Source organism: Lentzea sp. NBRC 105346 (assembly GCF_030269605.1).
Classification (GTDB): domain Bacteria; phylum Actinomycetota; class Actinomycetes; order Mycobacteriales; family Pseudonocardiaceae; genus Lentzea.
Window position 1 is genome coordinate 1 of sequence record NZ_BSTQ01000008.1, and the last position, 57671, is coordinate 57671.

Consider the following 57671-nt stretch of genomic DNA (forward strand, 5'->3'; position numbering starts at 1 on the left):
GACCCGGCCGCCCACCAGGCCACACCACCACACCCGCCCCCCGACACCCCGTCATCCGCAAACAACGCAGGCCCAGCAAACCCAAGACAGCAAACAACAAACGGGCCGCCGCTCACGCGACGGCCCGTTAGGGAACTCACCCCTGGTTAAAACACCAGCGCTTGGAAAGCTCCCTTCATAGCGAAGCGGGAACTACTTGACGAGCTCGAGCAGCGCGTCCACGTCCTTCGGCTCGAGGCCGCGGAACAGGGTGAGCGCCAGCTCGTAGTACGTGCGGATCGGGCTCACGTACCACTTGCCGTCGACCTCGGTGGCGACGACGCCGACACCGTCCTTCATGATCTGCCCACCGACGCGGGCGATCACGTCGACCGCGGCGGGCGGGATGTTCTTGCCGCCCTGCTGCTGGACGAGCTGGGCGAGCTCGTCGGCGCACAGCTTCTGCTGCTGGCCCTGCGCCTCGACGGTGTAGCAGTCACCCGTGCGGGAGATGTCGACCTTCTCGCCGTCCGCGGTGACGGTGAGCTTGCGGATGGTCACCTGCTTGCCGCCGGTGACGTCCTTGACGTCGGTCTCCAGCGCGTCGAGCTTGGCGCCGGTCGGCTTCTGCGAGCCGGCCTGCTCGAGGAGGACCGGGCCGACGGCCTGCAGCACGCCCATCTCGTCCGGCGGGAGCAGCGCGATGACCTTCTTCAGGTCGGCGTCCATGCCGGCCGTGACGATCGCCTTCGCGGCGTCCTGCGCGGAGGCGGCACCCTCGGGCGCGATGCCCTGGGCCGGCCACTTGAGCTTCTCCTCTTCCAGCGCGATGTTCGCGATGGTGTAGAAGGCGCTCGGGTACCACTCGCCGTCGACGTTGATCGTCGCGATGCCGATCGGTTTGCCGCGCTTCTTGACCTCTTCGGTGATGTCGACCGTCTCGGTCTTGGCGCCGCTCTCGAGCTTCGCGCCGAGCGCCTTCACGATCTTGTCGGTCAGCGGGATCTTCGACGCGTCCGACGTGATGGTGATCTTGCCGCCGGTCAGCTTGTTGATCGTCAGCTTGTCGTTGATCTTCTCGGCGCCGGCCTCGTCGAACGTGATGCCTTCGCTCTTGAACTCGATGCCGCTGACCTTGTTCGGGTCGGCGTCCTTCTTCAGGATCTCCAGGCGCTTCGCCTCGTTGACGACGGCCTCGGTGTAGTCCTTGGACAGCTTGGCCTCGGCGGGCGCCAGGCCGTTCATCACACCGATGATGTCACCGGAGCCGAGCGAGGTGATCAGCTTCTCGGCGGCGAGCTTCGGGGTGTCCTGGCCGGAGGCGGCCGTGGTGCTCGAGCGGAGGAAGGCGAAGTAGGTCACGCCGCCGCCGACGAGCAGCAGCACGGCGACCAGCACGGTGATGACCAGGCCGGTGCGCTTCTTCTTCGGCGGCTCGCCACCGAACGGAGGCTGCTGGCCCCACTGCGGCTGGGGGCCGGTCTGCGGGTAGCCACCCTGCTGGGGGAAACCCTGCGGACCGGTCTGGGGGTAGCCGCCCTGCTGCGGCTGAGGACCGGTCTGGGGGTATCCACCCTGCTGTGGCTGCGGCCCGGTCTGCGGGTAGCCGGGCTGCTGCTGGGGGTAGCCGCCCTGCTGGAAACCACCCTGCTGCGGGTAGCCGCCCCCCTGCTGGTACGGGTCGTTCTGCGGCTGCCACTGGCCGCCGCCACCACCTGGGTAACTCACGGTCCTCCTCCTGGAGTACTCATCGCCGAGCGAGTTTTCGCGGTGAGCACCGTGATCGCCCCCACGATCGCCAGCACGGCACCACTCAAGGTCACAACCGGTCCGGAAAGGGAGATTCCGATCAATGACCCCGTGTCGCCCCCTTGGACGACGGCAAGTGCCGCCACCGTTCCCGTGATGGTGCCAAAAAGTAGGCCGATGCACGCGGCGAATCGGCGAAAACGGACCACCCACAGGGCCAACGCGCACACCGCCAACGGGGTGATTCCGACCCAGATCAGGGTGACCACTTCGCCTGGACCCGTGTTCAACCCGGCGAAATCACGCAGCGAGAGCACCTCGTAACTGTCCCGGTGAATGCTTCCAGATCGCAGCCAGGGCAGGAACGTTCCGGTGACTCCAGTGATCAAGCCCACTGCCGCGATCGCGGCACCCAATCGTGTACGCACGGGGCTAGTTTGTACGGATGGTGTCGGAAGCGTGCGCAGCGGCACGGGCGTTGGTCGCGTCCGCACACCGCATCACGGTTCTGACCGGCGCCGGTGTGTCCACCGATTCGGGGATCCCGGACTTCCGCTCGCACGAAGGAGTGTGGGCCGATTTCACCCTGGAGACGTACCTCTCCGATCCCGAGGTGCGCCGGGACGCCTGGCGGGCGCGGCTGACGCATCCCATGTGGACCGCGCGCCCGAACGCCGCCCATCTGGCCCTGGTGGCGCTGGAACGGTCCGGGCGGCTGCGGACCGTGATCACGCAGAACGTCGACGGGCTGCACCAGAAGGCCGGGTCCGACCCGCACCGTGTGCTGGAGCTGCACGGCACGATGCACCTCACGGTCTGCCTGGATTGCGGGATCACGCGGCCGATGCGCGACGCGCTGGAACGGGTGGCGGCGGGGGAGGCCGAGCCGCGTTGCGCCCGGTGCGGCGGGATCCTGAAGTCCGCCACGATCTCGTTCGGACAGCCGCTCGACGCCGAGGTGCTGCGCCGGGCGCGCACCGCGGCGATCGACTGTGACGTGATGCTGGTGGCGGGGACCTCGCTCGGCGTGCAGCCGGCGGCCGGGCTGGTCGGGCTGGCGGCGAAGGCGGGGGCGTCCGTGATCATCTGCAACGCGGAGCCGACGCCGTGCGACGAGACCGCGGACGTCGTGATGCACGAACCCGTGGGGGACGTGCTGCCGGACCTGGCGGCCGTTCCGCCGGTGGGGCAGGGAACCTACCGATCCTGGGGCGACCCGAGCACGTGGTGAGAACACCCCGTTAGACCTAAGGTCAAAACATGCGTGTGCCACTGACCGTCTCGGATTTCCTGGACCGCGCCTCCTCCGTCTTCGCGGAGACGACCGCGGTCGTCGACGAACCCGACCAGCCCGCCAAGCCGGTCGACACGACGACCTACCAAGAACTGGCCCACCGGATCAAAGCCTGGCAGGCGGGTCTGGACGCGCTGAACGTCGGCGAGGGCGAACGGGTGGCCGTGGTGAGCCACAACTCCGCGCGCCTGTTCGAGCTGCTGCACGCGGTGCCCGCGAGCGGGCGCATCTGTGTACCGGTGAACTTCCGCCTCAAACCGGACGAGGTGTCCTACATCGTCGAGCACAGCGGCGCGGCGGTCCTCCTCGTCGACCCCGAGCTCGAACTTGACGGAGTCACCGCACGGCACCGGTTCACCCTCGGCGCCGAGACCGAGGACCTGATGCGGTTCGACGTCGAGCCACGCCCGTGGAGCGCGCCGGACGAGGATGCGACCGCGACGATCAACTACACGTCCGGCACCACCGCGCGGCCCAAGGGCGTGCAGCTCACGCATCGCAACATCTGGCTCAACGCGGTCACGTTCGCGATGCACACGCGGGCGTGGGAACGCGACGTCTACATGCACACCCTGCCGATGTTCCACTGCAACGGCTGGGGCATGCCGTACGGGCTGGCCGGGCTCGGCATTCCGCAGGTGGTGCTGCGCAAGGTCGACGGCGCCGAGATCCTGCGCCGCGTGCGCGACCACGGGGTCACGCTGATGTGCGGTGCCCCCGCGGTGTGGAACGCCGTGCTCGACGCGGCGCAGGGCTGGGACGGCGAGATCCCCGGCCGGGACAAGGTGCGGATCGTGTGCGCCGGGGCGCCGCCGCCTAGCCGCACCATCCAGCGGGTCACCGAGGAGCTCGGCTGGGAGTTCCTGCAGATCTACGGCCTGACCGAGACCGCGCCGCTGCTCACGTTCAACCGGCTGCTGCCGTCCGACGATCACCACGAGGCCGAGGTCAAGGCGAAGAAGCAGTCCCGCGCCGGTGCGCCCGCGCTGGGTGCCCAGATCAGGATCTCCGAGGCGGGCGAGGTCATGGCGCGCTCCAACGTCGTCATGGAGGGGTACTGGGAGAACCCGGACGCCACCGCCGACGCGATCGAGGACGGCTGGTTCCACACCGGCGACGGCGGCTACTTCGACGAGAGCGGCCACCTGACGATCACCGACCGGAAGAAGGACGTGATCATCACCGGCGGCGAGAACGTGTCGTCCATCGAGGTGGAGGACTGCCTGTTCAGCCACCCGGCGGTCGCCGAGGTCGCGGTGATCGGCGTGCCCGACGAGAAGTGGGGCGAGACGATCAAGGCGCTGGTGGTGAAGGCGGCGGACGCGGACGTCACCGAGGCCGAGCTGATCGCGCACTGCAAGCAGCGGCTCGCCGGGTACAAGGCGCCGACGTCCGTGGAGTTCCGCGAGTCGATTCCGCGCACCGCGACCGGGAAGATCCAGAAGTTCAAACTGCGCGAGTCGTATTGGTCCGGGCTGGACCGCAAAGTGAACTGACACGAACGCCGACACGCCGTAGCCGATCAGACCCATTTCCGCACGCTCTGTGGTCAACTGTGACCCGAGTAGCTGACGAGACGCGAGTTCTTGCTGCGACAAATGGGTCTGATTGGTCTAATGCGGTGGGAGGTGATGTCGGTGCTGACTCGGCTTTCCGCCGCAACGGCGTTGGTGCTGACGCTCGTCTTCGCAGGTTCGGCGCATGCCGTACCTCCGCCGCCGCCCAACCCGAGCGACGACCAGATCAGCGCCGGCCGGGCCGACGCGGACGCGAAGGCCGCACGTGTCGGCGAGCTGACCGGCCAGCTGAGCCAGGCCGAGGCGAAGCTGCAGGAACTCAACGACGAGGTCGCGTTCAAGGCCGAGCTGGCGAACAAGGCCCGCGTCGACCTCGAGATCGCACAACAGGCCGCTGACCAGGCCAAACGGGACGCCGACTGGGCGCGCACCGAGGCCGACGCCGCGGGCAAGGCCGTCGAGGACAGCCGCAGGCAGCTCGACGAGTTCGCCGCCGCCAGCTACTCGCAGCGCAGCGCGGTCGGGTCGGTGAGCGCGTTCATCGGCGCGAAGAGCCCCGAGGACCTGCTCGCCCGCGCGCAGATGCTCAACAACGTCAGCAGCTCCGGCCTCAACGTCCTCGACCGCATCCAGCAGGAACAGGCCGAGAAGGCGAACAAGGACTCGTCGGCGCGCGCCGCCCTCGGCAAGGCCGAGGAGAAGCAGAAGGCCGCCGACCAGGCCAAACGGGACGCGGACACGGCGCAGCAGACCGCCATCGACGCCCAGCGGGCCCAGGCGGGCCGGGCCGCCGCGCTGGAGAACGACAAGGCGAGCGTCGAGCGGCAGCTCGCGGACGCGCGCGGCGTCGTGGGCGGGCTGGAGGCGCAGCGCAAGCAATACGACCAGTGGCTCGAGGACAAGAGGCGCGAGGACGAGGAGAACGCGAAGCGGGCGGCCGCGGCCGCGGCGCCGGTGGGTGTGGCGGCCGCCGCGCCCTCGGGCAACCGCGTGCAGACCGTGATCAACCGGGCGCTCGCGCAGCGCGGCGTGATCTACGCGTGGGGTGGCGGCAACTACAACGGCCCCACCTACGGCATCCGTGACGGCGGCGTGGCGGACGAGTTCGGTGACTACGCCAAGATCGGTTTCGACTGCTCCGGGCTGATGATGTACGCGTTCGCCGGCGTCGGGATCTACCTGCCGCACTACAGCGGCTACCAGTACAACTCCGGGCGCAAGGTGCCGCTGTCGCAGATGGCGCCGGGCGACATGCTGTTCTGGGGACCGGGCGGCGGCACGCACGTCGCGCTGTACCTGGGCGGCGGGATGATGGTCGAGGCGCCGTACTCCGGTGCCGTCGTGCGGGTCGCGCCCGTGCGGTACGGCGGGATCATGCCGTACGTGACGCGCATGCTCTAGAGATTGGTCTGGACAAATCGTCTCCGGGTGACCACTCTATGGGGCCTTGCAGCCCTGTGGAGGAAACCCATGCGCGCCATCGCCCTCTTGCTGTTACCGCTCGCCGCCTGCTCGGCAGGAGTTCAGTCCGCGCCGCCCGCGGGAACCGAGCAGGGCGTCAAGCCCGCCACGACGGAAGGCGCCTGTGCGGCCGACGTCTTCACCGCCGAGGTCCGTACCCAGCCCGACGTCGGCAAGGCGATCGTCTCGCTGACCAACCACGGCTCGAAGTCGTGCCCGCTCAAGGGAAACCCGGAGATCACGTTCACGCTGTCCGACGGGCGGCCGGTGAACGTGCCGGTGGAGAAGGTGCCGCAGCCGGGCCGGGGCGCGGACTTCACCGTGCAGCCCGGCGAGACCGCCTACGCCGGTCTGAAGTGGACCGCGTGCGAGGGCGCGGACTGCCAGAAGGTGGAGGGCATCCGCGTCGGCCTGCCCGTCGGCGGCACGCTGGTGGCGCGGTGGTTCGGCTCGGACGGCGCGCAGCAGATGGCCGCGGTGCCGGTGAAGACGGCGCAGGTGGGGACGCTGCAGCAGGCGGCGCAGGGCGTCATCGCCTGGTAACGGCTACGGTGGGTGCATGCCCGACGCCGCCGCGATAATCCTGACCGGGGGCAGCGGCGCGCGCCTCGGCGGAGTGGACAAGGCCGCGCTGGAGTTCGGCGGCGGCACCCTGCTCGACCACGTGTTGTCCGTTGTGGACGGTTGCGCGCCGGTGGTCGTCGTGGGGCCGCGCAAGGACGTGCCCGGCGTGGTGTGGACCCGCGAGGACCCGCCCGGCGGCGGGCCGCTCGCCGGACTGGCCGCCGGGCTCGCCGAGATCGACACCGAGTTCGTAGTCGTGCTCGCGGTCGACCAGCCGGGCCTCACCAAGGGCACGATCGCGCGGCTGCGGTCCGTTGGTGACAACGCGGTGCTCTTCGACGGCAGGCAGCAGTGGCTGACCGGCGTGTGGCGTGTCGCGGACCTGCGGGCCGCGCTGCCGGACGACCCCGCCAACGCCTCGATGCGGTCGGTGTTCGGGCCGCTCGGCCCGACGCCCGTGCTCGCGCAGCCCGGCGAGGCCCGCGACGTCGACACCCCCGAAGACCTCACGAACCTTTAGTGCCGTTATGGCCACCTTCGCTGCGTGCGGCGCAGCGAAGGTGGCCATAACGGCACACCAACCTTTGGGGCGGCTCGGGCGTTAGGGAGGTGTGGGGTTCGCGGGGTTCGAGACGTTCGTGTCCGAGCAGCGCATGTCGTTGCTCCGCTCGGCGTACCTGCTCACGGGCGACCGGCAGCGCGCCGAGGACCACGTGCGGCACGCCCTCACCGAACTCGCCGAGCACTGGACCCAGGTCGGGCCGCCGAACCCCGAGGCGTTCGTGCGCGTCGCGCTGTACCGCGACGTGGCCGCCACCCGGCGCGAGGTGCCGGCGTTGACGGTCCAGCGCTTCTGCGACCAACTGCGCAACCTGGACCCGCCCGAGACACTCGCGATCGACGCGTGGGCGGCCGGTCAGCGACGACGCCGGCGCCGCTCGCGCGCCCGCGTCGGGCTGGCGATGGCGGCCACCGTGGCCGTGTGCGGTGCGCTGATCGTGGTGTCGGCGCATGAACGCGACGTCCACCTGCCGCTCGCGCCACCAACGACCAGCGCCGCGGCGAAGCGGGTCGACCACGTGCTGCCGAGCTCGCTGGCCGACCTTCCGTTGTTGCACACGGACTTCCCGGAACGGATCGATCCCAGTCAGGGCGTGCCGCTGGCCCAGCACCCCGTGCGGCGCGCGCTGGCGTTGTTCCAAGGACTCGGCAGCATCCTCGTGCTCGGCGACGACGGCGAGCTGCGCACGCTCGGGGACTGGCCGATGTCGGAGACGGCGCTCAGCGCCGACGGGCGGACCGCCGTGTTCCCGCAACGGGACGGCGTGCTGGTGGTCGACCTGACCACCGGGTCGAGCCGCACGGTTCCGGTGCCGGGGGACAACCGGCACGCGTCGATCAGCCCGGACGGCACCCAGCTGGTCGCGTCGAGCCCGGACCGCGGCACCTCGCTGGTGCACGTGCCGGACGGTGAGTTGATCATCAGTACGCCGACGGAGCAGCTCCCGCTCGTGTTCTCGAGCACCGAGTCCGTGGCGTACGGCCTGGTCAACGCGGACGGCAAGGCCGTGCTGAAGCGGTGGGGGTTCCGCTGGCCGGAGAAGACCGGCAGTAACGGGAGCATGGCCTACGACATGGGCGTGTCCGGGGTGCGCGGTACACCGGTCACCCGCGGGGACCTCATCGCGTGGGCGGGCGTCGGCGGGTACGACCACCTGTCGGTCATCGGGCTGTCGCAGTACTCGTGGACGCCGAACCAGCCGCGCAGGCCGCCGGTGCTCGGGGTGCGGACGGGCGGAGTGCGGCCGGCTCGGTGGCTCGACGACTCCACGCTGTTGCTGGTCTGCGACGGCCCGCGGCCGATGGTGGTGGCCTGGAACATCGACACCGGAAGTTTTCATCGGGTAATGGAGGTCGAGCGGCCCGGACTGCTCGCGATGTAGCGGACAATCGGGGTGTGGCGTCGAGGTTCGTGCCGGTCGCCGTGCTCGTCGCGGCCGTGGTCGCGACGGGGGTCGTCATGCGCGTCGAACCGTCCCGCCTCGACCAGCCCAAGCCCGTGGAACCGCGGCCGGTGACCGCCATGATCCCGTGGAGCGACCAGGACTCGTTGCCGCGGCTCAAGTCGGACTTCCCGGTCGAGGTCGACCCGGCCGCGCCGACCGTTCCGCTCGCCGAGAACCCGGTCGAGCGGGCGTTGGCGCTGCTGCAGAAGAGCAGCTCCGACCCGGTGCTGGTGCTCGGCGACGACTGGCACCTGCGTTCGCTCGGCGTCCTCAAGATGTCTCCGACGTCGCTGTCGGCGGACGGACGCACGGCGGTGTTCCCGCAGCCCGGCTCGGTGCTGGTCGTCGACCTGACCACCGGGCGGTCGCGGACGGTGCCCGTCGGAGGCACGAACACGCACGCCGCGATCAGCCCGGACGGCAGGCAGCTGCTGGCCATGGGCTCGCGGGGCACCCAGCTGGTCGACGCCGCGGACGGCGCGCTGATCATCCGCATGGCCGACCGCAAGACGCCGTCGTCGTACTCGGCGACCGACAACTTCGCGTGCGGTGTCGTGACCGGCCGCAACAACCCGGAGTACATGATCTCGTCGTTCCGCACGCTGGAACGCGAGGGCCGCACGATCACCCACTCGCTGGAGTCCATGGTCGACGACGTGCGCGGCATTCCGGTCGCTCGTGGCAACCGGATTGCGGTTCCGGCGCGTGGCAAGTTCGCGGTGCGGGACGTGATCGTGATGACCTATTTCGGGTTCGTGCCGATCCGTGGCGCGCCGCCGAAGGTGCTCGGTGTGCCGTTCGGGGCGCGGCCGTTGCGGTGGTTCGACGACTCGACGCTGCTGGTGCTCAGCGGCGACCGCGTGCTGTCGTGGAACGTCGACACCGGCGAGGTCAGCCGGGTGATGAAGCTGCTGGGCCGGGTGGAAGTGTCTGCTTAGGAAGACCCTTCACATGGGTTAAACCGGTGGTCCGGGAGACTTACCGGGTCGCACAACCCTGTTCATGGAGGCCTCCCTCGTGACCGAGCCCGCCGCCGATCCCGCATCTGCTGGGGCGCCCAACACGCCTGCCCGTGACGCTCAGCTGCTCGAACGCACGGTGTTCGAGGTCAAGCGGGTGATCGTCGGCCAGGACCGGCTGGTCGAGCGGATGCTCGTCGGCCTGCTGTCGAAGGGGCACCTGCTGCTCGAAGGCGTGCCCGGCGTCGCGAAGACGCTGGCCGTGGAGACCTTCGCGCGGGTGGTCGGCGGATCGTTCTCGCGCGTCCAGTTCACGCCGGACCTCGTGCCCGCCGACATCCTCGGCACCCGCATCTACCGGCAGTCCAGCGAGGCGTTCGACGTCGAGCTCGGCCCGGTCGTGGCGAACTTCGTCCTCGCCGACGAGATCAACCGCGCGCCCGCCAAGGTGCAGTCCGCGATGCTCGAGGTGATGGCCGAGCGGCACGTGTCGATCGGTGGCCGGACGTTCCCGATGCCCAACCCGTTCCTGGTGCTCGCCACGCAGAACCCGATCGAGAACGAGGGCGTCTACCCGCTGCCCGAGGCGCAGCGCGACCGCTTCCTGTTCAAGATCCAGGTCGAGTACCCGACGGCCGAGGAGGAGCGGGAGATCGTCTACCGGATGGGCGTCGAGCCGCCGGAGCCGAACCAGGTGCTCTCGCCCGAGGAGCTGGTGCGGCTGCAGGGCGTCGCGTCGCGCGTGTTCGTGCACCACGCGCTGGTGGACTACGTGGTGCGCCTGGTGATCGCGACCCGCGCGCCCGGTGAGCACGGACTGTCCGATGTGGCCGGTTGGGTCGCGTACGGCGCCTCGCCGCGTGCCTCGCTCGGCATCATCGCCGCCGCGCGTGCGCTGGCCCTGGTGCGCGGACGCGACTACGTGCTGCCGCAGGACATCGTCGATGTCGTGCCGGACGTGCTGCGGCACCGCCTGGTGCTGTCCTACGACGCGCTCGCCGACGGTGTGCCGATCGACCACATCATCACGCGCGTGCTGCAGATCGTGCCGCTGCCGCAGGTGTCGGCTCGACCGCAGCAGCCGGTTCCGGCTGGTAGGCAGTGAGCGGCAGGAAGAAGTCCGCCGACGAGCGCCCGTCGTGGGCGCCCCCGGTACTGCACGGCGGCCGCATGGAGGCCGCGCTGCGCATGCTGGAGCTCGACGTCCGGCGCCGGCTCGACGGCCTGCTGCAGGGCAACCACCTGGGGCTCGTGCCCGGTCCGGGCACCGAGCCGGGTGAGGCGCGGGTGTACCAGCCGGGCGACGACGTGCGGCGGATGGACTGGGCGGTCACCGCGCGCACGACCGTGCCGCACATCCGCGAGACCGTGGCGGACCGCGAGCTGGAGACGTGGGTCGCGATCGACCTGTCGCCGTCGCTGGACTTCGGTACCGCCGCGTGTGAAAAGCGTGACCTGGTGGTCGCCGCGTCGGCCGCGGTCGCGCACCTGACGCGCGGCGGCGGCAACCGCATCGGCGCGCTGATCTCCACCGGCGCGGACACCATCCGCGTCCCGGCGCGCGGCGGCCTCGCGCACGCCCGCGGCATGATCCGCCGCATCGCGGAGACCCCGCGCGCTCCCGAAGGCACCCGCGGTGATCTCGCCGAACTGCTGGAACAACTGCGCCGCCCGCCGCGCCGCCGCGGCCTCGTCGTGGTGATCTCGGACTTCCTCGGCGGCACGGAATGGCAGCGGCCGCTGCGCGCGTTGTCGGCGCGGCACGACATCGTGGCCGTCGAGGTGATCGACCCGCGTGACGTCGACCTGCCCGAGGTGGGTACGGTCGTGCTGTCCGACCCGGAGACCGGGCGGCAGCGCGAGGTGCACGCGTCCGCATTGCTGCGTCGGGAGTTCGCGGCCGCGGCCGCCGAACACCGGGCGTCGGTCGCCGCGGGTCTGCGGCAGGCAGGTGCCGGACATCTGGTGCTGCGCACCGATTCCGACTGGATCGCGGACACGGTGCGCTTCGTGGTCGCCCGCAAGCGGCGCTGGTCGGGAGGTGTGGCATGAGCTTCTCCAGCTTCGTTGCCCCCTGGTGGTTCCTGCTATTCGTCGTGGTCGTCGCGCTGGTGGCGGGATACGTTGTGCTGCAACGGATCCGGCGCAAGCGGGTGATGCGGTTCACGAACCTGGAGCTGCTCGACAAGGTCGCCCCCAAGCGTGAGGGCTGGACGCGGCACGTGCCGGCCACGTTCCTGCTGGTGTCGTTGTCGCTGCTGACCGTCGCCCTGGCCGGCCCCACCGCCGAGCAACGGGTTCCGCGCAACCGCGCGACGGTCATGCTGGTCGTCGACACCTCGTTGTCGATGAAGGCGACGGACGTCCGGCCGTCAAGGCTGGAGGCCGCGCAGGTGGCGGCGAAGTCGTTCGCCGAGGGCCTCACTCCCGGCATCAACCTGGGCCTGATCTCGTTCGCCGGCTCGGCGACCGTGCTGGTCGCGCCGACCACCGACCGCACCGCGGTGACGCAGTCGATCGACTCGCTGAAGCTGGCGCAGTCGACCGCGACCGGTGACGCGATCGTCGCCGCCATGGCCGCCATCGACTCGTTCGGCAAGGTCGTCGGTGGCGCGGAAGGGCCGCCGCCCGCGCGGATCGTGCTGATGACCGACGGCAAGGAGACCGTCGGCACGCGCAAGGCGTTCGACGCGGCCGAGGACGCCAAGAAGGCCGGGATCCCGATCTCGACGATCTCGTTCGGCACCGAGGACGGCACGGTCGACATCGAGGGCAGGCTGCAGCCGGTGCCGGTCGACGACGAGTCGATGAAGGAGATCGCGCAGCTGTCCGGCGGCGAGTTCTTCAAGGCGGCCTCGGCGGAGGAACTGCGGCGTGTGTACGACACGCTGGGCGAGCAGATCGGGTACGAGAAGAAGCAGGCCGACGCCTCGAAGCCGTGGCTGGTGATCGGCACGCTGATCCTGATCTTCGCCGCCGCGACGGCGTTGCTGCTGGGGCAGAGACTTCCCTAACCGTGCAGGCGGCGGTACTCCGCCGCCGCACCCGGATGCAGGTCGATCCTCGGCGTCACGATCAACGATCGGACGTCGAGGAACTGCGTTCCCAGCGCCTGGTTCGGCACGAGGTTCGCGGCCTTCCGCACGAGCATGCGGACGACCGCGCCGGCGAGGTCGTCCGGCAGGGAGCGACGGCACATCAACAGGTTCGCGGTGCCGACCGTCTGCACGTCCGCCTTCGACCCGTACACCCCGGCGCGCACGGTGACGTGCTCGTACACCGATCCATAGGCCGCCTTGAGCCGCGGCAGCACGCCGTCCAACGGCAGCAGCCGCAGGTTCGTCTCCTTGGCGAGACGGGGAGTCGGGACACCGCCGGACCACAACAGTGCCGCGATCTCACCACGTTGCAGCGCATCTACCGCGGGGTCGAGGGACATGTGCAGCTCTCGGGCCTGGAGGTCGAGCCGGGCACCCTGCACCGCGGCGCCGGAGCCGGGGGCGCCCAGCGACACCGGTTGTCCCCTCAGGTCATCGAGGTTCCGAACCGGGGAGTCCGCGCGCACGACGAGCTGCAGGTAGTTCTCGTAGACGCGGCCCAGCGCGACGAGGTCCGGGGTGGCGCTGTCGGCCAGCGTCAATGCGAGGTCGACCTCGCCCTTGCGCAGGCGGTCGAGGTTGTCCTGGCTGCCGCCGGTGGCGATCGGCGTGATGCGCAGGCCCTCGGGAGAGTTGGCCGCGAGCAGGCGGGCGAAGTCGAGGTAGATGCCGCCTTCCTCACCGGCCGCCAGCTTGAGCTCACCCTGCGGTTCGCCCGTGCCGCACGCCGTGGCGAGCAGGGCGAGCAGGAACGTCCGGCGCCTCATAGCGCCGGCTCCACCGGCAGCGTCAGCTCCACGGTCAGGCCCTTCGGCTCGGCGGGGGTGAGCTTCAGGGTGCCGCCGCGCGCGGTCACCAGTCGTTCGGCGATGGCCAGGCCCAGGCCGGTGCCGCGCTTGTCGTCGTGCTTGCGCCAGAACCGTTCCTTCGCTCGTTCAATGTCCTCAATGGACAGACCGTCGCCGTTGTCCGTCACGGTGAGCACGTTGCGGTCGTGGCTGACGGTGATCTCCGGGCCGCCGTACTTGATGGCGTTGTCGAGCACGACGTCGAGTATCTGCGCCAGATCCGACTCCGGGCAGCGCACCAACGCCGGGCTGCCGGCGTTCAGGGTGATGCCGGCTTTGGCCGTGGGAAGCCAGAAGTCGACCCGGTCGTGCACGACGGCGCCGAGGTCGGCCAGTTCGGGTTCGCGGCCGCCCGCGGCCAGCTCCGTCGCGGTGCTCTCCGCGCTCGCGAGTGCGAGCAGGCCGTCGAGGAGGCGTTCCAGGCGTTCGACCTCGGCGACGACGGACTCGTTGCCCTCCAGCATGTCGACCCGCAGGCGCAGCGCGGCCATCGGGTTGCGCAGCTGGTGCGACGCGTCGGCGATGAGCCGGCGCTGCTGGTCGGCGGCCTCCGTGACGGCGTCCGACATGCGGTTGAACGACTCGGACAACGCCCGCAGCTCGGCCGGACCGGCCGTGTCCATCACGTGCGCGCGGCGCTGTCCCGCGGCGACGGCGCGCACCCCGCGGTCGAGCTCCTTCAACGGCCGGAGCAGCCAGCGCGCGACCACGAGCGTGAGCAGGACGCACGCCACCGCGGCCGCCATCGCACCCGCGAGCACGAACGCCCAGCGCCGCGCCACGTCCTGCGCGGCGGTCGCCGTCGAGGCACGCAGCACGACGGCGCCCGCGACCCTCGTGCCCGTCCCGATCGGGCGGGCGAACAGCACGTCCCCGCCGTGCCACGGCAGAATCGTCGGCACCGGTGCCGCGGGCTGGTTGCGCAGTGCGGCCTCCAGCTCGGTCTTGACGTCGAGAACGTCCATTCCGGACTCGACGACCGGCTCACCCGCGGCGTTCACCACGACGATCTCCTCGCCGTACAACGTCGTGTAGCGGGTGGCCTCGTCGGCGACGACGTCGCTGGGCAGCGCGGCGAACCTGTCGAGGTCGGCGGTCCGGCCGATCACGAACTGCTGGGTGCGCTCGGCGGCCGTGCTCATCAGCAACGGCACCGCGAACGCCGTGACCGCGCTCAGCGCGAACAGCAGCAGCACGAGGAGCAGTCGTTGCCGCATCACTCACCGAGCCGGTAGCCGAAGCCGCGGATGGTGGTGAGCAGTCCCGGCCGCTGGAGTTTGGCGCGCAGCCCCGTGAGGTGCACGTCGAGCGACCGCGACACCGCGACGAACGCGTCGCCCCACACCTCGTCCATCAGCTGCTGACGGCTGACCGCCGCACCGGGCCGGCGCGCCAGCACGGCCAGCAGGTCGAACTCCTTGGGCGTCAGGGCGATCTCCGCGCCGCCGACGGTCACGCGCCGCCGGTCGAGGTCGATCTCCACATCGGACACCCGCACGGTCGTGTCCGGTTCCTTCGACCGCGCCGCGCCGCGCCGCACCACGTTGTCCATGCGCGCCAGCAGCTCGGCGAGCCGCACGGGTTTCACCAGGTAGTCGTCGGCGCCGAGCCGCAGCCCGCGCACGACGGTCCGCTCGTCGCCACGCGCGGTGAGCACGAGCACCGGCACCGGGTCGACCTTGCGCAGCTTGCGGAGCACCTCGAGGCCGTCCTCGTCGGGCAGCCCGAGGTCGAGCAACACGACCTCGTTGTCGCGGTGCGCGATCAACGCGTCCGCGCCGCGCCGCACGCGCGTGGGCTCGTGGCCGTGCGCGCGCAACGCCTCCACCAGGGCGTCGGCGACTCCGTCGTCGTCCTCGACCAGCAACACTCGCACGCCGGACAGTGTGGCAGGCAGCACACCGGACGGCGGCCTAAGGGAACGTAAAGAAGGCCGCGACCGGGTTGTTCGCCGGCCGGGCACGCCTGATCGTGGCTCCAATCACGCAAGGAGGCGCTGATGACGGTGGTGGAGGAGCGGCGTACCGAACGCCGCGTCGTGGCGAACGTGCTGCGCGGCTCGATCGGCAATCTCATCGAGTGGTACGACTGGTACGCCTACACGGCGTTCAGCATCTACTTCGCCGCGGCGTTCTTCCCCAAGGGCGACCAGACCGCGCAGCTGCTGAACACCGCGGCCGTCTTCGCCGTGGGCTTCCTGATGCGCCCGCTGGGCGGCTGGCTGCTCGGCCGCTACGCCGACCGGCACGGCCGCCGGGCCGCTCTGACCTTGTCCGTCACGATGATGGCCCTGGGTTCGCTGATCATCGCCCTGACGCCGTCGTACGCGACGATCGGCGTGGCCGCGCCGGCGTTGCTGGTGACCGCGCGCCTGCTGCAGGGCCTGTCGGTCGGCGGCGAGTACTCGACGTCCGCGACCTATCTGTCCGAAGTGGCCTCACGCGGCAAACGCGGGTTCTACTCCAGCTTCCAGTACGTGACGCTGACCGCGGGCCAGCTGGTCGCACTGGGCGTGCAGATCGTGCTGCAGCAGTTCCTGTCCAAGGCGGAGATGCTCTCCTGGGGCTGGCGCATCGCGTTCGTCATCGGCGCCACCGGCGCGATCATCGTGATGTACCTGCGGCGGTCGATGGACGAGTCCGCTTCGTTCGAGAAGGTGTCCTCTTCGGGGCAGCGCGGCTCGTTGCGCGTGCTGCTGAGCTACCCCAAGGAGTGCCTGCTGGTCGTCGGCCTGACGCTGGGCGGCACCGTCGCGTTCTACACGTACACGACCTACCTGCAGAAGTTCATGGTGAACACCAGCAAGATCGACGCCGCGACGGTCAGCTGGATCAACTTCCTGGCCCTGCTGGTGTTCGTCATCATCCAGCCCATCGCCGGTTCGTTGAGCGACCGCATCGGACGCCGACCGCTGCTGATCGGGTTCGGCGTGCTCGGCGCGTTGTGCACGGTGCCGCTTCTGTCCACCCTGGCTGGTACTAGGTCGCCCGTGCTGGCGTTCTTCCTGATGCTCGGCGGCCTCGTGATCGTCACCGGGTACACGTCGATCAACGCGATCGTGAAGGCCGAGCTGTTCCCGACGCGGATCCGAGCCCTCGGGGTCGGGCTGCCCTACGCGTTGACGGTCGCGATCTTCGGCGGGACCGCCGAGTACGTGGCGCTGGGGTTGAAGCAGGCCGGCCACGAGTCGTTGTTCTTCTACTACGTGGCCGGCTGCGTGCTCGTCTCGCTCATCGTCTACGGGCTCATGCGCGAAACCTCGAAGGACTCAGTGCTGGACAAGGACTAGCGGCGGCGGTGCTATGGGGGGAGCTTTCCCAGCGGTCAGCGCTGGGAAAGCTCCCCCCATAGCAATCAGCGGGAGGCGATCTCCGAAGCCAGGACGTCCACGTGCGGAGCCGTCAGCATCGTGAAGTGGTCACCGGGCACGGTGACCACCTCGATCGGCTCACCGGAGAACTCCGCCCAGCCCTGCCACTGCTCGGACGACTGCACCGCCGCGAAGTACACGATGCGCCCGTCGAACGTCTCGGCGGGCGTGTACGTGCTCCGCTGGTCCGCCCACAACGTGCGCAGGAACCCGCTGAACTGCACGGAGTCCATCTCGGGCGGCAGCAGGTCCAGCGCCCGCATGCGGGACCGCAGGTACTCCTCCTGCGCCAGGTCGTCCAGGCCGGCGAGATCCGCGGCCCGGACGCCGGGATCACGCCCGTAGTTGCGGTGGAACAGACCCGCCACGGACTCGATCCACTCGGCGTGCGTGGCCGGTTCGGACGACAGCGGCACACCCGGAGGGAACGTGTCCGCCATACCGAGGAACGCCACCGACGCACCGGACGCGCGCAGCCGGCACGCGACCTCAAACGCGATGCCGCCGCCGAACGAGTGACCGACGAGCCGGTACGGACCCGAAGGCTGTACCGCGAGGATCTCCTCCAGATAAGAGGAAGCCAGCTCCTCGACCGAGGATCCCGAAGCGGCGTACACGGGTTGGAGCCCGTAGACGGCGAAATCAGCAGGCAGCCGCGACACCAGCTCGTACAACGAAACGAGCCCGCCACCCGCACCCGGCAGCACGAACAGCGGCACCGAGCCGGACGGGCGTAGCGGCACCAGCATGCGCGGGTGGTCGATCGCGTCGAGCAGTCGGACCAGGCCGGCCACGGTCGGCGCCTGGAACAGCGACGACAGCGGCAGGCGTTCACCGAACTCGCGTTCCACCCGCGCGAGCAGCTGGACCGCCAGCAGCGAGTGGCCACCGGATCGGAAGAAGTCGTCGTGCACACCGATCGGGCGCACGTCGAGCACTTCCTCGAACAACGCGGCCATCCGCAGTTCCCGGAAGTCGCGCGGGGCCACCGAACCCGACGAGGGACCGCCGGGTGCGGGGAGCGCTCGGCGGTCCAGTTTGCCGTTCGGCGTGTAGGGCAACGACTCCAGCGCCACGATGTGCGACGGCACCATGTACTCGGGCAGCCGGGATTCCAAGTACTCCCGGACGTCCGCGGAACCGGTCACGTAGGCCACCAGACGGTTCTCCCGCAGCACCACGGCCGCGCCGGTGACCGACGGGTGCTCGCGCAGCACCGACTCGATCTCGCCCGGCTCGATGCGGTAACCGCGCAGCTTCACCTGGTCGTCGGTGCGGCCCAGGAACTCCAGCACGCCGTCGCGCCGGTACCGCACGAGGTCGCCGGTCCGGTACAGCACGCCGTCACCGAACGGCGAAGGCACGAACCGGGACGCCGTGAGGTCCGCCCGGCCCAGGTACCCGCGCGTGACACCGCGGCCGCCGATGTACAACTCTCCTGGCACACCAACGGGAACCGGCGCCTGGGCCGGATCGAGCACGTACACCGAAGTGTTCGCGATCGGGCGTCCGATGAAGGAGTCCGACCCGGTGCACGACCAGATCGTCGTCTCCGTCGGCCCGTACATGTTCCGCAGCGGCACCAACGACGACAGCTCTTCCGACAGCGCGGCGGGCAACGCCTCGCCACCGACCAGCAGGCTTTCCAGCGACGCCAACGCCTCCCGGCCACCCGGCTCCAGCAGGATCATCGCCGCCTGCGACGGCGTGCACTGCAGGTGCGTCACGCCGTGCGAGGCGATCAGCCCCGGCACGGACGTGTCGGCCGCCCGCCGGGCGTGCAGATCACGCGCCGCGGCGAGGTGTTCCAGCGAAGCGAGCACCACGTCCTCGGGGACACCGAAGTCGATGAGGCACGCGACCTCGTCGACGCCCGCGTCCGTGATCGCCGCCAGCTTCTCGGCGACGTGCGCGGGCGTGCCGAAGAGACCGGAGCTGTGGTAGTGCCGCTCGAACGCCCGGTCGAGCATGGCCTCGACATCGGCGTCCGACGCCTTGGCCAGGTTGCGCATCAGGTCCGCGGAGGACGAGAGGTACGCGCGGAACGGGTCGCGCACCGCCGCCCGGACGGCCGCCGGATCCGGGCCGACGAACGTGTGCACCATCAGCGTCACGCGACCCGGACCGTCGTGCCCGGCGCGGGCGCGGGCCTTGCGGTACACCGAGATCCGCTCGGCGAGCTGGTCCAGGTCCTGACCGAGCAGGTGCGTGAGCAGGTTCGCGCCGCACTCGCCGGCCGCCTCGAACGTCGCCACGCTGCCGGCCGCGGTGAGCCACACCGGCAGGTCGGGCTGCACCGGTCGCGGTTGCACCGAGACCTCGATGGACTCGCCGGTACCGTTCGTGCGCACCAGCGAACCGCCCTGCCACAACTTCCGCACATCATCCAAAGCAGACATCATGACGTGCTTGCGGTCGGCGTAGTTCTCCGGCGCGAGCACGAAGTCGTTGGCCTGCCAGCCGGACGCGAACGACACGCCCACGCGGCCATCGGACAGGTTGTCGACGACCGACCACTCCTCGGCGATCCGCAGCGGGTCCTGCAACGGCGCGACGACGCTGCCCGCGCGGATGCCGATCCGCGACGTGCACGCCGCGATCGCCGCGCCGACCACCGCCGGGTTGGGGAAGGGCGCGCCGAACTCGTGGAAGTGCCGCTCGGGCGTCCACACCGCCTCGAAACCGTTGCGGTCGGCGAACTTCGCGCCTTCCAGCAGCAGCCGATAACCCTGGTTCGTGCCGAAGTAGAACAGGCTCAGGTCCGCCACCTTCGCCGGTGTCGCCGCGTGATCCGGTTGCAGCACCACGGAAGCGCCCGTGGTGAGCGTCCAGACCAGCTCCAGCACCGAGATGTCGAACGACACCGTGGTCACGGCCAGCCAGCGGCTGGGGGAACCCAGCACGTCGTTCATGGCGTAGCAGAAGTTCACCACGTTGCGGTGCTCGACCATGACGCCCTTGGGCCGCCCGGTCGATCCCGAGGTGTACATGACGTACGCGAGATCACCCGGTTCGGGACCGTCGAACGGCTCCGCCGGCCCGCCCAGCAGCGACCACAGGTCGTCGATCACCAGCGAGACCTCGGCGTCCGCCGTGATGTGCTCACGACGGGCCAGGGGAGCGGCCGGATCCAGCGGCAGGTATGCCGCACCGGACCGCAGCACACCGAGCAACGCGATCACCAGATCAGCGGTGCGCGGCAACAGGATCCCGACCAGCGAGCCGCGCCCGACACCCAGCGCCGCAAGCCGCGAGGCCACCTCACCGGCCTGGTCCCACAGCTCGGCGTAGGTCAGCGACTTCCCGCCCGCGATCAACGCGACGTCCGACGGCGTGCGCCTCACCTGGGCCGCCACGAGCTCGGGCAGCGTCGTGTCCGGCACGTCCCGAGATGTCTGGTTCCACGCGTCCAGCAACCGGAAACGTTCGTCGGCACCGAGCAGCTCCAGCCGCGACACCGGCGTCGCGGGAGCGACCAGGGCGTTGCGCAGCAACGTCTCCCAGTGCTCCAGATAGCCCGCGGCCGTCTCCGGATCGAACAGGTCCGCCGCGAACTCCAGCGCACACCGCAGTTCGGACGGGTGTTCCTCGGCGGTGAGCGTCAGGTCGAACTTCGACGCACCGCCGTGCACCTCCTCGGGATACGCCGTCAGATCACCGATCCGCGTCTCCCGGATCGGCGCCTCGTACTGGATGAACATCGTCTGGAACACCGGCGCGTGCCGTAGCGACCGGTCCGGCCGCAGCCGCGCCACGACCTGTTCGAACGGCACGTCCGCGTGGTCGTAGCCCTCCGCGCACCGCGTGTGCACGCGCGACACGAGATCGGCGAACGACGGGTCGCCGTCCAGCGAGATCCGCCACGCCAGCGCGTTCACGAAGTACCCGATCAACGGCGTGGTCTCCGGCCGCTGCCGGTAGCTGACCGGCGAGCCGATCACCAGGTCGTCGACCCGCGCATACCGGCCGAGCACCGCCGACCACGACGCGAGCAGCACGGAGTACGGCGTGACGCGCAACGACCGCGCCAGCTCCCGCACCCCGGCCACGACGTCGTCGGGCAGCACCCGTTTCACCACGCCTCCGCGGAACGACTGGCGCGCGGGCCGCGGCCGGTCGGCCGGCAGCTCGAGCAGCGGGGGAGCGCCGTCGAGCACGGTCTCCCAGTACTCGAGCTGCCGCTCTTCGTCCACAGGGGACAGTGCGCGGTGCCGCCACACGGCGACGTCCGGGTACTGCACCGCGAGCCGTGAGGGTTCGCCGCCCGCGAGGAGGACGAACAGCTCGCGGAACAGCACCCCGAGCGACCACGCGTCGGCGCAGATGTGGTGCACGGACAACACGAGGTGGTGCGACGAGGGCCCGAGCCGCAGCAACACCGCCCGTAACAGCCGGCCCTCGGCGAGGTCGAACGGCTGGGCCGCGTGTGCCCGGACCAGCGCGCCGGCCTCGTCCTCCGCGACGTCGATCACGGGCAACGGCACCGGTGCGGGCGGCAGCACGACCTGAACCGGGCCGGGCCGGAACGCCGTGCGCAGGGACTCGTGCCGCTCGGCGATCGTGTTCAGGCACCGTTCCAGCAGTGCTACGTCGAGTGGTCCCTCGAACCGCGCCGCACCGGTCAGCACGTAGGTGGACTGGTTGCCGTCCAACTCGTCCAGCAGCCACAACGCCCGCTGGTTCGGTGCGAGCGGCAGATCTGCACGCGGCACGACCTCGATCGGGCCGACCGCGGCCTCCTGCGCGCGCAGGTGCTCGACCAGCGCGGCCTTGTGGGTGGCGAGCCGCAGCCGCAACCCGGTGGTGTCGGCGTCCCGCGGCGCGGACACCCGCAGCGAGTCGCCGTCGAGCGCGAGGCGGATCCGTGCCGCCTTCAAGTCGTCCAGGAGCTCCCTGATCACAGTACGAACTCCTCTCGTTCCTGGTCGTCGGTCAGTTCGGTGAGCTGGGCCAGCACCGTCTCGGTGAGCTCGGCGAGGCTGGCGCCGCTGAGCACCCGCACCGCGGGCACGTCGACGCCGAGGTCCCGCTTCAGGTCGCCCAGCAGATCCATGGACATCAGCGAGTCGAGGCCCAGGTCGGTCATCGGCTGCTGGTCGTCGATGCGCGCCGGGTCGATCTCCAGCACCAGCGCCAGCCGATCGCGCAGCTGCTTGCCGACGTCCTCGACCTCGAACGTGGCGGCGACGCCGGCGCTCTGCCGGGCATTGGTCTGTTCGGCGATCTTGAGCCGCATGCCCTGCGCTTCGGCGAACACGCCCACGGCGTCCCACCAGCGCACGGTGCCGTATCCGGGCGCCAGCTGCGTCGCGTGCGCGGTCACCGGACCGGACCACGGCCGCAGCACGGTCACCCGCTCGATGCCGACGGGCAGCACCAGCGAACTGCCGTCGAGCAGCAGCCCGAGGAGCTGGAAACCCGTGTCCAGCAACGCTTCCGTGCTGGACGGCGCGAGCGCGGCGAACGACTCGCCGTCGGCCACCCACGCCTGCCGCACGCAGCGCAGCGAGGGGCCGTACTCGACGCTGCGCGACATGATCTCGTAGTACTCCCCGGCCGAGACCTGACGGCCTCGCAGCTGGATCGGGTCGGCCTGGATCACCGGCTCGGGCACGAGCCGGCCGGTCGCGTGCAGCGTGGATTCTGGTCCACTGTGGATGGTGAACCGCATCCGGTCGTCGAGGGCCACTTTTATGCTCTGCCGTCCGGTGAGCGCGAGGACGGCCCGGAACTCGACGTCCTCCGCCCGATGCCGCACGCCGGTCAGCTCGAACGCCGCGGACAGCGCCATCTCGACGTAGCTCACGCCGGGCACCACGACCTGGCCCTGCACACGGTGGTCGTCGAACACCGGCACACCGCCCGGCGCCACGACCCGCTGCCACACATACTGCTGCACTGGCTCGGGCAGCCAGTACCGCGACCGCTGGAACGGCGTGGTCGGCAACGACACCCTGCGTCCCCGGTACGGCCACCGCACCGAGGTACCCGCGAGCCACGCCGTGGCCAGGTCGTCGGCCGGCGTCACGTGCCTGCCGAGCACGAAGTCCGACAACGCGGCGGCCAGCTCGGCGGTGTCACGGCCGGCGACGGCCAGCCGGAACCGTTGCGGCGCACGGCCGGAGTTGGCCGTGGCGCACACGTCCGCCGCGTGCAGGTCGCCCTCGGCCAGCCGGTCCGCGAACAGCAGCGCCAGCTCCCGCAACGCGGACTCGGTGTGCGCGGACAACGCCAGCACGTACCGGTCGGCCGGGGAACGCTTGATCGGCTGTTCCGGTGCCGCGGCGACGACGACGTGCGCGTTGGTGCCGCCGAAGCCGAACGAGCTGACGCCCGCGATCTTCCGGGGCCACTCGGTGGCGGACGCCGGAATCGACAACGGTGAGCCGGCCGCGTCGATGTGCGGGTTGAGCACGCTCAGGTTCCGGTGGGCCGGAATCCGGTTGTGCCGCAACGACAGCACGACCTTGATCAGGCCCGCGATCCCGGCCGCCGACTCGAGGTGCCCGATGTTGGTCTTGACCGACGCGAGCAGACAGCCCTCGTTGCCGCGCAACACGTCCGCGAGCGCCCCGTACTCGATGGGATCGCCGAGCGGCGTGCCGGTGCCGTGCGCCTCGACGTACCCGATGTCGGCGGCGGTCACGCCCGCGTCGGCCCAGGCGCCGGTGACCACGGCCTTCTGGGCCGGGCCGTTGGGCGCGGTCAGGCCGTTGCTGCGGCCGTCCTGGTTCACCGCCGAGCCGCGGATCACGGCCAGCACCTCGTCGCCGTCGGCCAGCGCGGTCGACAGCGGCTTCAGCACCACGACCCCGCAGCCCTCGGAGCGCACGTACCCGTCGGCGTCGGCGCTGAACGTCTTGCAGCGTCCGTCGGCGGACAACATGCGCGCCTGACTGAAAACAGTTGACAGATGAGGGGCAAGAATCAGGTTCACGCCACCGGCCAGCGCCAACTGCGACTCCCCACGCCGCAGTGACGCACGCGCCTGGTGGACCGCGACCAGCGACGACGAGCACGCCGTGTCGATCGCGACGCTCGGACCGCGCAGGTCCAGCAGGTACGACAACCTGTTCGCCGCGATGCTCAACGCGTTGCCCGTGCCGTAATGCGCGTCCAGCCGATCACCCAGCAGCCGCGCGTAGTCGTTGTTGCTGATACCGACGAAGACGCCGGTTCCGCCGCCCGCGAGCGAGGTGGGCGCGATGCCGGCGTGTTCCAGGGCCTCCCAGGCCACCTCCAGCAGCAGGCGCTGCTGCGGGTCCATGCCCGTGGCCTCGGCCGGCGCGATGCCGAAGAACTCCGGGTCGAAGTCGGCGACGTTCTCCAGGAAACCGCCGCGCACGCCGTCCCGTTCGGTGATCGCGTCACCGCCGCGGTCGAGCAGCTCCCAGAACTCGTCCGGGTTGCCCGCGCCGGGGAACCGGCAGCCGAGCCCGATGACCGCGATCGGCTCGTCCGCGCCGTGGGCGGCGACGGACGGCCGGACTTCGGTCCCGGACAGGAACGCGGCCACCGCCTCGGGAGTCGGGTGGTCGAACAGCAGCGTCGCCGGCAGCGGACGGCCCAGCAGCCGTTGCAGGTCACCGGAGATCGCGACCGCGGTCACCGAGTCGACCCCGGCGCTCGCGAACGCCTGACCGGGTGCGATGCCCTTGCCGATGCGTTCGCTGACGATCGCGAGCACCTCGTCGTAGACCGGCCGCCAGCGGCCGATCACGTCGAGCGTGCCGTCCAGGTAGCCCTGCCGGCAGGCCCGCCGGGCGATCTTGCCGCTGGACGTCTTCGGCACGGTCTTCGGGCGGATGAGCACCAGTTCGTACAACGAGACGTCGTGTTCCGCGGCGAGCGCCGCGGCGACGGTCAGGCCCGACTCGGCGTGGGCGTCCAGCACCTCGTACACGATGACGACCTTCTCGTCGTCGCCGACGGAGAACGCCGCGCCGCAGCCCTTGCGCAGCCCCGGATGCGTCGCCTCGGCGGTGCGTTCCAGGTCCTGCGGGTAGATGTTGCGGCCGTTGACGATGATCAGATCCTTGAGCCGGCCGGTGAGGAACAGCTCGCCGGTCTCGTCGAGGAACCCGAGGTCGCCGGTGCGCAGCCAGGTGCCCGGCTCGCCGGGCAGCACGTTGCCGAACGTCGCGAGGCTCTCGTCGGGGCGGCGCCAGTAGCCGATTCCGGTGCTGGCACCGGTCGTCCACACCTCGCCGACCGCGTTCGGGCCGAGTACCACGCCCTGCTGGGACACGATGCGCAGCCGCTGGTCGCCCGACACCCGGCCGAGCCCGACCAGCTCGTGCGTGCCCGGCCGCACCTCATGGCGTTCCAGCGCGGAACGATCCACAGTGGACACCTTCGGCGTCGCGTCCCAGCCGGGGCCGCAGACGAACACCGAGTTCTCGGCCAGGCCGTAGCACGGGAATGCCGTCTCCGGGCGGAATCCGTACGGTCCGAACGTGTTCGCGAACGATCGCAGTGTGCTCGCGCGCACCGGCTCGGCCGCGTCGTAGGCGACGCGCCAGCTGCTCAGGTCCAGGCCCTCGCGCTGCTCCGCGGTCGTGCGCCGTACGCACAGGTTGAACGCGAAGTTCGGGGCGCCGCTGACGGTGCCGCCGTGCTCGCTGATCGCGCGCAGCCAGCGGATCGGGTCCTGCAGGAACGCCTGTGGTGGCATCACCACGCACTCGGCGCCCCAGTAGAACGCGTGCAGCAGCTTGGCGATGAGGCCCATGTCGTGGAACAGCGGAAGCCACGACACGAACTTCGGGGGGCCACCGTGGTCGGTCGCCCGGGCCAGCATTTCGAGGTTGCTCAACAGGTTGGCGTGCGTCAGGACGACGCCCTTGGGGTTTCCCGTGGAACCCGAGGTGTACTGCAGGAACGCGACGTCCGGCAGTTCGGGCCGGCGCCAGTCGCCGGAGGCGTCTTCGAGTTCGTCGGTAGCGATCACCTCCATGCCCGGGAAGTCCAGCCCGTGCAACGTGAGCACGAGCGAGGCCTGCGCGTCGTCGACGACGGCGTGCAACCGGGCCAGGTGTTTGTCGGACATCGGGGGATAGGCGGGAACCGCGATCACGCCGGCGTAGAGACAGCCGAGGAACGCGGTGACGAAATCGGGTCCGGAGGGGTAGAGCAGCAAAGCACGCTCGCCCGGCCGACCGAGTCGGGACGCGATCGACCGTGCTTTCCGGTCGATCTCCGCGTAGTCCATGCGGGCTGTGACGTTTTCGCCGTCCGCAAGGAAGGTCAACGCGGTGTGGTGGGGGCGGAGTTGTGCATGGCCGCTGACTAGCTCGACCAAGCTCTTCATCGGAGGGAAATCTCCTCTTGACGCAGTGTCGGGACGATCTGGTCCTCGTTGATATGGCGGGTCGACCGGAGAATCGCGGCGCCCGCGAGCGCCGCGAACCCGGACAGTGCGAGCAGGCTCGTGCCCGCTCCGAGCGGCGCCGTGAATGTCGTGATGCCGAGGGAGAGCACGCCGCCCGCGCCGGAAAGTCCGTACGCCCAGGCATACGCCTGGGACCGGACGTTCGGTGGCGAGACGTAGCTCACCAACGTGTAGAAAGCCGGCTGGTAAGCGCCGATCACCGCGGCGTTGATGAACTTGACGACGAGAACCAAGCTCTCCCACGGCATCACGACCATGCCGCTCTGCGTGAGCGCGACGATGGCGATCGTCGCGCCGACCACGAATCCGAGCCCGCGGATGTTGCCGCGTGAAACGGCGCGTTCCGCGAGGTAGCCGCCGACGATGATGCCGGCGATCAACCCGAAGCCGCCGAGCGCGAGAATCGTTCCGCGTCCGACGGGGCCGTAGCCGAAACGCTGTTCGAACAACAGCGACTGCAGCTGCCGCAACGGGATGATCAGCATGCCCAGCAACAAGGCGCCCACCCAAAGGCCGCGCAACGTTCGCACGGCGAAGAGTTGGCGGCACGCTTCGCGGAATCCGACGGCGGGTGTCGCCGTCTTGATCCCCATCGTGCCGCCGCGCACCGGTTCGGACAAGCGCAGACCCAAAAGCGCGATCACGAAGGTGGGCAACGAGATCAGCACGAACGTGAGCTGCCACCCGTAGGTGGAACCGAGCCAGCCGATCAGCACACCCGCCGCTGCTGCGGACGGGTTCGCCAGGCGGTGCACGAAAAAGATCCCGGGCAGCCTTCGTGGTGGGTAGAAGTCGGCGAGCAGGCTGGAATGGATGGGCTCGTTGGACACGCGGGCGACGGCCGCGACGATCCTCAACAGCACGAAAACCGTGAACGTCGCGGCAAGTCCGGTGAACGCGCCCGCGACGCCCCAGAGCAGAGCCGCGCAGCTGGCGAGTCGCACGCGGTTCGCGCGGTCGCCCAGGAATCCCGAAGGCACCGAACCCAGCATCAAACTGATGCCGAGAATCGTGCCCATGGCGATGATCTGGCTGTTGGACAGGCCGAACGCGTCCCGGATCTCCGGGGTCAGTGCCTGGAACGCGAGCGTATCGAGTTCGTCTGTGATGTTGAGTCCGAAAAGGACTGCCAGCGGAAAGATCGGCGCGCCGCCGGTGAGGCGCTCCCGCAGCCCGTGTTTGTGCATGGGATGGAGAACGAAAGTTCCCCAGTTCCGGTTCAGGGTTACCGGGATTTCCCTACTTAAGAGTGAAGTTGTCGTCTCGTTACGTTTCTTTTGGACGTCAGGCCCAGCGCGTTCGCGATCACAGTTGCCAGATGAACAGGCTCTTTCCCGCTGCCCTGGCGGATTTGCGTTCGGCAACTGAATCCATCGGCCACCACCAGGTCGTTTGTCGCACGAACCGCGGGCAGTAGGACCCTTTCGCCGCACGCCATCGATACCTCGTGGTGCCCCTTCTCGAAGCCGAAATTCCCGGCCAGACCGCAACAACCGGAGTCGAGTACGGTCGCTTCGATCCCCGCGGCCCGGAACGCGCGGCGATCGGCGTCGAACCCGAGATCCGCGTACTGGTGGCAGTGGGTCTGGACCAATGCGTTTCCGTGAATTTCGAGTGTGGGCAGCTCGGACGCAACTTGTTCGGCGAACGTCCGGACCGATATGGCCAGTTTTTGGACATTCTCGTCCGCAGTGAGCTTCGGGGCGTCTTTGCGCAGGAACGCGGTACAGCTGGGTTCCAGCCCGACCACCGCAATGCCCTGCTCCGTCCAGGGTGCGAGCAGGCGCGCTGTGCGGCGGAGCACGCGCTCGGCCATCCCGAGCTGTCCGGTCGAGTGCCACGTCAGTCCACAACAGACAGTCCCTGGCGGTACCTCGACACGGTGTCCCAGGTGCGCCAGCACGTTCGCGGCATCGACTCCGATGTCCGGTTCGAAGTGGTTGGTGAACGTGTCCGGGAACAGCAGGACCGGGGTGCCCTCTCCCTTGGTTTTGACCAGTTTCTGCAGTGTCCTTCTCGCTGGTGTCGGCAGCTCGCGTTCCGGGGCTATTCCGCCGAGCGCGCGGAACCTGGTGGTCAGCCGGTTGACCAGGTTCAGCCGCAGCCACAACGGCAGCCAGCCCATGGAATAGTGCGACGCCGGCCGGATGCGGCCTTTGTAGTGGTGGTGCAGGAACTCCGCCTTGTACGCCGCCATGTCCACGTCGACCGGACAGTCCCGTTTGCACCCCTTGCAGGACAGGCAGAGGTCGAGGGCGTCGCGCACCTCGGCCGAGCGCCACCCGTCCTTGATGACGCCGCCGTTGAGCATCTCGAACAGCAGGTGCGCGCGGCCGCGGGTCGAGTGCTTCTCCTCGCGGGTGACCCGGTAGCTCGGGCACATCACGCCGCCCTTGGTGTTGAGGCACTTGCCGACGCCCACGCACCGGCGGGTGTCCGCGGCGAACTCCTGTCTCGTGGGAATCCGCGGCGGTGCCACGAGAATCCGCAGGTCCTGGTCGAGGGGCAGCGGGTCGACGATGCGTCCCGGGTTGAGCAGGTTGTCCGGGTCGAACGCGTGCTTGAACGCCTTGAACGCGTTGATCGCCTCCGGCGGGTACATGCGGCTCAGCAACTCGCCGCGCGCCTGCCCGTCGCCGTGTTCGCCGCTCAGCGACCCGCCGTGGCTGATCACCAGGTCCGCGGCCTCCTCGAGGAACCTCCGGTGCCCCTTGGCGAAGTCGAAGTCGATGCGAACGTGGATGCAGCCCTCGCCGTAGTGGCCGTAGGTGATGCCCCGCCGGCCATGCCTGCCGAGCAAGGCGTCGAAGTCCCGCAGGTACCGCCCAAGATTCTCCGGCGGGACGGCGGCGTCCTCCCAGCCCGACCAAGCCTCGGACCCGTCCGGCATACGTGTAGCGAGGCCGGCGCCGTCCTCCCGGATGCGCCACAGCGCCCGCTGTTCGGCATTGTCGTACACCGTTCGACTGTTCCTAGTGATCTGCTCGGCCACCGCACGCGCCGTCGAATCGTGTTCGACTTCGACGAACAACCAGCTGCGTCCTTCGGGAAGATCCGGCTTGGCCGGCAGAACCCGGACCAGGGCTTCGTCGATGCCCTCGACGGCCAGGACGTCCAGCTCGCGCAGGGCGACGACCTGGTCGGCGGCGTCGTAGGTGTCGGCGAACCCCAGGACGACGAGGATGCGCCGCTCGGGCTTCGGCACGAGTTTCAGTCCGGCGCCGAGCACCACGACGCACGTGCCCTCGGTGCCGATCAGGGCTTTCGTGAGGTCCGGCAACGCGTCCAGTGCGTAGCCCGAGACGCGACGGCTGAGTTTCGGAAACCACTTTGGGTCGGCTTCCGGCAGGGCGAGTGGGGGTGGCTGATCCGTGCGGAACCGTCGCCCGTCCGCGGTGAGCACGTCCAGCCAGTTGACGTTCTCGCTGGTCTTACCCCATTTGACGGAGTGCGCGCCGCAGGCGTTGTTGCCGATCATGCCGCCGACCGAGCACCGCGAGTGCGTGGACGGGTCGGGGCCGAAGAGGTGGGTTTTCGACTGTTCGTTGATCCGATCAAGGACGGCTCCGGGCTGGACCGTCGCCCGGTCGCCTTCGACCTCGATGCGGTCGAGGTACCGCGAGAAGTCGATCACAAGTCCGGTGCCGGTGGCGTTGCCCGCGATCGACGTGCCGGCGCCGCGGCTGGTGATCGGGATGCCGTGTTCGGCGGCGATCGCGACGGCCTCGACGACGGCGTCGATCGATTTCGGCCTGATGATCACCCGTGGGACGTGCCGGTAGTTGGAGGCGTCAGCGGAGTAGAGCGCTCTGCTGGCCGAGTCCGAGAGGACATCGGCGTCCAACTCCCGGAGGTGATCTTCAAAGGCGGTCACCCGCCCGATTCTCCCGTCCCCCACCCCCGCCCGCCGAAGGACCGTTATGGCCACCTTCACGGACCTCAGGTCCCCAAAAGTGGCCATGACGGCCTACCCGCGGTCCCGGCGGCCGCTGGAGGTGATCTTGGCGAGCCCGTGTGTGACGTGCCTCGGCCGATGACGGGGTACTGAGCGGTAGGGGATAGATTCGGTCGGTCAACCAGCACCGATGGGAGTGGTCGTGGGACGGTCCGTACTGGTCACCGGGGGCAATCGGGGCATCGGCCTCGCCATCGCCAAGGCGTTCGCCGCGCAGGGCGACAAGGTCGCGGTGACACACCGGGGTTCGGGCGCTCCCGAGGGCCTGCTCGGCGTGAAGTGCGACGTCACCAGCGCTGACGAGGTGGACGCCGCGTTCGCCGAGGTGGAGGCCGCGCACGGCCCGGTCGAGGTGCTGGTGGCCAACGCGGGCATCACGGACGACACGCTGCTGCTGCGCATGAGCGAGGAGCAGTTCACCCGTGTGCTCGACGCGAACCTCGTGGGCGCGTTCCGGTTCGCCCAGCGCGCGTCGAAGGGGATGTTGCGCAAGAAGTTCGGCCGGATCGTGTTCATCTCGTCCGTTGTGGGGCTCTCGGGTGGCCCCGGTCAGGTGAACTACGCCGCCAGCAAGGCGGGCATGATCGGTATGGCGCGCTCGATCACCGCTGAGCTCGGGTCGCGCAACATCACCGCCAACGTCGTCGCGCCGGGGTTCATCACGACCGACATGACCGACGCGCTGCCCGAAGCCGTGCGCGACGCGGCGCTGAAGAAGATCCCGGCCGGGCGTTACGGTTCGGCCGACGAGATCGCCAAGGCCGTCACGTTCCTGGCCTCCGACGACGCGGGCTACATCAACGGCGCGGTGCTGCCCGTTGACGGCGGCCTCGGCATGGGCCACTGACACTCTTTCCGCTGAATACCGCCTAATCGGAGGACGTAAGTGACGGGACTGCTCGAAGGCAAGCGACTGCTGGTCACCGGTGTCATCACCGACGCGTCGATCGCCTTCCACGTCGCACGGGTCGCGCAGGAGCAGGGCGCGAAGGTCGTGCTGACCGGGTTCGGCCGGCTCAGCCTCGTGGAGCGCATCGCCAAGCGCCTGCCCGAAGAGGCGCCGGTGATCGAGCTGGACGTGCAGAACCAGGAGCACCTGGACACGCTGGCCGACCGGGTCCGCGAACACGTCGACGGCCTCGACGGGGTCGTGCACGCCATCGGCTACGCGCCGCCGTCGTGCCTCGGCGAGCCGTTCATGGACGCGCCGTGGGAGGACGTGTCGAAGGCCGTCGAGATCTCGGCGTACTCGTACAAGTCGCTGGTCAAGGCCGTGCTGCCGCTGCTGACCCGCGGCTCGTCGGTCGTCGGCCTCGACTTCGACGCGCGCCAGGCGTGGCCCGCGTACAACTGGATGGGCCCCGCCAAGGCGGCGTTCGAGGCGGTCAACCGCTACATGGCGCGCGACCTCGGCCAGGACGGCATCCGGGTCAACCTGATCTCGGCCGGCCCGGTGAAGACGATGGCCGCCAAGTCCATCCCCGGCTTCGTCGAGCTGGAGAAGATGTGGGGCGAGAAGGCCCCGCTGGGCTGGGACGTCGAGAACGCCCACGAGCCGGTCGCGAAGTCCGTGTGCGGCCTGCTGTCCGACTGGTTCCCCGCGACCACCGGTTCAATGGTGTTCGTGGACGGCGGCGTGCACTTCCTGGGGCTCTAGTCCGAGCTCCCGCAGCAGCTTCGCCTTCGGTCGCGCGCCGACGACGGAGCGCACCGGCTCCCCGTTGACGAACAACATCAACGTGGGCAGTGACATGACCTGGTAGGTCCGCGAGACGAGCGGGTTCTCGTCCGTGTTGAGCTTGCGGACCACCAGGTCGTCGCGTTCGCGCGCGATCTCCTCCAGCACCGGCACGATCATGTGGCACGGCGGGCACCACTGCGCCCAGAAGTCCACCAGCACCGGCTTGTCCTGCCGCAGCACTTCCCGTTCGAACGTCTCGTCCGTGACGACGATCATGGCACCTCACACGGTCCGGGCTGACGCGCGATCGCCGCGGCCAGCTTCTGGGTGATTCCGTTTCTCAGGCTGTTGAGCCGCTCCAGGCACGCGTCGATCTCCGCGAGCTTGCGCTCGTAGACCTCGATCGACCCGGCGCACGAGTCGCCGGTCTCGTGCCCGGCGCGCAGGCACTCGACGAACGGCCGGGTGTCCTCCAGGCTCAGCCCGATCGCCTGCAGCGTCCGGATCTCGCTGACCAGCTGGACGTCGTCCTCGTCGTACTCCCGGTAGCCGTTGGCCGACCGCCGCACCCCGAGCAGCCCCTGCGCCTCGTAGAACCGCAGCGCGCGGGTCGTGGTGCCTGCTCTCTTCGCGAGTTCACCGATCCGCATGTCCGTGACGCTAAACCTTGACGTTCGCGTCAAGGCAACCCCGGTTGTGCGGGTTCGGTTGCCGGGTACCAGGATGTGGACCGTGAGTTTCGACGCGCTGCTCTGGTTGTCGTTCGGGGGCCCGGAAGGCCCGGCCGATGTTCGTCCCTTCCTGGAGAACGTGACGCGCGGCCGCGGAGTCCCGCCGGAGCGTCTCGACGAGGTCGAGGCGCACTACCAGCACTTCGGTGGCGTATCCCCGATCAACTCGCTGAACCTGTCGGCCATCGAGGCCGTCCGCTCGGCCGGGCTCGACCTGCCGATCTACTTCGGCAACCGCAACTGGCATCCCATGGTCGAGGACACCCTCGCGAAGATGACCTCCGACGGGGTGCGCCGGGCCCTGGTGTTCCCGACGTCGGCGTACGGCGGCTACTCGGCGTGCCGCCAGTACGACGAGGACATCCTGCGCGCGCGTGCCGCCGTTCCGGACGGCCCGGAGTTGGTGAAGCTGCGCCAGTTCTTCGACCATCCGCTTTTCATCGGGGCTTTCGCCGACGCCGTTCGCGCGGCCATGGCTTCGCTGTCCGGCCCGAGCCGCGTGGTGTTCACTGCGCACTCCGTGCCCGTGTCCGCGGACAAGGCCGCCGGTCCGCCCGAGCTCGGGGGAAACCTGTACTCGCGTCAGGTGGCCGAGGCTTCTCGCTTGGTGGCGTTGGAGCTGGGCCTGACCGAGTACGACGTGGTGTGGCAGTCGCGGTCCGGCCCGCCGCAGATACCGTGGCTGGAGCCGGACATCGTGGACCACATCGAGTCCCTGCACTCCGCGGGCGTGTCCGGGGTTGTCGTGTGCCCCATCGGTTTCGTGTCCGATCACCTCGAGGTCGTGTGGGACCTGGACACCGAGGCCCGTGACAGGGCCGCGGAGCTGGGCATGGAGTTCGCCCGAGCCGCGACGCCGAACTCCGACCCCCGCTTCGCCGAGCTGGTGATCGAACTGGTCCGCGAGCACACCGACGGCGTCCCGGCGCGCAAGCTGTCCTCGTTCGCCGCCTTGGGATGCACTGTGGACGGTGCGTTCTGCGCGCCGCTGTGCTGCGAGCCTGCCAAGCGCCCCACCAGCCGCTAGCGAACGTGACGTTTGCGGACTTCTATGTCCCCAAACGTCACGTTCGCTCAGCTTGACGGGCCGCTCGCCCCCGCGGGGTGTGTCGGGGACCGGGGGCGAGCGGTGCTTTATGTCGCGACGGGGCCGGGAGCACCCGGCCGATGGGAGGGTCGCCGGTCTCGGAACCAGCCCCGTCGCAGGTCGGCGTCATGGGCCGCCGACCGTCCTCAACGCTTGCGCTGCACGAACCTGATCGCGTCGACCACGACAGCGGCAGGCGGCACGTTCGAAGTGGGAGCGCTGACCCAGCGGGTGACCACACCGTCCACTTCGGTCGGTGGCAACGGAATCGGCCCGCGCGCGACGGCGACGTTCGGCGGCAACCGCTGGTACGGCTCCTCGGTGAGGAAGATCCAGTGGTGCGGCACGGCCAGAATCGGAACGACGATCTCGCGCCGCCGGATCTCGGTGTTCACCTCGCCGGCGAGCCCGGCGTGCACGCGCAGCCCCACGATGTCGAGGCCACCGGGCAGGAACACGCCGTCGTCGCGGACGAGCAGCGGCCACCCGAGGTTGCGGACGTAGCGGTTGATCACCGAGTGCATCTTGCTTCCCCCTCTCGTTCTGCCAGGTGTTCGTCTCCGAACTCCATTGCGGTTGAGGGGGAATTGAATTCATTGGCGAAGTTGTTCGGCGAAATGATCGGCCACGTCGCCGGCGACCTGTTCGGCGTCGCGCGAACCGTCCACTTCGTACACCCGCACGCCTAGTTTCCGTGCGTTCTGAACGGCATCCTCCGCGATGATCCGGTCGCGGTCGATGTTCTTGATCGCGGCCCGCTTGAGCGTGCGGGCCTGGTGCTGCCGGAAGTCCTCGCTCGGCACCATCACGATCATCCGGTCCGGCTTGCTGAACTCCATGACCAGCTCGGGCCGCAGTCCCCATCCCTCCGCGAGGACGGGCCGGCCGGAGACGAGCGCGCGCAGGTCGTCCAGCGCCCACTCGAACCGGTCGGCGAAGCTTTCCTCCAGGATGCGCTGCGCTTCCAGTTCGGCGGTCGGCTCCGGTTCGCGGCCGTACAACGGCTGCCCGCGCAGCGCGCGCTGGGCGATGCGCCGGTCGTTGTGGCCGCGCGCGTCGTGGTAGTCGTAGTGGTACACCGTGATCCCGTGCCGGTGCGCGAGGATGCGCCCGACGGTCGACTTACCCGACCACTGCGCGCCGCCGATCCACAGCGCGTTCTCCAGCGTGCCGAACGGATCCCACATCCGATCAGCTAATCAGGATCGGCTCGGGCGGGTGAGGGGATTCGGAGGAATCGTGCTGGGCCGTTCGGCTGCGCCGCTGGTCTCAGTGACGGCCGGCGGACTGGTCGGCCAGCACCCGGACGGCCTCGTCCACGGCAGCACACCGAGCCCGCCGCACCGCGTCCGACAGCGGCCGCAACGCCTGAGCGCGAGCCTCGGTGGCCGAAGCCGACATCGCCCCACCGGGAGTGTCGGACGCGGCGACCTTGAGAATCGCGTCCACCTCCGCGGCCCGCTGCAACACCCGCAGCGCCCGAGGCGGCATCCCCTGCGGCCAGGGCAGCGTCGAGTTGGCGGTGGCCAGCTCCGCGATCTCCTTGCGCACGTTGGGCCGGTGCCGCGCCACGTCCAACGTCACCAGCGTGCTGGCGGCCTCCCGCATCGCGGCACCGAGCCCGTGCTCGGCCTCGCCGATCGGAATGTGCTCCAAACCCGAAGAAGTGGGCAAATCGAACACAGTCCACCGCATCACGCCATCGGCGACGAGTTTGGGCACGAGTCCGACGCTCACCGAAGGCACGACGATCGCCTCGCCGGCACGCAGAGCGCACTGGGAGAGGGGGCCCTTGCCGCCGAGTCCGCGAACATCCCCGGCGACGGGAAGTACGAGCCGTGCGCCGGTCGCTCCCGCCCGCCGCAGGGCGGCCAGCAGCAGGGCGGGCCCCACGGGGGCCTCGTCGGGACCGGGCAGGTCGAGCGCGGTGGCCGTGCCGTCGTCGTCGGCGACCACCTCGTGCAGCTCGGCCCACGTCTGCAGGGCGTCGAGGACGTCGTCGGAGGCGGCCAGACCATGCAGCCATCCCGACGTCCACACGACCAGCGTGGCACTCGCACAGGACACGCTTCGAGATTACGGCGTGCGGGGCGGTGCGCTAGCCAACGGGTCCGATGTGGCGTTCCAACAGGGCACGGAACCGGTCACGTTCGTCTTGATCGGCGAACGCCCGGTGCGGCACCGACAACGCGACGGCGCCCTCGTCGAGGGTGCGCAGGACGAACCCGGACCGCGTCTCGGTCCAGCTGGGCAGCTCCGCCCAGTCGATCTCCTCGCGGATCGTGCCGCCGACGGCCATGCGGAACGAGTACTCGTCGGCGCTGCCCACGACGGTCTGGCTGACCAGGTCGTTCGAGCTGAACCGCCACCACACGGCGACCGGCTCCATCAGGCCGATGACCAGCGCGAACGCCAGGCCGAACAGGCCGGCGGCGGTCATGTCCACGAACAGCAGCACGACCGAGAACCCGCCCAGGACCAGGGCGAACCAGGGGGCCCAGCGGAACATCGGGACCATCGTCCGGAGGCTGGTGCGCCAGTCCGCGGGGGAGGGCGCCCATCGAAAGTCAACACTCATCGCCGGCCATTGTGCACCATGCGAGGGCTGACCGTTCGCGAAACGAGGCTTCCTACAATTCCGGGCTTTTCTGGACGACACCGAATGGCGACACCAGCAAATCGGCGGCGTTCACCGGCACCCGTGTGGCGGCGATCCGGCCGTCGTTGTCCACCGTGAGGGCCAGCGGGGTTCGATCGAGCCGGAGCGCGCGGTCGGCCGTCCCGTCCCGCTGGTAGAGCACGGTCAGCCACGGTGGCACCGGCGCGGGCCGCGCGGCGACGTCGATGATCGCCACGACGCGGTCGGGCGGCGCGTTCTTCGTCCTGTTCAGCCGTTCGAGCAGTCGTGCGCAGGGCCCGCACCGCGGGTTCAGCATCAGGAGCACGAGTGGCGGCTCGCCGACGGTCGCCGGCGCCCCGTCGGCGTCCTCGAGTTCCAGTGCGGGCAACGGTGTCCCGGGCTGTGGTCCGCTGGACGTGTGCACCTCGGCACGTTCGAGTGCGGTCGTCACCTTGCTCACCAAGCCGAGCAGCACGATCGACTGCGCGATCACCAGCACGGTCAGCGCGACGAACGCGGCGATCCACGGTGTGCTCACGCCGGTTTCCCCAGCACTCGCGCCAGATGTGCCGCGCCGGACACCACTTGCGCGGTCAGCGCCATGGCGACCAACGTGATCACCACGGCGATTCCGGTGACCGCGGGCACCGCCGAGGGCAGGGCGGCCACGGCGACGGCGGCAGCGGACAGCACGACGTTGCGCGCCACGAGCCACCAGCTGATCTCGCGGTCGGTGCCGCCGCAGCCGCAGTCGAACCGCTCGCCCCGCACCAGGTTCACCGCCATCGCCACGGCGAACGCGACCAGCAGCCCGGCGGCGAGTGGCGCCGCGACGCGCGGCGCCACACCGAGCAGCAGTAGCGCGCCGCAGCCCACCTCGAGCAGCGGAACCAGTGTGGCGACAAGGGGAACGAGCGCGGCGGGCAGCACGCGGTACCGATCGACGGTCGCGGCGAAGTCCACAGTGGACCCGAGCTTCGCCGCGCCGGCGACCAGCAGCATCGTGCCGAGCGCGAGTCGCGTACCGAACAGGAAGGCGGAGATCATGCCGCCAGGGAACACGACTGCTGGCGGGCGGCCGCGACCTCCTGCGCCTCGGCCTGGATCTCCGGATCGTCCACACAGGTGAGGTAGCAGTTCTGAAGTGCCGTGTTCGCAGCGCACTTGCAGGCCCAGTCGTCGAACGCGCACGCGTGGAGCGCGGTGTGCCCGGCGTCCTTGCACGCGTCGAAGACCGGTTGGTCCCCGCACGCCGCTCGGGCCCGCGAGGCGCCGGGCAGACCGGTGACCGTGGCGACGCCGGCTCCGAAGGTCGCGGCCAGCGCTCGGAGGAGCCATCTGCGGTTGCGTGAATGATCGCGCATGGACATGAAAGCACCACGCTTTCGGAGTTCTCCGGCCGGGCGCCGGGGGATCGGTGCGGTTTCAGCACACGGAGAACGCACGCAGAATAATTTGTTGATATTCCATCCGGAAGTGTCTACCCGGCGGTATCTTTAAATGGTCGAATTTGTGACGGACACTCGCAATTCCGATGCGGTCACGCTGCGTGGGCTGGAGTCGCTCCACGTCGACTCCGGCGGCAACCGCAAGTAGCGTCGGTGACGTGACCCAGAACGCCCCGAAAGAACGCACGGTGGGCGAGCTGCGTGCCGCAGGGCACCGGCCGCGCGGCGTGAAGACCGAGATCAGGGACAACCTCCTCGCCGCGCTGCGCGAACGCCGGGACCCGTGGCCGGGCATCGTCGGCTTCGAGCGGACCGTGTTGCCGCAGCTCGAACGGGCGTTGCTCGCCGGGCACGACGTCGTCCTGCTGGGTGAACGTGGCCAGGGCAAGACCCGGTTGCTGCGCACGCTCGTGACGTTGCTGGACGAGTGGACGCCGGTCATCGAGGGCTCCGAGCTGGGCGAACACCCGCTGGAGCCGATCACACCCGAATCCAAGCGGCGGGCCCGCGAGCTGGGCGACGACCTGCCCGTCGTGTGGCGGCACCGCGACGAGCGGTACGCCGAGAAGCTCGCCACGCCGGACACGTCCGTCGGCGACCTGGTCGGCGACGTCGACCCGGTGAAGGTCGCGGAGGGGCGCAGTCTCGGCGACCCGGAGACGATCCACTACGGCCTGCTGCCGCGCGGCCACCGTGGGATCATCGCGATCAACGAGCTGCCGGACCTCGCCGAACGCATCCAGGTCGCGCTGCTCAACGTCATGGAGGAACGCGACATCCAGGTTCGCGGCTACACGCTGCGGCTGCCGCTGGACGTGCTGCTCGTCGCGACCGCGAACCCCGAGGACTACACGAACCGCGGCCGCATCATCACGCCGCTGAAGGACCGGTTCGGCGCCGAGGTGCGCACGCACTACCCGCTGGAGATCGCCGACGAGGTCGCGCTCGTGCGGCAGGAGGCCGACGTCGTCGCCGAGGTGGGCGACCACCTGCTGGAGATCATCGCCCGGTTCGTCCGGCACCTGCGCGAGTCGACGTCGATCGACCAGCGGTCGGGTGTCTCGGCGCGGTTCGCGGTCGCGGCGGCGGAAACGGTTGCGGCGTCCGCGTTGCGGCGCAGCGCGTTGATCGGCGAGACGCCCGCGATCGCGCGGCCCGTCGACCTGTTGTCGGTGCCGGACGTGCTGCGCGGCAAGCTCGAGTTCGAGGCGGGGGAGGAGGGGCGCGAGGACGAGGTCCTGATCCACCTGCTGCGCCGCTCGATCGCGGACACCGCGCGCAACCGCTTCGCCGGGCTCAACCTGCGCGCGCTGGCGGACACGGTCTCCGACGGGCACCCCGTCGCGACCGGCGACCGCGTGCACGCGGGTGACCTGCTGGCCGCGTTGCCGGAACTGCCGGTGCTGCACGAGGTCGCGGCGCGGCTGGGCGCCGGTCCGAAGGATCCCGTCGGCCGCATCGCGTCGGCCGTCGAGCTGGCGTTGGAGTCGCTGTACCTGACGCGGCATCTCGCCAAGGACGAGGACGACGAACGACAGGTCTACGGGTGAAATACCGCTACGGACGCTGGGGAGGCGGCGCGGACCCGCTCGCGCCGCCCACCGACCTGCGCGCGGCGGTCGACGAGCTGGGTCGCGAGATCATGGAGGGCGCCTCGCCGGCGTCCGCGCTGCGCGAGCTGCTGCGCCGCGGCGTCGAGGGCACCCGCGGCCTCGACGACCTGACGAGCCGCCTGTGGCAGCGGCGGGCCGCGATCCAGCGCAGGCACCGCCTCGACGGCACCCTGCAGGAGGTCCGCCGCCTGCTCGACGAGGCGCTGGACGCCGAACGCCGGGCGCTGTTCCCCGACCCTTCGGACGACGCCCGGTTCCGCGAGGCCCAGCTCGACGCGCTGCCGCCGGGCACGGCCGCCGCGGTCCGCGAGCTGGCGGAGTACGACTGGCAGTCGCCCGAGGCGCGCCAGTCGTACGAGAAGATCCAGGAACTGCTCGGCCGCGAGCTGCTCGACCAGCGCTTCCAGGGCATGAAGCAGGCCCTGGAGGGCGTCGACCGCTCGGACGTCAAACGCATCCAGCGCATGCTGCGCGACCTGAACGAACTGCTGAATGCGCATGCCACCGGCTCGCCGGACACGCAACGCATGTTCGACGACTTCATGCGCAAGCACGGCGAGTTCTTCCCGGAGAACCCGCGCAACGTCGACGAGCTGATCGACGCGCTGGCGGCCCGCTCCGCCGCCGCGCAACGGATGATGAACTCGATGACGGCCGAACAGCGCGCCGAGCTGGCCGCGTTGAGCGAGCAGGCCTTCGGTTCAACGGGAATCGGCTCCGAACTGTCGCGTTTGGACTCGATGCTGCAGGCCCTGCGGCCGGGCGAGGACTGGACGTCCTCCGCGCGCTTCCGCGGCCAGGACCCCCTGGGACTGGGCGAGGGCGCGCAGGCGATGGCCGACCTGGCCGAACTGGACGCGCTCGCCGAACAGCTCGCGCAGTCCTATCCGGGCGCCCGCCTGGAGGACATCGACCTGGAGGCGCTGGAACGCCAGCTCGGCCCCGAGGCGTCCGTGGACGCGCGTCGGCTGGCGGAGCTGGAACGCGCGCTGCGGCAGCAGAACATCCTCGAACGCGCCCCCGACGGAACACTCCAGCTGACCCCGAAAGCGTTGCGCCGCCTGGGCGAGACGGCGCTGCGCGGCGTGATCGACAAGATCCGCGGCCAGGGCCAGCGTGACAGCCAGCGCGCGGGCGCCGCCGGTGAGCCGACCGGCAGCACGCGACCGTGGCAGTTCGGCGACACCGAGCCGTGGGACATCCCGCGGACCATGCGCAACGCCGTGCTGCGCTCGGGCGAGCTGAAGCTGGACGTCGTCGACGTCGAGATCTCCGAGACCGAGCAACGATCCCGCGCCGCCGTCGCGCTGTGCGTCGACACGTCGTGGTCGATGGTCCAAGACGGACGCTGGGTCCCGATGAAGCGCACCGCCCTGGCGCTGCATCACCTGGTGCGCACGCGGTTCCGTTCGGACGCCCTGCAGTTGATCACGTTCGGCCGATACGCCGAGACCGTCGACATAGGACAGTTGACGGCGCTGGAAGGCGTGTGGGAACAGGGCACCAACCTGCACCACGCCCTGCTGCTGGCGTGCCGCCACCTGCGCCGCCACCCGGACGCCCAGCCCGTCGTGCTGGTCGTGACGGACGGCGAACCCACCGCGCACCTGGAGTCGGACGGCGAGGCGGAGTTCAACTACCCGCCCCTCCCGCGCACGCTGGCCCGCACGCTGGCCGAGGTCGACTCGATGGCCCGCCTGGGCGCCACGATCACCGTCTTCATGCTCGGCGAGGACCCGCGCCTCGCCGCCTTCGTGGACATGGTCGCCCGCCGCTCGGGCGGCCGCGTGGTGGCCCCGGACCTCGACGGCCTGGGCGCCGCCGTCGTCTCCGACTACCTCCGCAACCGCAAACGCTCATGAGTAATGACCGTTATGGCCACCATGACGGACCTCAGGTCTGCGAAGGTGGCCATAACGGTTCTTGTCAGGGGTAGGTGGCACGCTATGACGCAAGGGGTGCTCCGAACAGGGGGACCCCTGCGCGCGCTCGCGGTCGCGGCCGTGGTGAGCGGAATTCCGTCGACCGTGCACGCGATCGCCACCCGAAGGGACCCACTCGCCGCCACCCGCGCCGCGGGAAGCCTGCTCGGAGGCGGCGTGGCCGCGGGAGTGGTCGCACACCTCGGGATCTCGGCGTGGTGGACCCTCGTGCTGACGAAGGCACACGTCCGAGGTGCCGCCCGCGGCGCGGCGGCGGGAGCGGCGATCGCGCTGCTGGACCTGGAGATCATCGGCAGGCGCTACCCGGAGATCCGCGCCCTGCCGCGGGTTCCGCAGTGGCTGGACCACATCGTGTTCGGCGCCGTCGTGGGCGCCCTGCTGTAACACACCGCGCGCACAGCCCTACATAGGGACATGAGCGCGATCGAGACCGCCGAAGCAGCCTTGAAACGGTTTGACGGCGCCGCCGCGCTCACCGCCTTGGAAGACGACACCACCAATCGCGCCACAGCCGGGCGGGTAAAAGCCTTGTGGCTGCTGAGAAGGTGGGACGAAGGTCGCGCGGAGCTCGGGAAACTCCGCGACCCCTTCACTCTCCACGCCTATCTGGCCCGCGGCCTGGTCGCGCTCGGACAGCCGGACGACCCGCTGTGCCTCTCGGTCTACCACGGTTCGGCGCTGCGAGACGACGTGGCGGCGAGGAAGTCGTTCGACGCCGCCATCGTCGTTGACAGCAAAAGCGCTGAAGCACACGCGGGATATGCCACGGCACTGCGAATGTCCGGCGACCTCAAGGCGGCCGAGAACGCGTTGGCGAAAGCGCCGCCGTCAGCTCCCGTGCTGGTCGAACGGGCGATCTGCGCGATGGAACGCACCGAGGACGCGAGCGCGCTCGCCTACCTCGACCGGGCACTCGAGGCCGATCCCGGCGACCTGCGGGCGAAGTTGTTGCGCATCAGGGTGCTCGCGCGCAGGTACGACGTGCGGCAGGAGGCACTGGAACTGGCGTATGCCGAGCCGGCCGCGGTGGTGCTGACCGAGTACGGGTGCGTCCTGGAGCAACACGGGGGCGATGCGCGCGCGCAGTTCCAGCGGGCGCTCAAAACCGGCCCGCGGTTGCCACGAGCGGCGATCGCACTCGACACCATCGCCTTGAGCAACGATCGAAGCCCCGCGCTCGCCCGCTACCGGGCCGGGGAGAGCAGAAGCCTCCACGTGTGGCAGGGCGTGCTCGACTTCGACCCGCGCGATCTCCCCGCACGGCTGAAGATCGCGGAGCTGCTGTACGAGCAGGACAAGCTCAAAGAGGCGAGGGACATCGTCGCCCCGATGCGCGACGAGTTGCCCGGCAACGAGGACGTGCGCAAGGTGTGGCTGCGCATCACGAAACAGTCCACGCCGTGGCAAATGCCCGAGCCGTACCAGATCCGCCACCGGCGCGACATGCCCCAGGACCCCGAAGAGGACGTGTCCGGCGCCGTGCTGGCGATGCTCACCGAGGAAGTCGTCGAGAACTACGGGCTGTCGCCGGAGATCTCCCGGGAGCTCCGCGACAAGGTGACCGGCAACCCCCGCGCGGTCCTGGCGTGCGCCGAACCCGAACGCCAGGAGTACCAGCGGTCCCGGCGCAAACTGCTGTGGTCGACGCGCACCCACCGCCCGATCACCGGACTGACGCTCGGCGGGCTCGGGGTGGGCGGGACCCTCGCTCTGCTGTGGGTGTTGCTCCAGAGCACCGGCCTGTCGCCGACCGCGTCCCTCGTCTGGTCGATCGTCATCCTGACGGTGCTGGCGGGGGCGGCGTTGCTCGACGTCGAGCAGACGATCTTCGCCCCGCTGGCCGGAGGGCTGGCCGTCCTGGCGGGGCCCGTCGGCGTGATCTGGCTGAGCATTCACCAGCTCGGCCTGACCGGCGGCTTGCTCGGCTTGTTCGCGGTGCTGGTGGCGGTCGGCGCCTACGGCCTGTCCAGGGCGATCCGGAACCAGAACGAGGAAACCGCTCAGCACAACTTCGACGTGTGGCTGGAAAGCCTGTTCGGCAAGGGGTTGCTGCCCGCGGCCACCGAGGTCGGCAACCGCGTCGCCAACGCGTTCAGCACGTGGCTGCCCGCCCATAGCCAACGGGTGGTCGGCGAGATCGTGGACGTCGACACGTTCGCGGTCCGGGAACTGCGCCGCCTCTCCAGGCTCGGCCGGGGCAGCTTCGCGCTCGCCGGCCCGCGCGGTGCGGGCAAGTCGACGTTGCTCCAGCGGTGGTGCGAGGGGGAGTACATCGACGGCGACCGCACGGACTGCGAGGACCTCGCGATCCAGGTCGCCGCACCGGTCGGTTACTCCAGCGAGGAGTTTCTGATCCACCTGTTCGACCGGACCTGCGACGCGGTCGAGAAGTACGCCCGCGAACACGAGGACCGCAGGGTCCGCTTCCGCGCCAAGAGCACTGGCGACGATGTGCTCGCACCCGGAGAACTGGCGCGGCTCGCGCAGAGCGAGCGGGACCGGCTGCGGTTCCTGCTGAGCCGCACCATGGAACGGGAGGCGTCGATCGACACCCCCGTGGCGAAGGGCAAGGGCAAGTACCAGACGAAACGCGACGACATCCCGCTGAACCACCCGCAGCGCGTCGACCGGTTCCGCGACTTCCTGCGCAAGGCGGCCGACTGCGTCGGACGAGCGACCAGGGGCAAGGTGCTCGTCGCGATCGACGAGCTGGACCGCATCAGCGACGGCGAGCGCGCGCAGCAGTTCCTCAACGAGCTCAAGGCCGTGTTCAACGTGCCGAACTGCTTCTTCCTCGTCGCGGTGTCGGAGGACGCGCTCGCCGACTTCGACCTGAAGGCCATGGGCATGCGAACGGTGTTCGACAGTGCGTTCGACACCATCGTCCGAGTGGATTACCTGCGGTTCCAGGAAGCGAAGACGCTGCTGAAGTCCAGCATGGTCGACGTGCCCGAGCAGTTCGTCGCCCTGGCGTACGTGCTGTCCGGCGGGCTCGCGCGCGAGTTGATCCGCACGGTCGACGTCATGGGCGCGCTCCCACCGGACGAGACGCGGGGCCGTGGCCTGCAACGGGTCGCGGCACACCTGGCCCAGCGGTTGTTGGACGGCATCACGCGCGCGGCGATGGACCGCCTCAGCCGGGAGGACGACCGGAAGGCGGGTGCCGCGCTCATCCCGGTCCTCGACGAACACCCCGACGACCTCACCGGCGACCTGCTGCGCGAGTACGGCGGCAAGGTCGAGGCGGCCGAGGTGGGTGAGAGCGCGAAGGACGTGCAGCTCGACGTCGTCGTGCTGACCCAGTACCTGGCCACGCTGCTGGACGTGTTCGACGGCACGCTGGACGAACCGCGCATGCGCCTCGGGCTCACCCGAGGGCCCGGCGACTTCGAGACGCTCGCACGCGTGCGCCGGTATCTCGGGGCTAACCCGTATGGGGCACAGGAATTGTTGCGTGCGTTCGCCAAGGTGTGGAAAGGCAACTAATGTAGACACCGGTCATCCGCTCGTCGCAAGGATCTCCCCGCTGGCCGGAACCAGGCGAACCAGGAACGGCACACACGCGTGGTGGGGAACGATGAAGACCTTGCTGAAGCTGTTCACCGAACAGGTTGTCCGCACTCCCGACGCCCCCGCGTTGATCGCGGACGGCGAACAGGTGTCCTATATGGACCTGTACGTCCGGGCGGGTGAGATCGCGCGCACATTGAATCTCACTCCGGGCCGGCTGGTGCCGGTCGATATTCCGCGCTCGATCGAATTCGTGGTACGGATGCTGGGAGTTCTGCTGGCCGGCGGTGTGTACGTGCCGATCGACCCGCGGTGGCCCGACCTGCGACGCAAGTTCATCGAACGTGACATCGCGGGGCACTGCGACCCCGAGTTGGCGTATGTCATGTACACGTCCGGCTCAACGGGCCGGCCGAAAGGCGTGACGGTCACACAGGAGAACGTCGCCGCGTTCGCCCAGGATCCTTGCTGGCACAAACAAGAACGCGTGCTCGCTATCGCATCACCGGCGTTCGATGCGTCTACATACGAGATTTGGGTGCCGTTGCTGAACGGCGGTACTGTGGTCCTCGCGCCGCCATGCGACATCGACATCGCCCTTCTGCGGCAACAGATCGGAGAACACCGAATCACTTCGCTTTTCCTCACGGCCGCATTGTTCGACGTGGTCGCGCAGGAGGATCCGGCCTGCCTCAACGGTGTCACGCGCGTCCTCGCGGGTGGCGACGTCGTGTCGCCGACCGCGGCGCGCAAGGTGCTCGACGCGTGTCCCGGCATCGAGGTCTACAACGCTTACGGGCCAACGGAAACGACGGTCTTCGCCTGCCATCACAAGGTGACCGACACGAGCAGTCCGCTGCCCATCGGCAAACCCTTGCAGGGTGTGGAAGTGCATGTCCTCGACGAGAACCTGAGACCTGCTCGGGAAGGCGAGCTCCACCTGGGCGGTTCACGCGTCGCCAAGGGGTATCTCAACCAGCCCGAGCTGACGCGGGAACGCTTCGCCGGCGGGCGGTACCGCACGGGTGACCTGGTGCGGCGGCGGTGGGACGGCTCGCTCGACTTCATCGGGCGAAGCGACCGGCAGGTCAAGATCCGCGGGTTCCGTGTCGAGCTGGGGGAGGTCGAGGCGGCGCTCGCCGAGTTCGGGCCGAACACGACGGTCGTCAGGGACGGCAGGCTGATCGCCTACCTGGTGCCGGGGGACGATCGCGACGTGCGGCGCGAGCTGGCGAAGACGTTGCCGGACTTCATGATCCCGCACACGATCGTCACCATGGACCGGCTGCCGCTCACGACGAACGGCAAGGTCGACCGCGCCGCTTTGCCGGTCGCCGGAGAACCTGGCGAAAGCCTGGTGTGCCGGCTCGTCCGGGAAGTGTTGCACCTGGCAAGGGTCAGTGAGGGCGACCGGTTCCTGGACATCGGTGGCGACAGCATCAGCGCGATCCGCCTGGTCAGCCGGGCGCGGGCGCACGGTTGCGCCTTCACGGTCCGCGACGTGATCACCAAGACGATCGGTGAGCTCGGCACCCTGGCGACGCCGGCCCCCGAACCGGTGCCCGCCGTGGCGTTCGGGCGCGAGCTGCCGCTGACCCCGTTGCAGGAAGGCATGTTCTTCCACAGCCTGCTCGAGGAGGACTGCTACGTCGTGCGGGTGACCGTCCCGTTCGACCGGCCATTCGACGCGACGCGGCTGCGCGCGGCCGTGGACCGCCTGATCCACCGGCACCCGGCGCTGCGGCTCGGGTTCCGCAACCACGCGGACAGCGGCCCGGTGCAGTACATCGCGGACACGCCGCAGCTGCCGCTGCGCTTCGATCCGGACGGCCGCGACCTCCACATCACGTTCCACCACCTGCTGCTCGACGGCTGGTCGGTGCCGGTGCTCGTGCACGATCTCAAAGCGCTCTACGACGGACGGGAGCTGCCGCCGCCCGCCGACTTCCGCGACCACCTCGCGTGGCTCGTCACCCACGACCAGAAGCCGGCCGCCGAGGTGTGGCGTGCCGCGCTGGCGGGGGTGGAGGAACCGACGCTGGTCGCCGGTCGCGCCGGCGAGTTGCCGCACGAGGCAGTGTCCGCCGAGCTGACGACCGAGCATCGGGGGATCACGCGGAACACGGTCGTGCAAACCGCGTGGGCGTTGCTGCTGGGCGTCCTCACCGGACGCGACGATGTGGTGTTCGGTACGACGGTCTCCGGCCGATCGCCCGACGTCGAGCGGGTCGGCGAGATCGTCGGTTGCCTGATCAACACCGTGCCGACGCGGATTCGCCTGCGACCGGACGAGACGCTGCACGACCTCATGGTCCGCGTCCAGGCAGAGCAGGCGGAACTGGTGCCGCACCAGCACTTCGGGCTCCCCGCGATCCAGCGCGAGACCGGCCCGCTGTTCGACACCGCGATCGTCGTGGAGAACTTTCCGGGCAGCGAGACCTTCACGGCCGTCAGCGCGCCGCACTACCCGCTGGCGCTGGTCGTCACCGGCAACGAGGCCCGGCTGACGTACCGGCCGGACCTGTTCAGCCGCACCGAGGCCGAGACGATCCTGCGTCGCTTCATCCGCTTCGCGACGGCGGACCTCACCCGTGACGTCCGCGAGATCGACGTCCTCGACGCGGCCGAGCACCGGCTGATGGCCGAGGCGAACGCGACGGCGCTCGCCGTGCCGAAACGCACGCTGCCCGACCTGTTCACCGACCAGGTCTGGCGCACACCGGACGCGACGGCGGTCGTCTTCGAGGGCACCGAGCTCACCTATGCGGAGCTCGACGCGCGCGTGAACCGGTTGGCGCGTCTGCTGATCGCCCGCGGCGTGCGGCCGGGTGACCGGGTCGCGCTGCAGCTGCGCCGGTCGATCGAACTGGTCACGGCCGTGTTCGCGGTGACGCGCGTGGGCGCCGCGTTCGTGCCGATCGATCCGGACTATCCCGCGGAACGAATCGCGTTGCTGCGCGAGGACGCCAGGCCGCGGCTCGTGCTCGGGGATCTCGTCACAGAGGACCTCGATTCGGCAGGGTTTCCGGAGACGGCACCGGACATCGCCGTGCCGCTGGACGCCACGGCGTACGTGATCTACACGTCCGGTTCCACCGGCCGGCCCAAAGGTGTCGAGGTCACGCACCGCGGTGTCGCGGGACTGGTGGCCGGGCGGCTCGCGGGTCCGGGGGACCGCGTGCTGCAGTGGACTTCGCCGAGCTTCGACGTCGCGTTCTGGGAGATCGCCGGGGCGTTGCTCAACGGCGCCACGCTGGTGATCGCCCGGACGCTCGACGCGACCATCGCGAACCTCGGGTTCACGCAGATCACTGCGCCCCCGTCGGTGCTGAAGTCGTTGCCGGACAACGCGATCCCGCCGGGAGCCCTGGTCATCGCCGCGGGCGAGGCGTGCGACGAGGAGACCGTCGAGAAGTGGTCGCACGGCCGGCGGATGATCAACGCCTACGGCCCGACCGAGACGACCGTGTTCGCGACGATGGCCGAGGTCTGCGCGGGCCAGGGCAAACCGCCGATCGGCCGGCCGATGCCGAACACCCGCGTGCGCGTGCTCGACACCTGGGGCCGTGCGGTCCCGGTGGGCGTCGCGGGCGAGCTGTGGGTGAGCGGGCCGTGTGTGGCGAAGGGATATCTGCACGGGCGGGAGTTCGAGGGCACCTACCGCACCGGTGATCTCGTGTGCTGGCGGCCGGACGGCCTGCTCGAGTACGTCGGCCGCACCGACGAGCAGGTGAAGATCCGCGGGTTCCGGATCGAGCCGGGCGAGGTCGAGTCGGTGCTGATCCGGCAATCGGGTGTGTCGGCGTGCGCGGTGATCGCGGCCGACGGCCGGCTCGTGGCGTTCTTCACCGGCGACGCGGTGCCCGCGCGGCTGCGGGCGCGCCTCGCGGGCGAGCTGCCCGCCCACCTGGTGCCGTCGGCGTTCCGCCGGATCGCGGAACTTCCGTTGACGCCCAACGGAAAGCTCGATCGGCGCGCGCTCGCCGGGCTGAGCCGGATCGACGTGGGCGCGTTCGTCGCGCCGCGCACGGCGATGGAGAAGCGCATCGCGGCGACGTGGGGCGAGACGCTGGGCCGCGAGCGCGTCGGGGCCCGCGACAACTTCTACGACCTCGGCGGCGACTCGCTGCTCATGGTCAGGTTGCAGGCGGCGCTCGCCGTGGCGCTGGGGCGGGAGATCCCGATGGCCGATCTGTACGCCCATCCGACGGTCGCGGGTCTCGCGGAGGTGCTCGACTCCGGGCGTCTCGGGGCGAGCGAGGCCGTCATGGTTTCCCGCGCGCGCCAACGCGCGGCGTGTCAACACGCGGCCCGGCGCGGCCGTGCCAGGAAGGAAGACCATGAGCACCACTGACATCGCCGTCATAGGTCTGATGGCCCGGTTGCCGCAGGACGTCCGTGAGTTCGACGCGGCGTTCTTCGGCTACTCGGCCGAGGAGGCCGCCGACCTGGACCCGCAGCACCGGATGTTCCTCGAATGCGCCTATCACGCGGCGGAACGCGCGGGTTACGTGCTGGAGAGCTGGGACGGCGTCGCCGGGATCTACGGGTCCGCGAACGTGAGCTGGCAGTTGCTCGCGCGCCCGCGTCCGGGCACGGAGTCGTTGTTCGGCAACACACCCGACGGGCTCGTCGCCAGGGCCGCGTACGAGCTCGACGTCACCGGCCCGTGTGTGACGGTGCAGGCGGCCTGCGCGTCGTCGCTGGTCGCGGTGCACATGGCGGCGCAGGACCTGCTGGGGTTCCAGTGCGACCTCGCGCTCGCCGGAGGTGTGTCCATTGAGGATGCTGGTTCCGGGGTCGGCATCGTGGTGCTGCGCCGGATGGCCGACGCGCTCGCGGACGGCGACCACGTGCACGCCGTGATCAAGGGTTCGGCGGTCGCGAACGACGGCAGACGGCGGGCCCGTGCGTCGGGCTGCGGTGCCGCCGGGGCTCGTGAGGCGGCGTTGGGGGCGCTCGCGGCGGCGGGGGTCGAACCGGACGATGTCGGGCACGTCGAGCCGCACGTGCCCGGTGACCGCACCGAGACCGCGACGCTGAGCGAGGTCTACCCGGCGGCGTTGGTCGGGTCCGCGTCGAACCCTCGGCTCGGCCAGGCGTCCGGGGTACTGGCGCTGATCCAGACCGTGGTGGCCGTGGAGCACGGGTGGGAGCCGTCGGTGGCGGGCTTCCCGTCCGTCGGGTCGCGGCCCGCGGGCAGCCTGGCCGCGGTGGCGGCGGCCGGATCCGGTGGCGCGCACGCACATGTCGTGCTGGCGCAGGCGCCGCCGGCGGACGTCGTGCCGGTGGAGCAGGAGTGGCACCTGGTTCCGTTGTCCGCCAAGACTCCCGCCGCGCTGCGGGTGGTGACCGACGAGCTGCGGGAACACCTGGCGTTGCACGAGGTGCGGCTCGCGGACGTCGCGCACACGTTGCAGGTGGGCCGCAAAGCACTGCCGTACCGCACTTTCGCCGTGTGCCGGGACTTTGACGTGGTCACGGGGCCGGTGCGCACGCCGGACTTCTCGTCGCTGGTGTTCTCGTTCACCGGTGAGAACATCGCCGCGGACGTGCTGACCGCGCATCGCCTGATGACGGCCGGGATCCAGCCGGTCGCAGTGCTGGGGACCGGGTTCGGCGAGTACTCGGCGGCCTGCGTCGCCGGGACGCTCACGCTCGACGAGGCCGTCGCGCTCGCGAAGGCCCGTGGCAGCGAGGAGCGGTACGAGAAGGCGGTGTGCAATGCTCAGCCTCGTGCTGGGCAGTTGCCGCTGCTCTCCGGATCGACCGGCGCCGTGGTCACCGAGGACGAGGTGACCGATCCGCGGCACTGGCTCGCTCTCGCCGACGACCTGTGCCCCGCGGTGCCGCAGCTGGGCGCGCTGGTCGTCGATGTGTCCACTGTGGTCGATCAGCGGTCGTTCCTGGAGACCGTCGGTTCGCTGTGGTCGCGCGGAGTGGACGTCGCCTGGGAGGCGATCACCCCGGCGGGAGTTCGGCGGGTGCCGCTGCCCGGATATCCGTTCGAACGGCGGTGCTGGTGAGGTAGTCGTCGGGGGCGAACTCGCGGATGCGTCGCGTCATCCGGATCGTCGACCACGGCCACATCGTGGAGTTGCGGCCGTTGGCGTCGAGGTAGTAGCTGACGCATCCGCCCGCGTTGTAGACGGTCCGTTGTAGCGCCCGCTGCACTTCGGTGTTGAACGCCTCCTGCACCTCCGGGCGCACGTCCACGACCGGCCAGTCGCGGTCGCGCATGCTCCTCAGCGCGCTGGTGATGTAGTTCAGCTGCGTCTCGATGATCGTGAACGCCGACGAGTGGCCGGTGCCCAGGTTCGGGCCGAGCAGCAGGAACAGGTTCGGGAATCCGTGCACAGACGTGCCCAGGTACGCCTGCGGGCTGCCCTGCCACACGTCGGCGAGCGAGCGGCCGCCCGCCGTGACCTTCTTCGCGATCGGTGGGTCACTGAAGTGAAACCCGGTAGCGAAGATCAGAGCATCCAACTTTCGTTCGACCCCGTCACCGCCGATCACCCCGTTCGCGGTGAACTCGCGTACCGCGTGTGGCAGGACCTCGACGTTCGGCCTGGTCAGCGCGGGGTAGTAGGTGTTCGACATCAGCAGGCGCTTGCAGCCGAGCACGAAGTCCGGTGTGAGCGCGGATCGCAGCTCACGATCCTTAATGGCTCTCGCAAGAGTTAGAACCCCTAACTGTTGCACGACCTTCATGCACGCGGGATGGCGAAACCCGAAGCTGAAGAGCTCTAACAACCCATAGACCACCTTGCGCGGGAGCTTCAGCGTGGGCTTCGGCAGCACCCAGGCCGGCGTGCGCTGGAACAGGTAGAGCCGCTCGACGAGCGGCTGGATCTCGGGCACGAACTGGATCGCCGACGCGCCCGTGCCGACCACGGCGACGCGCTTGTTGGTGAGGTCGTAGTCGTGGTTCCAGCGCGCGGAGTGGAAGACCTCGCCGCCGAAGTCGCCCGGCAGGTCCGGGATCAGCGGCTCGTGCCACGGCCCGGTCGCCGAAACGATCGCCCTGGCGGTGATCTCGCCGTTGACGACCCACCGAGCGCCGTCCCACTCGGCGCTCTCGACCTCGACGCCGTAGCGCGGCTCGATCCCGTGTTTTGAGGCCGTTCGCCGCAGGTAGGCCAGGATCTCCGCCTGGCCGGCGAACGCGCGTGACCACGTGTCCGGCGCGAACGAGTACGAGTAGAGCGACGACGGGATGTCGCACGCGCAGCCGGGGTAGGTGTTGTCGCGCCACGTGCCGCCCAGGTCGTGCGACTTCTCCAGCACCTCGACGTCGAAGCCCTGCTCGCGCAGCCGGATGGCCGCACCGATTCCCGCTGGTCCCGCTCCGATCACGAGTACGTCCGTCACAGATACCGACGGTATTTCGATACCGGTGGTCTGTCAACGTATGATCGACGGCGTGGCCAGGTTGACCCGCGCGGAGAGTCAGGCGCGTACCCGTGAGCTGCTGAGCGAGACCGCGCAGCGGCTGTTCCTGCGGGACGGCTACCACGCCACGTCGCTGGAGAAGATCGCCGACGCGGCGGGGTTCTCGAAGGGTGCGGTGTACTCGAACTTCAGCGGCAAGGACGAGCTGTGCCTGATCGTGCTCGACGCCCTGTACGCGGAGCGGATCGCGGCGATCGCCTCGGTGTTCAGCGCCGGAACGCTGGACGAGCGGCTGGCGGCGTTCGAGGCCTACGCGGAACGCATGATCGGTGACGAGCCGCGCACCCAGTTCGAGGTCGAGTTCGCCCTGCAGGCGCGCAAGGACCCGGCGTTGCGTGCATCCCTCGCGCAGCGGGACGCGTTCGTCGCGGAGGCCTTGTCGGGCCTGATCGAGGCGCAGGTGCGGGAGCTGGCGCTCAGGCCGCTGCTGCCCGTGCCGGATGTGGCGCGGGCGCTGTTGTCGCTGGGGATCGGGCTGGGCGTGCAGCGGTTCGTGGAGGGCGCGCCGTCGATCCGCGTCCTCACCGACACGATGCGGGTGCTACTCGGTGTGCCCGTTGCGCTCGGTTGACGCCAGCACTTCCTCGGTGAGCTCGTCCTTGCCCACCCGGTGCTTGCCCGGTTTGACGAGCGAGAAGTGCGCCTCGTCGCGCATGCGCTCGACCATGTGCGGGTAGTGCAGCTCGAACGCCGGCCGCTCGGACCGGATCCGCGGCAGCTCCTTGAAGTTGTGCCGCGGCGGCGGGCAGGTCGTCGCCCACTCCATCGAGTTGCCGTAGCCCCACGGGTCGTCGCCGGTCGCCGGGTCGCCGTAGCGGTAGCTGCGGAAGACGTTCCACACGAACGGAAGCACCGACGCGCCAAGGACGAACGCGCCGATCGTGGAGATCGTGTTGAGCGTCGTGAACCCGTCGGACTCCAGGTAGTCGGCGTAGCGGCGCGGCATGCCCTCGTTGCCCAGCCAGTGCTGCACGAGGAACGTCGTGTGGAAGCCGAGGAACGTGGCCCAGAAGTGCAGCTTGCCCAGCGGCTCGTTGAGCATGCGGCCGGTCATCTTCGGGAACCAGAAGTAGATGCCGGCGTACGTCGCGAACACGATGGTGCCGAAGAGCACGTAGTGGAAGTGCGCGACGACGAAGTACGTGTCGGACACGTGGAAGTCCATCGGCGGCGACGCGAGCAGGATGCCCGTCAGGCCACCGAAGAGGAACGTCACGAGGAAGCCGACCGCGAACAGCATCGGCGTCTCGAACGTCAGCTGGCCGCGCCACATCGTGCCGATCCAGTTGAAGAACTTGATGCCCGTCGGCACGGCGATCAGGAACGTCATCAGCGAGAAGAACGGCAGCAGCACCGCGCCGGTCGCGAACATGTGGTGCGCCCACACGGCCACGGACAGCATCGCGATCGCCAGGGTCGCGAAGACGAGTCCTTTGTAGCCGAACAGCGGTTTGCGGGAGAACACCGGGAAGATCTCGGTCACGATGCCGAAGAACGGCAAGGCGACGATGTACACCTCGGGATGGCCGAAGAACCAGAACAGGTGCTGCCACAGGATGACGCCGCCGTTGTTCGGGTCGAACACGTGCGCGCCGAGGTGCCGGTCCGCCGCCAGGCCCATGAGAGCCGCGGTCAGGATCGGGAACGCCAGCAGGATCAGGATGGACGTCACGAGGATGTTCCAGGTGAAGATCGGCATCCGGAACATGGTCATGCCGGGCGCGCGCAGGCAGATCACGGTCGTGGTCATGTTGACCGCGCCGAGGATCGTGCCGAGACCCGAGACGGCCAGGCCCATGATCCACAGGTCCGCGCCGATGCCGGGGGAGTGGGCCGCGCTCGACAACGGCGTGTACGCGAACCAGCCGAAGTCCGCCGCGCCGCCGGGCGTGATGAAGCCGGCCATGACGGTCAGGCCGCCGAAGAGGAACAGCCAGTAGGAGAACGCGTTGAGCCGCGGGAACGCCACGTCCGGCGACCCGATCTGCAGCGGCAGGATGTAGTTCGCGAACCCGAACAGGATCGGCGTCGCGTAGAGCAGCAACATGATCGTGCCGTGCATGGTGAACAGCTGGTTGAACTGCTCGTTCGACAGGAACTGCAGCCCCGGCCGCGCCAGCTCGCCGCGCATCAGCAGCGCCATCACGCCGCCGGCCATGAAGAAGGCGAACGACGTGGTCAGGTACATGATGCCGATCTGTTTGGGATCGGTTGTCCGGAACAGCGACAGGAAGTAGGACCCCTTCGCGCGTGGCCGTGCCGCGCCCGGATGGGGGATCACCGGTGTTGGCTTGATGGTCGTCATTCCATTACCCCTTGTCCCTTCGGGGGCACGTCCTGCCGCTCGGAGAACATCGTCCTCCGGGTCAGACACCAGGGCAATCCATGGCCACCGTCCAGGCGGCGGCGACAGCCGTTACTGGGTCGTTGACCTGCGCTTATTACACCTCGGGGCCAATTTCGGTGGGCCTGTCGGGCTTGTCGGAGTTGTTCTCGATCGCCGAGTTCCGCTCCAGGAACCGCAGCAGCTCGACCGGGAACGGCAGGACGAGCGTCGAGTTCTTCTCCGCCGCCACCTCGACGATCGTCTGCAGCAACCGCAGCTGCAGCGCGGCGGGCGTCGCCTCCATCATCGACGCGGCCTCGGACAGCTTCTTCGACGCCTGGAACTCGCCATCCGCGGTGATGATGCGGGCCCGGCGCTCACGCTCGGCCTCGGCCTGCCGCGACATGCTGCGCTTCATACCCTCGGGCAGCGCGACGTCCTTGATCTCCACCCGGTCGATGTCGATGCCCCACGCCAGCGCGGGCGTGTCGATCATCAGCTCGAGCCCCTGGTTCAGGTGCTCCCGGTTGGACAGCAGGTCGTCCAGCTCGCTCTTACCGATCATGCTGCGCAACGACGTCTGCGCCACCTGCAACATCGCGAACCGGTAGTCCTCCACATTGATGACAGCCTTCGCCGGGTCGTGCACCTTGAAGTACACGACGGCGTCGACCCGCACCGTGACGTTGTCGCGCGTGATGCCGTCCTGCGCGGGGATCGGCAGCGTGACGATCTGCATGTTGACCTTCCGCAGCGAGTCCACGCCGGGAACGATCATGGTCAGGCCCGGCCCGCGCACCGCCTGCTGCAACTTGCCGAAGCGGAACACCAGGCCCTGCTCGAACTGCTTGATGACGCGGGCGCTCATCGCCGTGCCCAGGGCTGCGAAGCCCAGGACTCCCGCCAGAATCTCCAGGATCACGAGCCCCGCCTCCTTGAAGCCGGTCCTCTTGATCTGAGGGTACGCCCGCGACGGCCACGGGTACCCGAGTCGCATGACCGCACTCGAAGGCCACACCGTTCGAGACCCGCACGATCTGCACGCCAGGGTTGGCAAGCAGCTCGACCTGGCCGCCGAGGAGGTGACCCGGCGGTTCGCCGGCCGGGCCGACTACGAGTCGGTGCGCTCGGCCGTCGCCGAGGCCTACGAGGAGCTGGCGCGGGATGCCAAGTTCCAGTCCTTCCTGCCGATCCTGGCGGCGCGCGCCGCGCAGCAGCGACTCAACGAGCGCGTCTGTCCCTGATCACCGGCAGCTCAGTGTCGCCGCGCCCCCGTGGCGTGGACGTCGTTCGGCAATGCCGAACTCTTTCCGGTTAGCACGGGGCTGGTGAAACGGCGTTCGGCATCGTCGAACACCCCGGACGTCGTGCTGCCGTTTCCGCCGGGTCTACCCCCTTGATCACCGGCAGCTGAGCGTCGCCGCGCCCCAGTCCGCGTGGTCCCACGCCAGGCCGTCGCCGCCGTCCGTGACGACCAGCCGCAGCGTCCGCACCCCCGTGACGTCAACGTCGATCGGCAATGCCGAACTCTTTCCCGTCAGCACGGGGCTGGTGAAACGGCGTTCGGCATCGTCGAACACCTCGAACGTCACGCTGCCGTTTCCGCCGGTCTCGTCGTCAATGCCGACCGTGGCCGTGAGCCGCGTGCACGCCCCGCCCAGGTAGACCTCGACGGATGACACGGCGTGCGTGCCGATACCGGTGGCGAACTTCGCGCCGCGGATGCTGATCGGGCCGCCGTCGTCGGCCGCGTACTCGCCGTTGCTGCGGTCGCGCTCGACCGGGCCCCAGCCGTTGGACTGGCTGACGAACTCCAGCTTCGACACCTGCGTCTCGCCGCGGGGCGCGGCCGGCGTCGCGGCGAACTCCAGCGTGGCCGACACAGCCGCCGCACCGGCCGTGACCTCGGCCAGCACCGGACGGGCACCCACCGGCGTGTCCGGGCCGCGGGCCAAGGTGAACGGCACCGTCTTCGCGTCGGCGACCGTGCCCAGATCGATGGAAGACGGCGTGGCGGTCCAGCCCGACGGGGCGTTGATGGACGCACGCACGCCCTGCAGCGGCTGGCCGCACGGGTTGGTCACCACCAGGTCGACCGGGACCGACTGGCCGGGCTCCACCGAGGTCTGCGCGGCCTTCAGCGACGCCTGCGGCGTGCAGTCGACGCGGGAACCGAGCTTGCCGGTCACCACCTCGGCCGCCGTCAACGGCCGCAGCAGCACGGAGTACGCGTACTCGCTGGAAGCCTTGACCTGGTACTCGGGCAGCGGCGCGTGGAACGTCTCGCTCACGCCGGTCACCCGGTGGTCGATGTGCAGGGTCGTCCAGTTCTTGTTGCGCTGCAACGCGAACGGGTATGCGGCGCGGTCGAGGTCGTCGTACCGCGAGACCCGGACGTCCAGGTCGCCCGCCACCAGCAGGCCGCCGGTGCGGCCGTCGGTCAGCGTGGCCCAGCGGGTGTCGGCGTGGTTGCCGTTGTCCTGGGGCTTGTAGTAGTCCTGATGCTGAGCATCCACAGTGGACTGGTAGACGCCGACCGGTGTGCCCAGCTTGCGGTCGTCGTAGTTCTCGCCCGGACCGCGGCCGTACCAGGTGAACTTGCCGAACGTGTCCGGCACCTTCAGCGTGAAGCCGATGTTCGGCAGGTACGGCAGGTCGCGCATCTTGTCCGCCGCGGCCACCCGGTGTGTCACCTTGACCTCGCCGTCACCGGAGACGCGATAGGTGAACGTCTGGCCGAACGACGAGCCGGGCACACCCGAGGCGGTCGAACGGACCGTGATGATCGCGTCGTTGCCGTCCCGCGTGACGTCGACCGAGGATGGTGAGGTGCGCAGGCGGTCGAGGCCGTTGCGGTACCACGACGAGTCCTCGCTCTGGAACTCGTTCGACAGCGGCGCACGCCACGCGTCGAGCGCCGGGCCGGTCCGCAGCAGCTCGGTACCGCGCACGCGCATCGACGACAACGTGCCCGCGGCGCGGTCGAGCGTGTAGGTGAAGTCGCGGCCCGAGACGGTGACCTCGCGATCGGTCGAACGAACATCCACCGGACCGCGCGGCGCACCCGTG

The 57671-nt window shown here is 69.6% G+C and carries 44 protein-coding genes and 2 pseudogenes (1 of these 46 running past the window's edge); 22 read left to right on the top strand and 24 right to left on the bottom strand.

Annotated elements, in window-relative coordinates; all coding sequences use genetic code 11:
* Positions 1-192 precede the first annotated feature (192 nt).
* Both QSK35_RS18300 and QSK35_RS18305 read right to left on the bottom strand, forming a co-directional pair.
* Positions 193-1707 carry a flagellar basal body protein FliL gene (locus QSK35_RS18300; RefSeq protein ID WP_285747665.1) on the bottom strand — a complete coding sequence of 505 codons (1515 nt, stop codon included), beginning with the start codon at positions 1705-1707 and terminating at the stop codon, positions 193-195.
* Entirely contained in the window at positions 1704-2156 is a 453-nt protein-coding gene (locus QSK35_RS18305) for a hypothetical protein (protein WP_285747667.1), read from the bottom strand. Before QSK35_RS18305 ends, QSK35_RS18300 begins: the two co-directional genes overlap by 4 nt.
* Before the next feature lie 17 nt (positions 2157-2173).
* Between QSK35_RS18305 and QSK35_RS18310 the strand changes: the two genes are divergently transcribed.
* From QSK35_RS18310 to QSK35_RS18355, 10 genes are all read left to right on the top strand, one after another.
* The gene (locus QSK35_RS18310; protein ID WP_285747669.1) at positions 2174-2959 is read left to right on the top strand and encodes an SIR2 family NAD-dependent protein deacylase; all 786 of its coding nucleotides are present in this window, start codon (positions 2174-2176) and stop codon (positions 2957-2959) included.
* 29 nt (positions 2960-2988) lie between these two features.
* Complete coding sequence (locus tag QSK35_RS18315; RefSeq protein WP_285747671.1) at positions 2989-4518, top strand: AMP-binding protein; 1530 nt, start codon at positions 2989-2991, stop codon at positions 4516-4518.
* A 135-nt stretch (positions 4519-4653) separates the two neighbouring features.
* Entirely contained in the window at positions 4654-5940 is a 1287-nt protein-coding gene (locus QSK35_RS18320) for an NlpC/P60 family protein (RefSeq protein WP_285747673.1), read from the top strand.
* Positions 5941-6009: 69 nt separating this feature from the next.
* The gene (locus QSK35_RS18325) at positions 6010-6543 is read left to right on the top strand and encodes a DUF4232 domain-containing protein (RefSeq protein WP_285747675.1); all 534 of its coding nucleotides are present in this window, start codon (positions 6010-6012) and stop codon (positions 6541-6543) included.
* A 16-nt stretch (positions 6544-6559) separates the two neighbouring features.
* Positions 6560-7084, top strand: a complete 525-nt coding sequence (gene mobA / locus QSK35_RS18330) for a molybdenum cofactor guanylyltransferase (RefSeq protein ID WP_285747676.1) — start codon at positions 6560-6562, stop codon at positions 7082-7084.
* Positions 7085-7175: 91 nt separating this feature from the next.
* Complete coding sequence (locus QSK35_RS18335; protein WP_285747677.1) at positions 7176-8507, top strand: hypothetical protein; 1332 nt, start codon at positions 7176-7178, stop codon at positions 8505-8507.
* A 14-nt stretch (positions 8508-8521) separates the two neighbouring features.
* Positions 8522-9508 carry a hypothetical protein gene (locus QSK35_RS18340; RefSeq protein ID WP_285747679.1) on the top strand — a complete coding sequence of 329 codons (987 nt, stop codon included), beginning with the start codon at positions 8522-8524 and terminating at the stop codon, positions 9506-9508.
* Between the two features lie 64 nt (positions 9509-9572).
* On the top strand, positions 9573-10634 hold the full coding sequence (locus tag QSK35_RS18345) for an AAA family ATPase (RefSeq protein ID WP_285747681.1): 1062 nt from the start codon (positions 9573-9575) through the stop codon (positions 10632-10634).
* A gap of 65 nt (positions 10635-10699) precedes the next feature.
* Positions 10700-11581, top strand: a complete 882-nt coding sequence (locus QSK35_RS18350) for a DUF58 domain-containing protein (RefSeq protein WP_285748268.1) — start codon at positions 10700-10702, stop codon at positions 11579-11581.
* Positions 11578-12543, top strand: coding sequence for a VWA domain-containing protein (locus tag QSK35_RS18355; RefSeq protein WP_285747683.1), 966 nt, complete (start codon positions 11578-11580; stop codon positions 12541-12543). Before QSK35_RS18350 ends, QSK35_RS18355 begins: the two co-directional genes overlap by 4 nt.
* Here the strand turns inward: QSK35_RS18355 and QSK35_RS18360 are convergent.
* From QSK35_RS18360 to QSK35_RS18370, 3 genes are read right to left on the bottom strand one after another with little or no spacing between them, the layout of a single operon-like run.
* Positions 12540-13394: a TAXI family TRAP transporter solute-binding subunit gene (locus QSK35_RS18360; protein ID WP_285747685.1), complete on the bottom strand. Its 855-nt coding sequence runs from the start codon at positions 13392-13394 to the stop codon at positions 12540-12542. The two genes, QSK35_RS18355 and QSK35_RS18360, sit on opposite strands and share 4 nt — an antisense overlap.
* Positions 13391-14692 carry a sensor histidine kinase gene (locus QSK35_RS18365; protein WP_285747687.1) on the bottom strand — a complete coding sequence of 434 codons (1302 nt, stop codon included), beginning with the start codon at positions 14690-14692 and terminating at the stop codon, positions 13391-13393. Before QSK35_RS18365 ends, QSK35_RS18360 begins: the two co-directional genes overlap by 4 nt.
* Positions 14692-15351 carry a response regulator transcription factor gene (locus QSK35_RS18370; protein WP_285747689.1) on the bottom strand — a complete coding sequence of 220 codons (660 nt, stop codon included), beginning with the start codon at positions 15349-15351 and terminating at the stop codon, positions 14692-14694. The genes QSK35_RS18365 and QSK35_RS18370 overlap by 1 nt, the downstream gene beginning before the upstream one ends.
* 123 nt (positions 15352-15474) lie before the next feature.
* Between QSK35_RS18370 and QSK35_RS18375 the strand changes: the two genes are divergently transcribed.
* Positions 15475-16764 (top strand): MFS transporter, encoded by a 1290-nt coding sequence (locus QSK35_RS18375; protein WP_285747691.1) that lies wholly within the window; start codon positions 15475-15477, stop codon positions 16762-16764.
* A gap of 65 nt (positions 16765-16829) precedes the next feature.
* Here QSK35_RS18375 and QSK35_RS42860 read toward each other — a convergent pair whose 3' ends face one another.
* From QSK35_RS42860 to QSK35_RS18395, 6 genes and pseudogenes are all read right to left on the bottom strand, one after another.
* The gene (locus QSK35_RS42860; RefSeq protein ID WP_502881684.1) at positions 16830-19691 is read right to left on the bottom strand and encodes a MupA/Atu3671 family FMN-dependent luciferase-like monooxygenase; all 2862 of its coding nucleotides are present in this window, start codon (positions 19689-19691) and stop codon (positions 16830-16832) included.
* A pseudogene (locus QSK35_RS42865) lies at positions 19671-20228 on the bottom strand (AMP-binding protein); the annotation flags it as partial. The pseudogene QSK35_RS42865 and the gene QSK35_RS42860, both read right to left, overlap by 21 nt.
* A 45-nt stretch (positions 20229-20273) precedes the next feature.
* Positions 20274-21746 (bottom strand): annotated as a pseudogene (locus QSK35_RS42870) (condensation domain-containing protein); the annotation flags it as partial.
* Entirely contained in the window at positions 21743-26155 is a 4413-nt protein-coding gene (locus QSK35_RS18385) for a beta-ketoacyl synthase N-terminal-like domain-containing protein (protein ID WP_285747693.1), read from the bottom strand. The gene QSK35_RS18385 and the pseudogene QSK35_RS42870, both read right to left, overlap by 4 nt.
* Entirely contained in the window at positions 26152-27423 is a 1272-nt protein-coding gene (locus QSK35_RS18390; protein WP_285748270.1) for an MFS transporter, read from the bottom strand. Before QSK35_RS18390 ends, QSK35_RS18385 begins: the two co-directional genes overlap by 4 nt.
* A gap of 56 nt (positions 27424-27479) precedes the next feature.
* Complete coding sequence (locus QSK35_RS18395) at positions 27480-30197, bottom strand: FAD-binding and (Fe-S)-binding domain-containing protein (protein ID WP_502881679.1); 2718 nt, start codon at positions 30195-30197, stop codon at positions 27480-27482.
* A gap of 136 nt (positions 30198-30333) precedes the next feature.
* Between QSK35_RS18395 and fabG the strand changes: the two genes are divergently transcribed.
* Together fabG and fabI are read left to right on the top strand one after the other, a co-directional pair.
* Positions 30334-31038 carry a beta-ketoacyl-ACP reductase gene (fabG, locus tag QSK35_RS18400; RefSeq protein ID WP_285747696.1) on the top strand — a complete coding sequence of 235 codons (705 nt, stop codon included), beginning with the start codon at positions 30334-30336 and terminating at the stop codon, positions 31036-31038.
* Positions 31039-31077: 39 nt separating this feature from the next.
* Positions 31078-31848 carry an enoyl-ACP reductase FabI gene (gene fabI / locus QSK35_RS18405; protein WP_285747698.1) on the top strand — a complete coding sequence of 257 codons (771 nt, stop codon included), beginning with the start codon at positions 31078-31080 and terminating at the stop codon, positions 31846-31848.
* Here fabI and trxA read toward each other — a convergent pair.
* On the bottom strand, positions 31804-32148 hold the full coding sequence (gene trxA / locus QSK35_RS18410) for a thioredoxin (RefSeq protein ID WP_285747700.1): 345 nt from the start codon (positions 32146-32148) through the stop codon (positions 31804-31806). The genes fabI and trxA overlap by 45 nt on opposite strands.
* The gene (locus QSK35_RS18415; protein WP_285747702.1) at positions 32145-32522 is read right to left on the bottom strand and encodes a MerR family transcriptional regulator; all 378 of its coding nucleotides are present in this window, start codon (positions 32520-32522) and stop codon (positions 32145-32147) included. The genes trxA and QSK35_RS18415 overlap by 4 nt, the downstream gene beginning before the upstream one ends.
* Positions 32523-32604: 82 nt before the next feature.
* Between QSK35_RS18415 and QSK35_RS18420 the strand changes: the two genes are divergently transcribed.
* Positions 32605-33630 carry a ferrochelatase gene (locus QSK35_RS18420; protein WP_285747704.1) on the top strand — a complete coding sequence of 342 codons (1026 nt, stop codon included), beginning with the start codon at positions 32605-32607 and terminating at the stop codon, positions 33628-33630.
* A gap of 206 nt (positions 33631-33836) precedes the next feature.
* Here the strand turns inward: QSK35_RS18420 and QSK35_RS18425 are convergent, their stop codons facing one another.
* The 7 genes from QSK35_RS18425 to QSK35_RS18455 all read right to left on the bottom strand — a co-directional run bounded on the left by QSK35_RS18425 (position 33837) and on the right by QSK35_RS18455 (position 37680).
* Positions 33837-34214, bottom strand: coding sequence for a hypothetical protein (locus tag QSK35_RS18425; protein ID WP_285747706.1), 378 nt, complete (start codon positions 34212-34214; stop codon positions 33837-33839).
* Between the two features lie 69 nt (positions 34215-34283).
* Positions 34284-34877 carry a hypothetical protein gene (locus QSK35_RS18430; RefSeq protein ID WP_285747708.1) on the bottom strand — a complete coding sequence of 198 codons (594 nt, stop codon included), beginning with the start codon at positions 34875-34877 and terminating at the stop codon, positions 34284-34286.
* Positions 34878-34959: 82 nt separating this feature from the next.
* The gene (locus tag QSK35_RS18435) at positions 34960-35757 is read right to left on the bottom strand and encodes an Rv1486c family protein (RefSeq protein ID WP_285747710.1); all 798 of its coding nucleotides are present in this window, start codon (positions 35755-35757) and stop codon (positions 34960-34962) included.
* 31 nt (positions 35758-35788) lie between these two features.
* Positions 35789-36199, bottom strand: coding sequence for a YcxB family protein (locus QSK35_RS18440; protein ID WP_285747712.1), 411 nt, complete (start codon positions 36197-36199; stop codon positions 35789-35791).
* 121 nt (positions 36200-36320) lie between these two features.
* On the bottom strand, positions 36321-36848 hold the full coding sequence (locus QSK35_RS18445) for a TlpA family protein disulfide reductase (RefSeq protein WP_285747714.1): 528 nt from the start codon (positions 36846-36848) through the stop codon (positions 36321-36323).
* Positions 36845-37357 carry a MauE/DoxX family redox-associated membrane protein gene (locus QSK35_RS18450; RefSeq protein ID WP_285747716.1) on the bottom strand — a complete coding sequence of 171 codons (513 nt, stop codon included), beginning with the start codon at positions 37355-37357 and terminating at the stop codon, positions 36845-36847. Before QSK35_RS18450 ends, QSK35_RS18445 begins: the two co-directional genes overlap by 4 nt.
* Positions 37354-37680, bottom strand: coding sequence for a hypothetical protein (locus QSK35_RS18455; protein ID WP_285747718.1), 327 nt, complete (start codon positions 37678-37680; stop codon positions 37354-37356). The genes QSK35_RS18450 and QSK35_RS18455 overlap by 4 nt, the downstream gene beginning before the upstream one ends.
* Positions 37681-37916: 236 nt before the next feature.
* On the opposite strand from QSK35_RS18455, the gene QSK35_RS18460 reads away from it, so the two are divergent.
* From QSK35_RS18460 to QSK35_RS18485, 6 genes are all read left to right on the top strand, one after another.
* Complete coding sequence (locus QSK35_RS18460; protein WP_285747720.1) at positions 37917-39308, top strand: sigma 54-interacting transcriptional regulator; 1392 nt, start codon at positions 37917-37919, stop codon at positions 39306-39308.
* Positions 39305-41233, top strand: a complete 1929-nt coding sequence (locus QSK35_RS18465; protein WP_285747722.1) for a vWA domain-containing protein — start codon at positions 39305-39307, stop codon at positions 41231-41233. The genes QSK35_RS18460 and QSK35_RS18465 overlap by 4 nt, the downstream gene beginning before the upstream one ends.
* Positions 41234-41317: 84 nt before the next feature.
* On the top strand, positions 41318-41698 hold the full coding sequence (locus QSK35_RS18470; protein ID WP_285747724.1) for a hypothetical protein: 381 nt from the start codon (positions 41318-41320) through the stop codon (positions 41696-41698).
* A 30-nt stretch (positions 41699-41728) separates the two neighbouring features.
* Positions 41729-44800 (top strand): P-loop NTPase fold protein, encoded by a 3072-nt coding sequence (locus tag QSK35_RS18475; protein ID WP_285747725.1) that lies wholly within the window; start codon positions 41729-41731, stop codon positions 44798-44800.
* 91 nt (positions 44801-44891) lie between these two features.
* Complete coding sequence (locus tag QSK35_RS18480; RefSeq protein ID WP_285747727.1) at positions 44892-49178, top strand: non-ribosomal peptide synthetase; 4287 nt, start codon at positions 44892-44894, stop codon at positions 49176-49178.
* On the top strand, positions 49165-50850 hold the full coding sequence (locus QSK35_RS18485) for a beta-ketoacyl synthase N-terminal-like domain-containing protein (RefSeq protein WP_285747728.1): 1686 nt from the start codon (positions 49165-49167) through the stop codon (positions 50848-50850). Before QSK35_RS18480 ends, QSK35_RS18485 begins: the two co-directional genes overlap by 14 nt.
* On the opposite strand, the gene QSK35_RS18490 is transcribed toward QSK35_RS18485, so the two are convergent.
* Positions 50786-52195 carry a flavin-containing monooxygenase gene (locus QSK35_RS18490; RefSeq protein ID WP_285747729.1) on the bottom strand — a complete coding sequence of 470 codons (1410 nt, stop codon included), beginning with the start codon at positions 52193-52195 and terminating at the stop codon, positions 50786-50788. The two genes, QSK35_RS18485 and QSK35_RS18490, sit on opposite strands and share 65 nt — an antisense overlap.
* 52 nt (positions 52196-52247) lie before the next feature.
* Here QSK35_RS18490 and QSK35_RS18495 point away from each other — a divergent pair, with 52 nt between their 5' ends.
* The gene (locus tag QSK35_RS18495; RefSeq protein WP_285747730.1) at positions 52248-52847 is read left to right on the top strand and encodes a TetR/AcrR family transcriptional regulator; all 600 of its coding nucleotides are present in this window, start codon (positions 52248-52250) and stop codon (positions 52845-52847) included.
* Here the strand turns inward: QSK35_RS18495 and ctaD are convergent.
* Positions 52818-54581 carry an aa3-type cytochrome oxidase subunit I gene (gene ctaD, locus QSK35_RS18500; RefSeq protein ID WP_285747731.1) on the bottom strand — a complete coding sequence of 588 codons (1764 nt, stop codon included), beginning with the start codon at positions 54579-54581 and terminating at the stop codon, positions 52818-52820. The genes QSK35_RS18495 and ctaD overlap by 30 nt on opposite strands.
* A 136-nt stretch (positions 54582-54717) precedes the next feature.
* The gene (locus QSK35_RS18505) at positions 54718-55524 is read right to left on the bottom strand and encodes a slipin family protein (protein ID WP_352244116.1); all 807 of its coding nucleotides are present in this window, start codon (positions 55522-55524) and stop codon (positions 54718-54720) included.
* Positions 55525-55597: 73 nt separating this feature from the next.
* Here QSK35_RS18505 and QSK35_RS18510 point away from each other — a divergent pair, with 73 nt between their 5' ends.
* A complete protein-coding gene (locus QSK35_RS18510; protein ID WP_285747733.1) occupies positions 55598-55846 on the top strand; it encodes a three-helix bundle dimerization domain-containing protein in 249 nt (82 codons plus the stop codon).
* Positions 55847-56002: 156 nt separating this feature from the next.
* On the opposite strand, the gene QSK35_RS18515 is transcribed toward QSK35_RS18510, so the two are convergent.
* A protein-coding gene (locus tag QSK35_RS18515) for a glycoside hydrolase family 2 TIM barrel-domain containing protein (RefSeq protein ID WP_285747735.1) crosses the window boundary here: on the bottom strand, positions 56003-57671 show its end. 2588 nt of this gene lie beyond the right edge of the window; the window shows 1669 of its 4257 coding nt (coding positions 2589-4257); its start codon lies beyond the right edge, outside the window — the gene reads right to left on this strand; its stop codon occupies positions 56003-56005.

Bases quoted from the DNA above. Each gene is read 5' to 3' on its own strand.
- QSK35_RS18325 (WP_285747675.1), top strand. From the start codon at position 6,010: ATGCGCGCCATCGCCCTCTTGCTGTTACCGCTCGCCGCCTGCTCGGCA.
- trxA (WP_285747700.1), bottom strand. From the start codon at position 32,148: ATGATCGTCGTCACGGACGAGACGTTCGAACGGGAAGTGCTGCGGCAG.
- QSK35_RS18455 (WP_285747718.1), bottom strand. From the start codon at position 37,680: ATGTCCATGCGCGATCATTCACGCAACCGCAGATGGCTCCTCCGAGCG.
- mobA (WP_285747676.1), top strand. From the start codon at position 6,560: ATGCCCGACGCCGCCGCGATAATCCTGACCGGGGGCAGCGGCGCGCGC.
- QSK35_RS18415 (WP_285747702.1), bottom strand. From the start codon at position 32,522: ATGCGGATCGGTGAACTCGCGAAGAGAGCAGGCACCACGACCCGCGCG.
- QSK35_RS18385 (WP_285747693.1), bottom strand. From the start codon at position 26,155: ATGAAGAGCTTGGTCGAGCTAGTCAGCGGCCATGCACAACTCCGCCCC.
- QSK35_RS18375 (WP_285747691.1), top strand. From the start codon at position 15,475: ATGACGGTGGTGGAGGAGCGGCGTACCGAACGCCGCGTCGTGGCGAAC.
- QSK35_RS18355 (WP_285747683.1), top strand. From the start codon at position 11,578: ATGAGCTTCTCCAGCTTCGTTGCCCCCTGGTGGTTCCTGCTATTCGTC.
- QSK35_RS18360 (WP_285747685.1), bottom strand. From the start codon at position 13,394: ATGAGGCGCCGGACGTTCCTGCTCGCCCTGCTCGCCACGGCGTGCGGC.
- QSK35_RS18390 (WP_285748270.1), bottom strand. From the start codon at position 27,423: ATGCACAAACACGGGCTGCGGGAGCGCCTCACCGGCGGCGCGCCGATC.
- QSK35_RS18430 (WP_285747708.1), bottom strand. From the start codon at position 34,877: ATGTGGGATCCGTTCGGCACGCTGGAGAACGCGCTGTGGATCGGCGGC.
- QSK35_RS18345 (WP_285747681.1), top strand. From the start codon at position 9,573: ATGGAGGCCTCCCTCGTGACCGAGCCCGCCGCCGATCCCGCATCTGCT.
- QSK35_RS18395 (WP_502881679.1), bottom strand. From the start codon at position 30,197: ATGGCCACTTTTGGGGACCTGAGGTCCGTGAAGGTGGCCATAACGGTC.
- QSK35_RS18480 (WP_285747727.1), top strand. From the start codon at position 44,892: ATGAAGACCTTGCTGAAGCTGTTCACCGAACAGGTTGTCCGCACTCCC.
- QSK35_RS18320 (WP_285747673.1), top strand. From the start codon at position 4,654: ATGTCGGTGCTGACTCGGCTTTCCGCCGCAACGGCGTTGGTGCTGACG.
- QSK35_RS18485 (WP_285747728.1), top strand. From the start codon at position 49,165: ATGAGCACCACTGACATCGCCGTCATAGGTCTGATGGCCCGGTTGCCG.
- QSK35_RS18450 (WP_285747716.1), bottom strand. From the start codon at position 37,357: ATGATCTCCGCCTTCCTGTTCGGTACGCGACTCGCGCTCGGCACGATG.
- QSK35_RS18510 (WP_285747733.1), top strand. From the start codon at position 55,598: ATGACCGCACTCGAAGGCCACACCGTTCGAGACCCGCACGATCTGCAC.
- QSK35_RS18440 (WP_285747712.1), bottom strand. From the start codon at position 36,199: ATGTTCCGCTGGGCCCCCTGGTTCGCCCTGGTCCTGGGCGGGTTCTCG.
- QSK35_RS18350 (WP_285748268.1), top strand. From the start codon at position 10,700: ATGGAGGCCGCGCTGCGCATGCTGGAGCTCGACGTCCGGCGCCGGCTC.
- QSK35_RS18310 (WP_285747669.1), top strand. From the start codon at position 2,174: ATGGTGTCGGAAGCGTGCGCAGCGGCACGGGCGTTGGTCGCGTCCGCA.
- ctaD (WP_285747731.1), bottom strand. From the start codon at position 54,581: ATGACGACCATCAAGCCAACACCGGTGATCCCCCATCCGGGCGCGGCA.
- QSK35_RS18365 (WP_285747687.1), bottom strand. From the start codon at position 14,692: ATGCGGCAACGACTGCTCCTCGTGCTGCTGCTGTTCGCGCTGAGCGCG.
- QSK35_RS18315 (WP_285747671.1), top strand. From the start codon at position 2,989: ATGCGTGTGCCACTGACCGTCTCGGATTTCCTGGACCGCGCCTCCTCC.
- QSK35_RS18470 (WP_285747724.1), top strand. From the start codon at position 41,318: ATGACGCAAGGGGTGCTCCGAACAGGGGGACCCCTGCGCGCGCTCGCG.
- QSK35_RS18475 (WP_285747725.1), top strand. From the start codon at position 41,729: ATGAGCGCGATCGAGACCGCCGAAGCAGCCTTGAAACGGTTTGACGGC.
- QSK35_RS18425 (WP_285747706.1), bottom strand. From the start codon at position 34,214: ATGCACTCGGTGATCAACCGCTACGTCCGCAACCTCGGGTGGCCGCTG.